Origin of the sequence: Mycobacterium colombiense (genome assembly GCF_003284975.1) — a bacterium.
GTDB lineage: Bacteria > Actinomycetota > Actinomycetes > Mycobacteriales > Mycobacteriaceae > Mycobacterium > Mycobacterium europaeum_A.
This window is the reverse complement of sequence record NZ_QMEU01000017.1, coordinates 1-56,539: the sequence shown is the minus strand read 5'-3', so window position 1 is coordinate 56,539 and position 56,539 is coordinate 1. Positions and strand designations below refer to the sequence as shown.

Below are 56,539 nucleotides of genomic sequence, written 5' to 3'. Positions count from 1 at the left end.
GTCCACGACCTTACCGGCGCGGCAACCGCGCGTGTCGCTGATCTAGGCTGACCACAGGCAGTGTCCGGCGGACATGGACGAGACATGCAACCGACGACCCAGGAAAGATAGAGGAGAGACAAGTGACGGTCCGAGTAGGTATCAACGGCTTCGGTCGCATCGGGCGGAACTTCTACCGGGCCTTGCTGGCTCAACAGGAGCAGGGTACCGCTGATATCGAGGTGGTCGCGGTCAACGACCTCACCGACAACGCCAGCCTGGCGCACCTGCTGAAATTCGACTCCATCCTGGGCCGGCTGCCGCACGACGTCAGCCTCGAGGGTGACGACACCATCGTCGTCGGCAACAAGAAGATCAAGGCGCTCGAGGTCAAGGAAGGCCCGGCGGCGCTGCCCTGGGGCGACCTGGGCGTCGACGTCGTCGTCGAGTCCACCGGCATCTTCACCAACGCCGCCAAGGCCAAGGGGCACCTGGACGCCGGCGCCAAGAAGGTGATCATTTCCGCGCCCGCCACCGACGAGGACATCACCATCGTGCTGGGCGTCAACGACGACAAGTACGACGGCAGCCAGAACATCATCTCCAACGCGTCGTGCACCACGAACTGCCTGGGGCCGCTGGCCAAGGTCCTCAACGACGAGTTTGGCATCGTCAAGGGCCTGATGACCACCATCCACGCCTACACCCAAGACCAGAACCTGCAGGACGGGCCGCACAAGGACCTGCGCCGGGCCCGCGCCGCCGCGCTGAACATCGTGCCGACCTCCACCGGCGCGGCCAAGGCCATCGGCCTGGTGCTGCCGGAACTGAAGGGCAAGCTGGACGGGTACGCGCTGCGGGTGCCGATCCCCACCGGCTCGGTCACCGACCTCACCGCCGAGCTGTCCAAGTCGGTCAGCGCCGAGGACATCAACGCCGCGTTCAAGGCCGCGGCCGAAGGCAAGCTCAAGGGCATCCTGAAGTACTACGACGCCCCGATCGTCTCCAGCGACATCGTCACCGACCCGCACAGCTCGATCTTCGACTCCGGTCTGACCAAGGTGATCGACAACCAGGCCAAGGTCGTCTCCTGGTACGACAACGAATGGGGCTACTCCAACCGCCTCGTCGACCTGGTCGCCCTGGTCGGCAAGTCGCTGTAAACCGTGGCCGTCCACACTCTGAAAGACCTTCTCGCCGAGGGGGTTTCCGGACGCGGCGTGCTGGTGCGCTCCGACCTGAACGTGCCGCTGGACTGGTCTGGTTCGCAAGGGAAGATCACCGACGCCGGCCGCATCACCGCCTCGGTGCCGACGCTGAAGGCGTTGGTCGAGGCGGGCGCCAAGGTGGTGATCACCGCGCACCTCGGCCGGCCCAAGGACGGAGCCGACCCGAAGCTGTCGCTGGCGCCCGTTGCCACCGCACTCGGTGAGCAACTCGGCCGGCACGTCCAGCTGGCCGGCGACGTCGTGGGCACCGACGCCTTGGCCCGCGCCGAGGGTCTGACCGACGGCGACGTCCTGCTGCTGGAGAACATCCGTTTCGATAGCCGCGAAACCAGCAAGTACGACGGCGAGCGCCTGGCGCTGGCCCGCCAGCTGGCCGAATTGGTCGGCCCGACAGGGGCTTTCGTCTCCGACGGCTTCGGCGTTGTGCACCGCAAGCAGGCGTCGGTGTACGACATCGCCACCCTGCTGCCGCACTACGCCGGCACGCTGGTGGCCGAGGAGATCGCCGTGCTGGAGCAGTTGACCAGCTCCACCAAACGCCCCTACGCGGTGGTGCTCGGCGGGTCGAAGGTGTCCGACAAGCTCGGTGTCATCGAATCGCTGGCCACCAAGGCCGACAGCATCGTCATCGGCGGCGGCATGTGCTTCACTTTCCTTGCCGCGCAAGGTTTCTCGGTCGGCAAGTCGCTGCTGGAGACCGAGATGGTGGACACCTGCCGCGGGCTGCTGGACACCTATGTCGACGTGCTGCGGCTGCCGGTGGACATCGTGGTGGGCGACAAGTTCGCCGCCGACGCGACACCGCAGACCGTCGCGGCCGACGCCATCCCGGACGACGTGATGGGCCTGGACATCGGCCCGGGCTCGGTCAAACGGTTCACCACGTTGCTGTCCAACGCCGAAACCGTGTTCTGGAACGGGCCGATGGGGGTGTTCGAGTTCCCGGCCTTCGCCGCGGGCACCAAGGGCGTCGCCGAGGCGATCGCCGCGGCCACCGGCAAGGGCGCGTTCAGCGTGGTGGGCGGCGGGGACTCCGCGGCCGCGGTGCGCGCACTGGGCATCCCGGAGGCCGACTTCTCGCACATCTCGACCGGTGGGGGAGCGTCGCTGGAATACCTTGAGGGCAAGACGCTTCCGGGTATCGAGGTGTTGAGTCGACCCCAGCCCGACCACAACTAGAAAGGCCCCTTCAGTCGTGAGCCGCAAACCGCTGATCGCCGGCAACTGGAAGATGAACCTCAACCACTTCGAGGCCATCGCGCTGGTGCAGAAGATCGCGTTCGCGTTGCCGGACAAGTACTACGACAAGGTCGACGTCACGGTGTTGCCGCCGTTCACGGATCTGCGCAGCGTGCAGACCCTGGTCGACGGCGACAAGCTGCGGTTGACCTACGGCGCCCAGGACCTGTCCGAGCACGACTCGGGTGCCTACACCGGCGACATCAGCGGCGCTTTCCTGGCCAAGCTGGGCTGCACGTTCGTCGTCGTCGGGCACTCCGAACGGCGTACCTACCACCACGAGGACGACGCGGTGGTGGCCGCGAAGGCCGCCGCGGCGCTCAAGCACGAGCTGACCCCGATCGTGTGCGTGGGCGAGCACCTCGACATCCGTGAGGCCGGCCAGCACGTCAGCCATTGCGAGAAACAGGTGCGCGAGTCGCTGGCCGGGCTGTCGGCCGAACAGATCGGCAAGGTGGTCATCGCCTACGAACCGGTGTGGGCGATCGGCACCGGGCGGGTGGCCAGCGCCGGCGATGCCCAGGAGGTGTGCGCGGCGATCCGCAAGCAGTTGGCGTCCCTCGCCTCGCCGGAGGTCGCCGATTCGGTGCGAGTGCTCTACGGCGGATCGGTGAACGCCAAGAACATCGGCGAGCTGATCGCCCGCGACGACATCGACGGCGGTTTGGTCGGCGGTGCCTCCCTGGACGGCGAACAGTTCGCCACGCTGGCGGCGATCGCCGCCGGTGGGCCTCTTCCTTGAGCACGGCTTCGCCCCGGTAGGCTGGCCGTCATGCAGTTGGCTTTGCAGATCACCCTGGTCGTCACCAGCATCCTGGTGGTGCTGCTGGTGCTGCTGCACCGCGCCAAGGGTGGCGGCCTGTCCACGCTGTTCGGGGGCGGCGTGCAGTCCAGCCTGTCCGGCTCCACGGTGGTGGAGAAGAACCTGGACCGGCTGACGTATTTCATCACCGCCATCTGGCTGGTGTGCATCATCGGCGTGGCGCTGATGATCAAATATCGCTGACCCCGCCTGGTCACAGCGCGGCGGTGAGGCTCCACAGCGCTTCGCGGTCGACCGAGTCGGAGCGGTCCAGCGGGCTGAGCACGATGTCGGTGGCTCCGGCGTCACGGTAGCGGCGCAACTGGCGTGCCACGGACTCCTCGGGCCCGATCGCGGCGAGGTCGACGACACTGGCGAGGCCTTCCCGGGCGATCACGTTGCGATACGACGGGATGGCCTCATAAAAACTCAGCTGCTGGGCGGCGGCGCTGCGAGCGCCCTCGACGTCGTCGGACAACAGCACGGGCACCGCGGCGATGACGCGCGGTGCCGGGCGGCCCGCCTCGGCCGCCGCCTTGGTGATCTCGGGCACGATGAACTCCCCGATGGTGCGGGGCCCGGCCAGATACGGCAGTGTCCCGTCGGCCAGTTCGCCGGTGACCCGCAGCGCCTTGGGGCCCATCGCCGCCACATACACCGGGATCGGTGTGCCGCCGGGCACCCGCACCGGCCAGGTGGGGCTGGCGTGCAGTTCGCTGCCGTGAAAGTCGACGCCGCCGCTGCTGAACACCGACGCCAGGATCGTCAGGTGCTCGCGCAACCGGGTGATGGTGTTGGGAAAGTCGGTGCCAAAGGCCGGGCGTTCCACCTGTCGGGCACCCAGTCCCAGCCCCAGGCTGAAGTTGCCGTGCGCGGCGGCCTGCGCCGTTTGCGCCAACGAGGCGACGATCAGCGGGTGACGGGGATTGATCGGCACCACCGAGGTGCCCACGCCCAGCCCGGGCACGGCGGCTCCGACGAGCGCGGCGAGCGCGATGGCGTCGTAGTTCTGCTGTTGGGGCAGCCACACCTGCGCGACACCGAGCTCGTGGGCTCGTTGGGCTTGGGCGATCACGTCATCGACGAGGTTGGGGGCATCGGGACGGGCCATGAGGATGATTCCGGTGGACATGTCCGCAACCAACACGGTGGATCGGCCGGTCATTCCTGTTAAATCACGGTGATCTGACCCGCTGGGCGCCACGGTGATTCGCGGCCGCGGACGGTCCCCGACGGGCGGGCGCGGACATCCGCGTTGATACTGGGACTCATGGTTGAGGCATCCGAGGGCACGCTGGAACCGATCGGCGCCGTGCAGCGCACCCTGGTGGGTCGCGAGGCGACCGAGCCGATGCGGGCCGACATCAGGCTGCTGGGCGCCATTCTGGGCGACACCGTGCGCGAGCAGAACGGGCACGAGGTGTTCGAGCTCGTCGAGCGGGCCCGGGTCGAATCGTTTCGGGTGCGGCGCTCCGAGATCGACCGCGCGGAGCTGGCGCGGATGTTCGATGGCATCGACATCCACCAGGCGATCCCGGTCATCCGGGCGTTCAGCCACTTCGCGTTGCTGGCCAACGTCGCCGAAGACATCCACCGCGAGCGCCGCCGGGCGATTCACGTCGCCGCCGGCGAGGCGCCGCAGGACAGCAGCCTGGCCGCTACCTACGCGAAACTCGACTCCGCGCAACTGAATTCGGCCACCGTCGCCGATGCGCTGAAGGGTGCCGTGGTGGCGCCGGTGATCACCGCGCATCCCACCGAGACCCGCCGGCGCACCGTGTTCGTCACCCAGCACCGGATCACCGAACTGATGCGGCTGCACGCCGAGGGGCACGAAGAAACCGACGACGGCCGCAACATCGAACGCGAGTTGCGCCGCCAGGTCCTCACGCTGTGGCAGACCGCGCTGATCCGGTTGTCCCGGTTGCAGATCACCGATGAGATCGAGGTGGGGCTGCGCTACTACGCGGCCGCGTTCTTCAAGGTGATCCCCCAGGTCAACGCCGAGCTGCGCGACGCCCTGCGGTCGCGCTGGCCCGATGCCGACCTGCTCGACCAGCCGATCCTGCAGCCCGGTTCCTGGATCGGCGGGGACCGCGACGGCAACCCGAACGTGACGGGCGACGTGGTGCGCCAGGCCACCGGCAACGCCGCGTTCACCGCGCTGGCGCACTACCTGGCCGAACTGACCGCGCTGGAACAGGAGCTGTCAATGTCGGCGCGTCTGGTCGCGGTCAGCCCCGAGCTGACCGAACTGGCCGAGGGCTGCGGTGAGAAGGCCCGCGCCGACGAGCCGTACCGGCGCGCGGTGCGGGTGATCCGCGCCCGGCTCACCGCGACCGGCGCCGAGATCCTGGACCGCCGACCCCAGCACGAGCTGGACCTCGGGTTGCCGCCCTATGCCGCCCCGGGCGAGCTGCAGGCCGACCTGGACACCGTCGATGCGTCGCTGCGCGCGCACGGCAGCGCGCTGCTGGCCGACGACCGCCTGGCTTTGCTGCGAGAAGGCGTGCGGGTCTTCGGGTTTCACCTGTGCGGCCTGGACATGCGGCAAAACTCCGACGTGCACGAGGAGGTGGTCGCCGAGCTGCTGGCGTGGTCCGGGGTGCACCCCGATTACGGTTCGCTGTCCGAAGACGACCGGGTCGAGCTGCTGGCCGCCGAGCTGGCCACCCGGCGGCCGCTGGTCGGTGACCGCGCGGAACTGTCCGAGCTGGCCCGCAAAGAGCTGGGCGTGGTGCGCGCGGCGGCGCACGCCATCAAGCGCTACGGACCATCCGCCGTGCCCAATTACGTGATTTCCATGTGCCGTTCGGTCTCCAACGTCCTCGAGGCCGCGATCCTGCTCAAAGAGGCCGGCCTCATCGACGCGTCCGGGGATGCGCCGTACTGCCCGGTGGGCATCTCGCCGCTGTTCGAGACCATCGACGACCTGCACAACGGTGCCACCATCCTGCACGCCATGCTCGAACTCCCGATCTACCGCGCCCTGGTGGCCGCCCGCGACGACAGCCAGGAGGTGATGCTGGGGTATTCCGACTCCAACAAGGACGGCGGCTACCTGGCGTCCAGCTGGGCGGTGTACCGGGCCGAGCTGGCCCTGGTGGAGGTGGCCCGCAAAACCGGGATCCGGTTGCGGCTCTTCCACGGTCGCGGCGGCACCGTCGGCCGCGGCGGCGGGCCGAGCTACGAGGCCATCCTGGCGCAGCCGCCGGGCGCGGTGAACGGTTCGCTGCGACTCACCGAGCAGGGCGAGGTGATCGCCGCCAAGTACGCCGAACCGCAAGCGGCGCAACGCAATCTGGAGAGCCTGCTGGCCGCCACGCTGGAATCCACGCTGCTGGATGTGGAGGGCCTGGGCGACGCCGCCGAACCGGCGTACGCGGTGCTCGACGAGGTGGCCGTGCTGGCCCAGCGTTCTTACGCCGAATTGGTGCACGAGACACCGGGTTTCGTCGACTACTTCATGGCCTCCACGCCGGTCAGCGAGATCGGTTCACTGAACATCGGCAGCCGCCCCACCTCGCGCAAACCCACCGAGTCCATCTCGGACCTGCGCGCCATCCCCTGGGTGCTGGCGTGGAGCCAGTCGCGGGTCATGCTGCCCGGCTGGTATGGCACCGGGTCGGCGTTCGAACAGTGGATCGCGGCCGGCCCGGAAAGCGAAAGCGAGCGGGTGGACACCCTGCACGAGTTGTACCAGCGCTGGCCATTTTTCCGCAGCGTGCTGTCCAACCTGGCCCAGGTGCTGGCCAAAAGCGACCTCGGCCTGGCGGCGCGCTACGCCGAATTGGTCGACGACGAGGAATTGCGGCACCGGGTGTTCGACAAGATCGTCGACGAGCACCGGCGAACCATCGCCATGCACAAGCTCATCACCGGTCAGGACAACCTGCTCGCCGACAATCCGGCGCTGGCGCGTTCGGTGTTCAACCGTTTCCCCTACCTCGAGCCGCTCAATCACCTGCAGGTGGAGTTGCTGCGCCGCTACCGCTCCGGCGACGACGACGAATTGGTGCAGCGCGGCATTTTGCTGACCATGAACGGGCTCGCCAGCGCGCTGCGAAACAGCGGCTGATGACCCGCGATTCGCCTCCCCGGGCCGGCCCCCCGCGAATACCCTGATTGACGCGACGTCGACCGAGGAGACCAGTGAGCGGATCCGGACTACCCCTGTGGCTCTTTCTGGCCTCGGTCGTGGCGGTGGCGATCGCCATAGCGGTGGGTTCCATCTGGCTGGGCCATCGCATCCTGCCGAGCCGGCGAAACGGCAAGGAACACAATCCGGCGATCGCCTCGTTCCTCACCGTCGTCGGCTTCATCTACGGTGCACTGCTGGGGTTCACCGTGGTGGCCACCTGGGAACACTTTTCGTCCACTCAGGTCGTCGTCTCCGGTGAGGCGTCGGCCCTGACGACGATGTACCGGCAAACCGTCGCCATGCCCGAACCGGAGCGAACCGAGATCCAGGAGCTGTTGCGCAAATACGCGGGCGCGGTGGCCGGCCCGGAGTGGAACAAGCAGCGCAACGACGGCGCACGAGCCGCGATCACCCGGATGTATCGCACGGTCGGCCGCCAGCAACCCAACGTCGCGGCGAAGCCGATCAATCAGCAATTCCTCAACCAGTTGAGTGAGTTGGCCTCCGACCGCAACGAGCGCATCGTCGGCACCAAGCCACGGATCCCGCCCCTGATGTGGGCGGGGTTGATCTTCGGCGCGGTTGTGCTGGTTGCGTTTACGGGTTTCCTGCGCGTGGGCAGCACCGTCGGTCACGTCGTGGTGTCCAGCACGGTCGCGGTGCTGCTGGGTCTGCTGCTGTGCGTCGTGTTCCAGCTCGACCACTCCTATGCCACCGACCAGCGGATCACGTCGGGGCCATTCCAGCACGCGCTGGACATCTTCGATTCGGTCGACAACGACAGCCGCTACTTCCCGCGCTGAGCATCGACGCTGAGGGCGAGGCGGTTTAGCCCTTCAGCAGCTCGCCGACGTGCGCGATGACCGAATCGGTGAGGCCTTGCAGGTCATAACCGCCCTCGAGCACCGCCACCAGCCGCCCGTCGCACAGCCTTTCGGCCGAGGCCATCAATTCCCGGGTGACCCAGGCGAAGTCGTCGGCCGTCATGGTCAGTGAGCCGAGCGGATCGCGTTCATGGGCGTCAAAACCGGCGGACACGATGATCAGCTCGGGCGAAAATCCTTGCAGCGCAGGCAGTATCCGATCCTGGAAGGCCGCGCGCAGCTCGGTCCCGCCGTCACCGGGTGCAAGGGGCGCGTTGAAGATGTTGCCCACCCCGGTTTCTCGCACCGCACCGGTGCCGGGGAACAGCGGCATCTGATGCGTGGATGCGTAGAGCACGCTGGGGTCGGAGTAGAAGATCTGCTGGGTGCCGTTGCCGTGGTGGACGTCGAAATCGACGATGGCGACACGCGTCAGCCCGTGTTTACGCTGCGCGTGCCGCGCGCCGATGCTGATGTTGTTGAACAGGCAGAAACCCATGGCGCGCTCGGTCTCGGCGTGGTGGCCCGGCGGCCGGCACGCGACGAATGCGTTCTGCGCGTCACCGGCCAGCACCGCGTCCACGGCCTGCAGCGTGGCCCCGACCCCGCGCAGCGCCGTCTCCCAGGTCGAGGGCTCCATCATGGTGTCGCCGCCGTCGAGGTAGACGTAACCGTCTTCGGGCCGCGCGGCTTCCAACGCGTCCACGTAGCGATTGGAGTGCACGTAGCGCGTCGTCGCGAGGTCGGCCGGCTCGGCCTCCGCACGCATCAGCGTGTCGAATTGTGGCCGGCTCAGCGCCGCCGCCACCGCGCGGTAGCGGTCCGGTCGCTCCGGATGGCCGGGCGCGGTCCGATGGTCCGCGAACGCGGCATGGTGCAGCAGCAACGTGGCCATCGAAGGTCCCGCCGGGCGCCTACTGCACGGTCCGGTTGCGCAGCCTGTCCACCAGACCTCGCACCGCGTGCTCGGTGATCGCCAGGGGAGACATCATGGTCTCGCCCACCCGCACCATGTCGTCGACCCGCGCCACGATGGCCTCCACCGGCTCGACCAGCACGATCAGCCGCTTGGCCAGATCGTCCAGGCTGGTCATCGTGCCGTCCAGGTGATCCAGGCCGGCTTCCAGGCGTTCCACCGTGGCGTTGAGGGCCGACAGGGAACTGCTCAGCTCCTTCATGGTGATGCTCAACCCGTCGAGGACGTCTTCGACCTGCTCCACGGTCTTGTCGGCGTTCAACGCGGCCTGGGTGAGCGTCTTGATCCGGCTTCGCTCTTGCCCCCCGCGCGCGGTTCTGTCTGCCATGACCGTCATTATTACCCCTGCGCCGAGCCGGTGTGGCAGGCGTCACCATTCCCGTTTTGATAGGGTTCCTATCTAATTTCCCTGTCGAAATCGCTGCCCGCGTCTGGCGTGAAGGAGGATGGCGTTGACGAAAACCCGCGGGGGGCCAGGCTTTCTGCGTCAGCCGAGATCGGTGTGGGCCGTTGCCTTCGCGTGTGTGATCTCGTTCATGGGCATCGGTCTGGTGGATCCGATCTTGCCGACGATGGCGAGCCGGCTGCATGCGACACCCGAGCAGATCTCGCTGTTGTTCACCAGCTACCTGCTGGTCACCGCGGTGGCGATGCTGATCACCGGCTGGGTGTCCTCCAGGATCGGCGCCAAGCTCACGCTTGTCGTCGGGCTGGTCATCATCGTGGTGTTCAGTGCCCTTGCCGGAGCCGCCGATGGAGTGAACGGAATCATAGGTTTTCGGGCCGGGTGGGGTCTGGGCAACGCGCTGTTCATCGCCACCTCGTTGGCGGTCATCGTGGGGGCGGCCAGCGGTGGCTTCGCGGGCGCGATCGTGCTGTACGAGGCCGCGCTGGGCGTCGGCATCGCGATGGGGCCGATGGTGGGCGCCGCACTTGGCGGGATCAGTTGGCGTGGGCCGTTTTTCGGGGTAGCCGCGCTGATGGGAGTCGCCCTCATCTGCGTGCTCACCTTGGTTGCGCCGGCTCCGCTGCCGGGCGAGCGGGCGCGGATCGCGGACCCGATCAACGCGCTACGCAATCGCGGTCTTTCGACCATCGCGGTCGCCGCCCTGTTGTACAACTCGGGCTTCTTCATCGTCATGAGCTATTCGCCGTATCCGATGAAGATCGGCATACACGAACTGGGACTGGTCTTTTTCGGCTGGGGCCTGCTCGTCGCGGTGTTCGCGGTCTTCTGCGCGCCGTGGGCGCAGCGGCGCATCGGTACCGCCCGCTCGCTCTACCTGACGCTGTTCTTGATGTCGCTGGACTTGATGGCGATTGGAGTGTGGATCGCCCGGCCGCCCGTGGTGATCGCTTGCGTGATAGCCAGCGGCGCCTTCATCGGAATGAACAACACGCTGGTCACCAGCACGGTCATGCAGGTGTCGCCGGTGCCGCGGCCCACGGCCTCTGCGGCGTACAGCTTCGTGCGGTTCATCGGCGCCGGCCTCGCGCCGTGGCTGGGCGGGATCGTGGCCGCTCACTACGGTCAGGCGGCGCTGTTCTACCTTGCGGGAGGCGCGGTGTTCCTCGGCCTGCCGGTGCTCGCCACCGCGCACGGCCTGGTGGCCCGGGCCCACGTGCCCTCCGAACACGAAAGTGACGAGGCCGCTGAGGAAATCGTCGAGTCGGCCGAGGGCAATGTGCTGTACGGCCATCTGCGTGGCGTCGGCGCCGCGCCGCTTGCCGACGCCGAACTCACGCTGGTCGACGACGCCGGTCGCCAGGTCGCGCACGGACGGTCAAGCGCCGACGGCTACTACCACCTCGTCGGCCCGGTCGCCGGCAGCCATACGCTCGTCGTCGCGAGTAACGGTGACACCCAAGCCTTTGCGGTGCAGCTGAGTCGAGCGTCGACAGAACTGTCGCTGCGGCTGGACGGATGTCCCGTGTCTTAGCGACCGGCCGAGCTCACGCCTGGTGTCGCGTGACTGCTGATGTGTCCGACGGCAGCTTGGCCGCGGCGTCCTCGTCGAGCAGCCACAGCGTGGTGTCCAGCCCGACCGCCCCGGCGGCCGGCACCGAAACCGGTGCGGCGCCGCCGATGGCGGCGGCCACCGCGTCGGCCTTGCCGCCGCCGGACACCAGCAGCCAGACTTCGCGGGAACGCGCAATGGCGGGCAGCGTCAACGTGATTCGTTGCGGCGGGGGCTTGGGGGAGTCGTCGACCGACACCACCATCCGGGCGGTTTCGAGCACGGCCGGGGTGTCGGGGAACAGGGAGTTGATGTGGCCTTCGGGTCCCATGCCCAGCAGGTGCACGTCGAAGTTCGGAACCGGCTCGCCGGGTTCGGCGTTGGCGGCCAGCAACTGCTCGTAGGCCAGCGCCGCCGCGGCCAGATCGCTGCCGAATTCCCCGTCGCTGGCCGGCATCGGGTGCACCTGGCTCGACGGGATATCGACCTGGGAGAGCAGCGCCGCCCGCGCCTGCTTGTCGTTGCGCTCGTCGTCGTCCTCGGGGACGTAGCGTTCGTCGCCCCAGAACAGATGCACCTTCGACCAGTCGATCTCACGTCCGGCCAGCGACTGCAGCAGCCCGATGCCGTTGCCGCCGCCGGTGAGCACGATGAGCGCCCGGCCGCGGGCCGCAACGGCGTTCGCGATGGTGTCGGTCAGCCGCGCGGCGGCGGCCTCGACCATCGTCTTGCTATCCGGGAAAATCTCGATGCTGGTGCTCACACGTATTGCACTTTCTCGATCCCTTCGAGCGCTGATTGGTAAACCTCGTCGGCGTCCAGCCGGCGCAGGTCTTCGGCGAGGCACTCGCCGGTTTCCCTGCGCGCCAAGGGGAGTAGGGCGTCCGGTCGGGACGTCCGGCTCAACGTCGCCGTCCTTCCTTCCTGCGGCCGGCTCAAGACGATGGTTTCGCTCTGGCGCTCCAGTTCGATCTTGAGTTCGCCGACCGCCCGGCGCACCGGGCCGTCGATCCGGTTGGCCAGCCACCCGGCCAGCACGTCCAGGGCGGGCTCGGTCGCCAGACCGGACACCAGCGCCGACTCGATCGGTTCGTGCGGCGCCAGGTCGACGGCCGAGGTGAGCAGCGCGCGCCAGTAGGTGATCCGCGCCCAGGCCAGGTCGGTATCACCCGCGGTGTATCCGGGCAGCCGGCTCTTGATCGCCGCCAACGGGTCCACCCCGTTGGTCGCGTCCGTGATGCGACGAATCGCCAACCGCCCCAACGGGTCTTGCGCGGGCACCGTCGGTGCGACGTCAGGCCACCAGACCACCACCGGGATGTCGGGCAGCAGGAACGGCGTGACCACACTGGCGGCGTGGCCGGACAACGCCCCGGACAGCCGCAGCACCACGACTTCGCTGGCGCCGGTGTCACCGCCGGCGCGCAACTGCGCATCCAGGCGCGGCTTGTCCGCATACGGATTGCCCCGCATCGTCACGATGATCCGGCTGGGGTGCTCATGGCTGGCGTCGTTGGCCGCCTGCAGCGACTCTTCGAGGATATCCTCGCTGTCCGGCGCGATGATCAGCGTCAGCACCCGGCCCATCGCCACGGCGCCGACCCTTTCCCGCAGTTCGTCGAGCCTCTTGTTGACCGCCGTGGTGGTGGTGTCTTCCATATCAATGATCACGAGCGGCGCTCCTTCTCATCGCTGCGTCCCCCTCGCCGCGGCGCGGCTGGGGGCGCCCCCGCTGCATCGTCGCGGCGCGGATCACGGGCGCCGCCATTCCCGGCCGGTGCGCCGCAGCATCTCGAACGCCGAGTCCGGACCCCAGGTGCCCGACTCGTACGGTTCGGGCTTACCGTCCGCCGCCCAGTTGTTGAGCACGGGATCGAGTATGTCCCAAGCCAATTCGACCTCTTCGTTCACCGGAAACAGGGACGGCTCGCCGAGCAGCACATCGAGGATCAACTGTTCGTAGGCCTCCGGCGATTCCTCGGCGAACGCCGAGCCGTAGGAGAAGTCCATGTTGACGTCGCGGACCTCCATCGCGGTGCCCGGCACCTTGGAGCCGAACCGCAGCGTGACGCCCTCGTCGGGCTGCACCCGGATCACCATGGCGTTGGTGCCCAGCTCGTCGGTCATGGTCGCATCGAACGGCAGGTGCGGCGCCCGCTTGAAGACCAGGGCGATCTCGGTCACCCTGCGGCCCAGGCGTTTTCCGGTACGCAGGTAGAAGGGCACCCCCGCCCAGCGGCGGGTGTCCACCTCGAGCGTGATGGCGGCGAACGTCTCGGTGGTCGAGTCCTTGGCAAAGCCTTCCTCGTCGAGCAACCCGACCACCTTCTCGCCGCCCTGCCAGCCGGCGGCGTACTGACCGCGGCTGGTCGTCTCGTCGAGGGGCTCGGCAAGGTGGGTGGCCGAGAGCACCTTGATCTTCTCGGCCTGCAGCGCCGAGGGGCTGAAGCTGACCGGCTCCTCCATCGCGGTCAGCGCCAGCAGCTGCATCAGGTGGTTCTGGATGACGTCGCGCGCGGCGCCGATGCCGTCGTAGTAGCCGGCCCGGCCGCCCAGTCCGATGTCCTCGGCCATGGTGATCTGCACGTGGTCGACGTAGTGCGCGTTCCAGATCGGGTCGAACAGCTGATTGGCGAACCGCAGCGCCAGGATGTTGCGGACCGTCTCCTTGCCCAGGTAGTGGTCGATCCGGAACACCGACTCCTCCGGGAACACACTGTTGACGGTTTTGTTCAGGGCCTGCGCACTCTCCAGATCGTGGCCGAACGGCTTCTCGATGACCACCCGGCTCCACCGCTCGCCCTGCGGGCGCGCCAGGCCGGACTTGTGTAGTTGTTCACACACCATCGGGAAGGAATTAGGCGGGATGGCCAGATAGAAGGCGTGGTTGCCGCCGGTGCCGCGCTCGGCGTCCAGCTTGTCCAGGGTCTCGGCCAGCCGGCCGAACGCCTCGTCGTCGTCGAAAGCGCCCGGGACAAAACGGAATCCCTCGGCGAGCCGGTCCCAGTTCTCTTGCCGGAACGGTGTGCGGCAGTGTTCTTTGACGGCCTCGTGCACCACCTTGCCGAAATCCTGGGTGCTCCAGTCCCGGCGGGCGAAGCCCACCAGCGAGAAGCTGGGCGGCAGCAGACCGCGATTGGCCAGGTCGTAGATGGCGGGCATGACCTTTTTGCGAGCCAGGTCGCCGGTGACGCCGAAGATCACCATCCCGCACGGCCCCGCGATCCGCGGAAGCCGCTTGTCGCGCTTGTCCCGTAAAGGGTTATGCCATTGTTGCGCGGTGCGGGCTGGGCTCATTTGGAGGCGGAACGCAGCTGCTTCTGCGTTTCTTCCAGCAGCTCGGTCCAGGAATCCACGAACTTCTCCACACCCTCGTTCTCGAGCACCTTGAAGACGTCGGTCAGATCGATGCCGATCTGGTCCAGCTTGTCGAACACCGCCTGGGCGTCCCCGGCGGTGCCGGTGACGGTGTCGCCCTTGATCTCACCGTGGTCGGCGACCGCGTCAATCGTCTTCTCCGGCATGGTGTTCACCGTGTTAGGGGCGACCAGCTCGGTGACGTAGAGCGTGTCGGAGTAGTCGGGGTTCTTCACACCGGTGGACGCCCACAGCGGACGCTGCACCCGGGCGCCGTCGGCCTTGAGCGACTCGAAGCGATCGCCGCCCTCGAACACCTCCTGGTAGGCCGCGTAGGCCAGGCGCGCGTTGGCCACCCCTGCCTTGCCCAGCAGCGCCTTGGCGTCGTCGGACCCGATCTTCTCCAGCCGCTTGTCCACCTCGGTGTCCACCCGGGACACGAAAAACGATGCGACGGAATGGATCTTGGAAATATCGTGGCCCGCTTCGCGCGCCTTCTCCAGGCCGGCCAGGTAGGCGTCCATCACCTGGCGGTGCCGCTCGACGGAAAAGATCAACGTGACGTTGACCGAAATGCCCTCCGCGAGAACGGCGGTGATCGCCGGAATGCCGGCCTTGGTCGCCGGGATCTTGATGAACAGGTTGGGCCGGTCGACGATCTTCCACAGCTCGACGGCCTGCGCGATCGTCTTGTCGGTCTCCGCGGCCAGCCGCGGGTCGACCTCGATGGACACCCGCCCGTCGACGCCGTCGGAGGCCTCCCACTCCCGCTTGAGCACGTCGCACGCGTTGCGCACGTCGTCGGTGGTGACGGTGCGGATGGTCGCGTCGACATCGGCGCCGCGCTCGGCCAGCTCGGCGATCTGGCCCTCGTACGCATCGCCCTCGGCGAGCGCCTTCTGGAAGATCGACGGGTTGGTGGTCACGCCGACAACGCTTTTCGTGTCGATCAGCTCCTGCAGGTTGCCCGACTCCAGCCGCTGGCGGGACAAGTCATCCAGCCAGACGGATACACCCGCGGCGGACAGCGCCGCGAGGTTGGGGTTCTGAGTCATTTGAAACGCCCTTTCTCAGTTGTCCACTACCTGTTCCGCGGCGGCCGCGACGGCTTCTGCGGTGAAACCGAATTCCCGGAACAACGTTTTGTAATCGGCGGACTCGCCATAGTGCTCGATCGAGACGATCCTGCCGGTGTCGCCGACGAGCTTGTGCCAGGACTGGGCCACCCCGGCCTCGACGGCCACCCGCGCCGATACGGTCGGCGGCAGCACGCTGTCGCGGTAGTCCTCCGGCTGGGACTCGAACCACTCGACGCACGGCATGGAAACCACCCGCGCCACAATGTCCTTGTCCGCCAACAACTTCTGCGCATCAACGGCGAGCTGGACCTCCGAGCCGGTCGCGATCAGCACCACGTCTGGCTCTTGGCCGGGCTCCTCGCCGTCCGAGCCTAGAACGTAGCCGCCCCGGGCGACGCCCTCGGCGCTGGTGCCCTCCAGCACCGGCACATTCTGGCGCGTCAGCATCAGGCCGACGGGGCCGCTGCCGTTGCCGCGGGCCAGGACCGTGCGCCAGGCGTAGGCAGTCTCGTTGGCGTCGGCCGGGCGCACCACCGACAGGTTCGGGATGGCGCGCAGCGCCGCGAGGTGCTCGATCGGCTGATGGGTCGGGCCGTCCTCGCCAAGGCCGATCGAGTCGTGGGTCCACACGTAGATCGTGTCTATGTCCATCAACGAGGCCAGCCGCACCGCGGGCCGCATGTAGTCGGAGAACTGCAGGAAGGTGCCGCCGTAGGCACGGGTTGGTCCGTGCAGGACGATGCCGGACAGAATAGCGCCCATCGCGTGCTCGCGCACACCGAAATGCAACGTCCGTCCGTACCAGTGCGCCGTGTAGTCCTTGGTCGAAATAGACGGCGGCCCAAAGGAATCCGCGCCCTTGATGGTGGTGTTGTTGCTACCCGCCAGGTCGGCCGAACCACCCCACAGCTCCGGCAGTTTCGGCCCGAGCGCGTTGAGAACTTCGTTGGAGGCCTTGCGGGTGGCGATCGGGTCGGAGCCGGGTTCCCAGCGCGGCAGGTCGGCGTCCCAGCCGTCGGGCAGCTCCTCGGCGGTCAACCGGTCCAGCAGCGCCTTGCGTTCGGGTTGTGCCTGCGCCCAGGCGTCGAAGTCGGCCTGCCACTTCTCGTGGGCTTCCCTGCCGCGGTCCACCAGCTTGCGGGTGTGGGCGATCACCTCGTCGCGCACCTCGAACTTCTTCTCCGGGTCGAAGCCGAGGATCTCCTTGACGGCGGCGACTTCCTCGTCGCCCAGTGCCGCGCCGTGCGCCTTGCCGGTGTTCATCAGCTTGGGCGCGGGGTAGCCGATGATGGTGCGCAGCGAGATGAACGACGGCCGGTCGGTGGCCGCCCTCGCGTTGGCGATGGCCTCCTCGATCGCGACGACGTTTTCGCCGCCCTCGATCTCCTGCACGTGCCAGCCGTAGGCGCGGTACCGCGCGGCGGTGTCCTCGCACAGGGCGATGTTGGTGTCGTCCTCGATGGAGATCTCGTTGTGGTCGTAGAAGACGATCAGGTTGCCCAGCTGCTGGACGGCCGCCAGCGACGAGGCCTCCGAGGTGACGCCCTCTTCGATGTCGCCGTCGGAGGCGATCACGTAGATGAAGTGGTCGAACGGGCTGGTGCCCGGGGCGGCGTCCGGATCGAACAGCCCGCGCTCATAGCGCGCGGCCATTGCCATGCCCACCGCCGAGGCCAGGCCCTGGCCCAGCGGCCCGGTGGTGATCTCGACGCCCTTGGTGTGCCGGAATTCCGGATGCCCGGGGGTCTTCGACCCCCAGGTGCGCAGCGACTCGATGTCGGACAGCTCCAGCCCAAAACCGCCCAGGTACAGCTGCAGGTACAGCGTCAGACTGCTGTGCCCGCAGGACAGGACGAACCGGTCGCGGCCCAGCCAGTAGGTGTCGCTGGGATCGTGGACCATCGCCCGCTGAAACAGGGTGTATGCCAGCGGCGCCAGGCTCATCGCCGTCCCGGGATGGCCGTTGCCGACCTTTTGCACCGCGTCGGCGGCCAGCACCCGGATGGTGTCGACGGCGGCCGAGTCGAGCTCGGACCAGTCGTCGGGAAGGTGCGGTTGGGTCAGCGTGGAGATCTCTTCGAGTGTCGTCACAGACTCAGTCCTTGGGTCATCGAGCTGATCAATCCCACCCTAGTGCGGGAGGGCCGGCTCTTGCAGCGCAGGATTTCGGGTACCCACCGCCGGCAGGTGTGAAAATTACGCGCCCGTCGAAAGTGCCTAACATTCAGTTCGCGAATCTGGGAAAACTCTGCGGGAACCGACCCGCGGGCGGGCCATCGCCACACCGCGGTCTACCATCGTGCGTAGTAGATGCTGCGCGCCGCTGCGACCCCAAGGAGTAATTGCGTGAGCGTTCGCGGGCGCGTCGCGCCGAGCCGATTGCCAAGCCGAGGACACGGCGCCGCCCGGCGACGATCCGGGCCGGGTACCGGGACGGTGAGGAGCCGGGCAATCCAGCGGGTGCTGGCATATCTGGCGCTGACCAAGCCGCGGGTCATCGAACTGCTGCTCGTTACCGCGATCCCGGCCATGCTGCTGGCGCAGCGGGGCACGGTGAACCCGCTGCTGATCGTCAACACGCTGATCGGCGGGATGCTGGCCGCCGGGGGTGCCAACACGTTGAACTGCGTGGCCGACGCCGACATCGACAAGGTGATGAAGCGCACGGCCCGGCGGCCGCTCGCGCGCGCCGCGGTGCCGACGCGCAACGCCCTGGTGCTCGGCCTGGTGCTGACGGTGGCGTCGTTCTTCTGGCTGTGGTGGACCAGCAACCTGTTGTCCGGGCTGCTGGCCTTGGCCACGATCGCGTTCTACGTGTTCGTCTACACCCTGCTGCTCAAGCGCCGCACCTCGCAGAACGTGGTGTGGGGCGGCGCGGCCGGCTGCATGCCGGTGATGATCGGCTGGTCGGCCGTCACGGGCACCATTGGCTGGCCCGCGCTGGTGATGTTCGCGATCATCTTCTTCTGGACGCCGCCGCACACCTGGGCGCTGGCGATGCGCTACAAGGACGATTACAAGGCGGCGGGCGTGCCGATGCTGCCGGCCGTGGCGACCGAGCGTCAGGTCACGAAGCAGATCCTGATCTACACCTGGCTGACGGTGCTGGCCACGCTGGCGCTGGCGCTGGCGACCGGCTGGCTGTACGCCGCGGTCGCCCTGGTGGCCGGGGTGTGGTTCCTGGCGATGGCCCACCAGCTCTACGCCGGGGTCCGCGCCGGCGAGCCGGTCCGGCCGCTGCGGTTGTTCCTGCAGTCGAACAACTATCTGGCGGTGGTGTTCTGCGCGCTCGCCATCGACTCGGCCATCGGGCTGCCGCACCTGTTCTGAGCCGGTCGTCGACTCGCGTCGTCTCGGTGCCGTGAACGCATCACCCGGCGAATTCGAGAACTGATTTCTTATCTGGGATCGGTAGCCGGTCCACGGGATCACACTTCAGGCATGGCAACTCACCGCATCGTCAGGGCGTTGGTCGCCGGAACGCTGCTTTCGGTCGGCCTGTCCTTCTGTGACATGGGCATCACCACGGGTATCGCCGGGGCCCAACCCGGGCCGATGCCGCTGGACGCGTGGCCCGGCTGTCCCAACGACCACCCCCAGGGGCCGTGCCGCTGGTGCCCCGGGCAACCGTTGCCGCCGACCGGCAACCATGTCACCAACCCCGTCGTCTGGGACAACAACGTCTGCCACACCTACTACTACGTCTGGTTCGGACAGGGCAATGTCGCCCAAAACATCTGGGACGGCGACAACCCGCCGGCACCGCCACCACCACCGCCGCCGGGCCTGATCAATAGAGACAATTGCCAGCAGGTTCTGGGAATCTTCTGCCCTCACGCGTAGCGGCTCGAATTATCTAGGGCAGCAGCACGATCGAGCCCGCCGTCTTGCGGCCCTGCAGATCCTGGTGGGCGCGCGCAGCTTCGGCCAGGGGGTAGCGCCCGCCGACCTCGACGGTGATGTCGCCGGCGGCGATCGCGGCGAACAACTCCTCTGCCCGCCAGCTGAATTCCTGGCCGGTGCGCACGAAGTGCGCCAGCGACGGGCGGGTCAACAACACCGAGCCGGCGGCGTTGAGGCGCTGCGGGTCGAACGGCGGAACGGGCCCGCTGGCGGCGCCGAACAGCGCCAGCGTGCCCCGGATGGCCAGGCTGGCCAGGCTCGCCTCGAAGGTGGTCGCGCCCACGCCGTCGTACACGGCGGCCACGCCGGCACCGTCGGTCAGCGAACGGATGCGCTCGCCGAACGCCGCGGCGTCCTCGGGGTAGGGGAGCACCTCGTCGGCGCCCGCCCGCCGGGACAGCCGCTCCTTCTCCGGGGTGGAGACCGTGGTGATCACCCGCGCACCGAGCAGGTGGGCCCACTGGGTCAGGATCAGGCCGACGCCGCCCGCGCCGGCGTGCACCAGCACAGTGTCGCCCGCCTGCACCGGATACACGGACTTGAGCAGGTAATGGGCGGTCAGGCCCTTCAGCAGGGCCGAGGCCGAAACATCGGCGGTCACGCCGTCGGGCACCTCAGCGGTCAAATGCGCTGGGGCCGTGGCATATTCGGCATACCCACCGGACGCCGCGGCGCTGACCACGCGGTCGCCGACGCGCAACCCGTCGACGCCGTCGCCGAGGGCTTCGACGGTTCCGGCCAGCTCCGAGCCGAGGACGAACGGCAACTCGCGCGGGTACTGCCCGGAGCGGAAATAGGTGTCGATGTAGTTGACACCGATGGCCTCGGCCTTGATCAGCACCTCGCCGGGCCCGGGGGCCGGCTGGGGCGTATCGACGTAGCGCAGCACCTCGGGGCCGCCGGTCTCGCTGACTTCGATTGCGTGCATCCGCTTATCATGCCCGGGCATGAAACTCGCTCGCCCGGACGTCTTCCATCCCCGCATCGTGCTGGCGGGGTCCGGTGACGGCGCGGCCGCCGACGCCGGTCTGGTGGCGGCGCTGCGGCGACGCGGTCTGCACGCGCGCCGCCTGCCCTGGGACGACCCGGAAACCGCCAGCGCAGATCTGGTGATATTGCGCGCCGGCGCGAACGGCCGGGATCGGCGCGACGAATTCCTGGCGTGGACCCGACGGGTGCGCCACCTGCTCAACCCGCCCGGCGCCATCGCTTGGAACCTCGATGAGCGGTATCTGCGCGACCTCGAGGACGACGGCGTGCCGACGCAGCGCGACCGGCCCGTCACGCGGGCGTCGTTGATCTTCGTGGGCGGCGAACGGTCGCACGCCTGGCCGGTCGAGCCGGAGTTCGAATCGTGGGAGCTGGGCCACGCCGCGCTGACGTCGGCCGCGCGGCGCGCCGGGATGAGCACGCGGGAGCTGCTCTATGCGCGGGTGGACCTCGCCGGCGACCGGGTGGCGGCGCTGGATCTGGTCGCGCCGTCGTTGGGGTGGCGTCGGCTGGACCCCGCGGCCCGCGAGATCGCCCAGCGTCAGTTCGCGGTCGCGGTGCAGTCAGCCTGCGAGCGGCTCGGGCTGGGCCCGCTCTCGCATGGCCGCCCATAGCGCCGCGGTGGCCGCGGTGCAGGCCGCGGCCCCGGCCACGTGCAGGGCGACCAGCACGGCGGGGACTCCGGTGTAGTACTGCGCGGTGCCGACGCCGGCCTGGGCGAATACCAGTGCCAGCAGCACGGCGAGCCGCACCAGCACGGGCCGGGTGGCGCGCACGGCCAGCAGCCCGAAGCCCAGCCCCACCAACAGGGCCAGGTAGGCGATCAGCAGCGACGAGTGCAGGTGCACCAGGGTGTCAACCTCGACTTTGAGCCGTGGCACCGTGCGGGTGGGGCTGCGATCACCGGCGTGCGGGCCGGCGGCGGTCACCAGTGTGCCGGTGACCAGCACGGCGGCCAGGTTCAAGCCGGACAGCGCGGTGAGCGCGCGCAGCGGCCGGACGATTCGCTCGCGCACCACTGCGTCGTCGGGCTCGCCCACTTTCACGTAGAGCAGCACCGACAGCCACACCATCGTCATCGACGTCAGCAGGTGGACGGCCACCGTCCACCACAGCAGCCCGGTGCGCACGGTGATGCCGCCGATCACCGCCTGCACGACGGTGGAGACCGGCATCAGCCAGGCATAGACGAGGACCTCGCGGCGCCGCCGCGCCCGGGTCACGGCCAGCACGGCCAGCGCCGCGGTGATGACGACGGCGAAGGTGATCATCCGATTGCCGAACTCGACGGCCTGGTGGATGCGCGGCACCTCGGCGTGGGCCACCGGCACGAAGCTGCCCGGAAAGCACTGCGGCCAGGTGGGGCAGCCCAGGCCCGATGCGGTGACGCGCACGATCGCGCCGGTGATGGCGATGCCGCCCTGGGTGAGGATGACGGCCGCGGCGATCAGGCGCTGCACGCCCAGGCTGGGGTTGGGCAGCAGGTCCACCACGCGCAACAGCATCCGTCCAACCACGGCCCGATCCTAAGCCACCGAAAACTACGGCTTGTAGTACGGATGGGGTGCGTCGAGACTTAAACCACGTACACCGGTATCGGCGTGTTGTGTGCGTGGTTTAAGTGTCGCGAGCCCCACCCGAACGTCAGGTGAACAGCCCGATGCGACCGTCAGGTGAAGCGGAACCAGCGCAGCGCACTCAGCGCGCCCACCGCGCCCCACGCCGCCAGGACGATGATTCCGAACCAGTCCACCGACATGGTCATCGCCTGCGACAGCGCCTCGGTGAGTGCGCCCGACGGGGTCAGCCGTGCCGCCAGCTTGACCGCGGTCGGGGTGATGCCGGTTTCCACGGTCAGCGCGCCGAGGCCGGCGAACACGAACCACATCAGGTTGGCGATCGCCAGCACGATCTCGGCGCGCAGCGTCCCGCCGAGCAGCAGCCCCAGGGCCGCGAACACCACGGTGCCCAGCGCGATCACCGCCGCGCCCAGCGCCAACGCCACCGGTTCCGGTCGCCAGCCGAGCGCAAAACCGATGGCGCCCAACAGGATTGCCTGCAAAAACACCACGGTGACCACGGCCAGCGACTTGCCCGCGATGATGCCCCACACCGGCAGCGGGGTGGCGCCGAGCCGCTTGAGCGCGCCGTAACGCCGATCGAAGGCGACCGCGATCGCCTGACCGGTGAACGCGGTCGAGATCACGGCCAGCGCCATGATGACCGGGGTGAAGGTGGCCGCGCGGTGCTGGCCGAACGAGCCGAGCGGCAGCAGCGTGAGGCCGACCAGCAGTGTGATCGGGATGAACATGGTCAGCAGCAGCTGTTCGCCGTTGCGCAGCAGCAGCTTGAGTTCCAAACCGAATTGCGCGGCAAGCATTTTCGGCACCGCGCTGGGCCGCGGGTTGGGCGCGAAGGTGCCCGCGGGAAAGACGCTGGATTGAATCTCGTTGTCGGTCAAGGCCGTAACTTCCTGCCGGTGAGGTCGAGGAACACGTCCTCGAGGCTGCGTTGCTCGACGCGCACGTCGGTGGCCAGCACGTCGATCCGCGCGCACCACGCAGTGACGGTGGCCAGCACCTGGGGGTCGACGTGCCCTTCGATCAGGTACTCGCCCGGCGTCACCTCGGTGGCCTTGTAGTCCTCCGGCAGGGCGGCGGACAGCAGCGACAGATCCAGGCGCGGCGGTGCGCTGAACCGCAGCTGGTCCTTGGCCCCGCTGCGCATCAGCTCCGTCGGCGTGCCGGAGGCCACCGTCGCCCCGTGGTCGATGATCACCAGCCGGTCGGCGAGTTCCTCGGCCTCCTTGAGCTGATGCGTGGTCAGCACCACCGTCACGCCGTCGCGGCGCAGCGCGTCGATCAGTTCCCACACCAGCAGCCGGGCGTGCGCGTCCATGCCCGCGGTGGGCTCGTCGAGGAACACCAGTTCGGGGCGCCCGACCAGCGCGCAGGCCAGCGCCAGGCGTTGCTGCTGCCCGCCGGAGAGCCGTCGGTAGGTGGTGCGGGCCGCGTCGGTGAGGCCGAGCGTGTCCAGCAGCCAGGTGGGGTCCAGCGGGTCGGCGGCGTAGGCCGCCACCAGGTTGAGCATCTCGCCGACCCGCGCCGCGGGATAGCCGCCGCCGCCCTGCAGCATCACCCCGATCCGCGCCCGCAGTCGCGCGTTGTCGGCGATCGGGTCCAGGCCGAGCACCTCGATCGTTCCGGCGTCGGGCCGCACGAAGCCCTCGCACATCTCCACCGTCGTCGTCTTGCCGGCGCCATTGGGCCCGAGCAGGGCCAGCACCTCGGCGGCCTGCACCTCGAGATCGAGGTTGGCGACGGCCTCGACGGCGGTCGCGCCGGACCCATAGGTCTTGGTGACGCCGCGCAGCCGGACCACCGTGTCAGGGGATTTGCGCGATTCTGGAAAGGCCGAACTCACGAGCGCTGCTCTCCCCGGCAAGCGGGAGGTGCCCCCGCCTCATCGCTTCGCTCTGCATCGTCGTCGGCGCGGCTCACGTGGAATCAGCGTAGGCGCCATGCGCCGGCGTCGGGCGGGGGGTCGACGGAGGCTGCGGCGGTGCCGTCTCGTCGGTGACGGGTTGGCCGTCGGATTCGGTGTCCGGGAGGGGCGGGCGGCGCCAGGGCAGGCGGGTGTAGGTCAGCGCGATGAGCGCCACGACGATGGCGGTGCTGGCCAGCGTGGCATCGATGATCTGGAACAGCGCGAACCGGTCGCCGTTGGCGGTGGGGCCGAAGATTCCGACGACCAGGCTGATGACGATCGCCGCGACGCGGAAGCCGGTGCGCGTCGCCCAGGCGGCCAGCGGGATGATGGCCCATAGCAGGTACCAGGGCTGCACGACGGGAAACAGCAGCACCGTGATGCCCAGCGCCACGCCCAGCCCGCCGATCGGGTGCAGCCGGCCGCGGAAGACGGCCAGCAGCAACCAGGCCACCATGACCGTGATGATCAGCACACCGATCGCGCGGGTCAGCCCCAGCACCGCGGTGGTGTGATCGCCCAGCCCCAGCAGGATGCCCACCTGCCCGGTGCCCAGCGCCAGCAGCGTGGGCGGCGACATCCAGCTGCGTACCACGTTGGCGGTGCCCAGCGTGTAGATCCAGCCGAAGCCCAGGCCGCTGGCCCAGCCCACCAGCGCCATCACCGCCAGCGACAGCGCCGCCATGCCGCCGCCGGTCAGCAGCAGCGCGCGCAGGGTGCCACCGCAGCGGTAGGCCAGGGCCATCGTGACGAAGCCCAGCGCCAGCAACGACGGCAGTTTCACCTGCGACGACAGCACGATCAGCACGGCGCCGGCGACCAGCATCCCCAGCGGCTCCCAGTCCGGCCCGAGCTTCCAGGAGTGGGGCAGCAGCCGCGGCGCTTTGCCATCCGAGATGCCGCGCAGCGCGAATTCCGCCCCGGCCAGCATCAGGCCCAGCATCAGCGCCTCGTTGTGTGCGCCGGCCACCAGATGCATGATGAGCAGCGGATTGGCCGCGCCCAGCCACAGGGCGCTGACCTCAGCGACGCCGCAGCGCCGGGCCAGGCGCGGGGTCGCCCACACGATCAGGGCCACCCCAACCAGCTCCACCAGGCGGTGACACAGCACGGCGGCGACGATGTTCTCCCCGGTGACCGCCGAGATGCCGCGCCCGATCCACAGGAACAGCGGCCCGTACGGCGCGGGCGTCTCGCGCCACAGCGTCGGCACGGACAGCGTGAAGATGTGCGACAGCCCCAGGCCGGAGGCCGGGCCAACCCGGTAGGGGTCCAGGCCCTCCAGCGAGATCTGGCTTTGCGCCAGGTAGGAGTAGACGTCCTTGCTGTACATCGGCGGGGCGATCAGCAGCGGCAGCACCCACAGCAGCAGGGTGCGGTCCAGGTCGCCGCGCGACATCCGCCGGTTGCCCAGCGCGAACCTGCCCAGCATCAACCAGGCCAGCGCCATCATGACGGCGCCGGTGGTGGTCATGGTCAGCGACACCGTCTGGATCCGCGACGGGAGGTTGAGCAGCCGCACCCCGAAGGTGGGGTCCTGCACGACGGGACGCGCGCCGGCGCCCAGCGCGCCGATCGCCATCACCACGGTGCCGGCGGCACCGAACAGGCGGGTGCGGCGCAGCGCGGTGAGCTCGGTATCGTTCAGCGGCGAGCCCACTGCTTGCTCGTCGCCGTGCAGACTCGCGATCGACGAGCTCAGCGTGTGGTGGCGGGCTGCCATCAGAGCAGCCTAGCCGTCGGCCCCAAGCCAGCGGCGATCGCAAGCGCGGCGCCGCCGGGCGCCGCGGGTCGCCGCGCATTCCACCGAGTGTGAGCATCGCGACGCCAGGACAGGGGACCCTTGCTAGACCGATCCCCGGAATTGCGTCACACTGGTGTTGTGAAAATCCGAACCAGCCCCGATGGGGCCGCTACCGGCGTGGCCGACGTCGGCGCGCCGGTGCCGGATGGTTACACCCGCCGCGCGATCGTGCGCCTGCTGTTGGAATCCGGATCGATCACCGCCGCGGAGATCGGTGACCGGCTGGGTTTGACGGCCGCCGGCGTGCGACGCCACCTCGACGCGCTGATTGAGGCCGGCGACGCCGAGGCCACGGCGCCCGCCGCGTGGCAGCAGGCGGGGCGCGGGCGTCCCGCCAAGCGGTACCGGCTGACCTCGGCCGGGCGGGCCAAGCTCGACCACGCCTACGACGACCTGGCCGCGGCGGCCATGCGGCAACTGCGCGAAATCGGTGGGGAAGAGGCGGTGCAGGCGTTCGCCCGGCAGCGCATCGACGCCATCCTGGCCGACGTTCCCGCGGCCGACAGCGCGGCCGACACCGACGTCGAGGCGGCCGCCGACCGCATCGCCACCGCACTGACCAAAGCCGGGTACGTCACCACCACCACGCAGGTCGGCGGGCCGATCCACGGCGTGCAGATCTGCCAGCACCACTGCCCGGTGTCGCACGTCGCGGAGGAATTCCCCGAGCTGTGCGACGCCGAACAACAGGCCATGGCCGAGGTGCTGGGCACCCACGTCCAGCGGTTGGCGACCATCGTCAACGGCGACTGCGCCTGCACCACGCACGTACCCCTGACCCAGGCATCACGCACGGCGCCCAGCCCGCGCCGTACGACCGACACCACGAGCATCAAAGGAGCGTCTCGATGACACTCACCCCCGAGGCCAGCAAGACGGCTACCGCGCCGCTGACCCAGGAAGAGGCGATCGCCTCCCTGGGGCGGTACGGCTACGGCTGGGCGGACTCCGACGTCGCCGGCGCCAGCGCCCAGCGCGGCCTGTCGGAGGCCGTCGTCCGCGACATCTCGGCGAAGAAGAACGAGCCCGAATGGATGTTGCAGACCCGGCTCAAGGCGCTGCGCATCTTCGACCGCAAGCCGATGCCGAACTGGGGCTCGAACCTGGAGGGCATCGACTTCGACAACATCAAGTACTTCGTGCGCTCCAGCGAGAAGCAGGCCGCGACGTGGGACGACCTGCCCGCGGACATCAAGAACACCTACGACAAGCTGGGCATCCCCGAAGCCGAGAAGCAGCGGCTGGTCTCCGGTGTCGCGGCCCAGTACGAATCCGAGGTCGTCTACCACTCCATCCGGGAGGACCTGGAGAAGCAGGGCGTCATCTTCCTGGACACCGACACGGCGCTGCGTGAGCACCCGGAGATCTTCCAGGAGTACTTCGGCACCGTGATCCCGGCCGGGGACAACAAGTTCTCCGCGCTGAACACCGCGGTGTGGAGCGGTGGCTCGTTCATCTACGTGCCCAAGGGCGTGCACGTCGACATCCCGCTGCAGGCCTACTTCCGGATCAACACCGAGAACATGGGTCAGTTCGAGCGGACGCTGATCATCGCCGACGAGGGCTCCTACGTGCACTACGTCGAGGGTTGTACGGCGCCCATCTACAAGTCGGACTCGCTGCACTCCGCGGTGGTCGAGATCATCGTGAAACCCAATGCGCGCGTTCGCTACACGACGATCCAGAACTGGTCGGGCAACGTCTACAACCTGGTCACCAAGCGGGCCCGCGCCGAGGCCGGTGCCACCATGGAGTGGATCGACGGCAACATCGGGTCGAAGGTCACCATGAAGTACCCGGCGGTCTGGATGACCGGCGAGCACGCCAAGGGCGAGGTGCTCTCGGTGGCCTTCGCCGGCGAAGACCAACACCAGGACACCGGCGCGAAGATGCTGCACCTGGCGCCGAACACGTCGAGCAACATCGTGTCCAAGTCGGTGGCCCGCGGCGGCGGCCGCACCTCCTACCGCGGCCTGGTGCAGGTGAACAAGGGCGCGCACGGATCGCGGTCCAGCGTGAAATGCGATGCGCTGCTGGTCGATACGATCAGCCGCAGCGACACCTATCCCTACGTCGACATCCGCGAGGACGACGTCACCATGGGCCACGAGGCCACCGTGTCCAAGGTCAGCGAGAACCAGCTGTTCTACCTGATGAGCCGCGGCCTGACCGAGGACGAGGCCATGGCCATGGTGGTTCGCGGCTTCGTCGAGCCGATCGCCAAAGAGCTGCCCATGGAGTATGCGCTCGAGCTCAACCGTCTGATCGAGCTGCAGATGGAAGGCGCGGTCGGCTAGTGACGAATCTGACCGAAGCGGTTGAGGGTTCGGCCCTCGCCGCTGCCAACAAGGGCGAGCTGTTCTCCTCGTTCGAGGTGGACGCGTTCGAGGTCCCGCACGGCCGCGACGAACTCTGGCGGTTCACCCCGCTGCGCCGGCTGCGCGGCCTGCACGACGGCTCGGCCCGCGCCACCGGCAAGGCCGGGATCAGCGTCGCCGAGCGGCCCGGCCTGCGGGTCGAGACCGTCGCGCGCGGCGACGAGCGGCTCGGCCAGGGTGGGGCGCCCACCGACCGGGTTGCCGCGCAAGCATTTTCGTCGTTCAACTCCGCGACGGTGGTCACCGTCGAGCGCGACACCCGCATCGCCGAGCCGATCGGCGTCACCGTCACCGTCACCGGCCCGGGCGAGGGCGCGGTGGCCTACGGTCACCTTCAGGTTCGGGTCGCCGAGCTCGCCGAGGCCGTCATCGTCATCGACCAGCGGGGCAGCGGAACCTACGCCGACAACGTCGAATTCGTCGTCGACGACGCCGCCCGGCTCACCGTGGTGTGGCTCGCCGACTGGGCCGACGATGCGGTGCACGTCAGCATGCACCACGCCAAGCTGGGCAAGGACGCGGTGCTGCGCCACGTCGCCGTCACGCTCGGCGGCGAAGTGGTGCGGCTGACGGCCAACGTGCGCTATACCGCCCCGGGCGGGGACGCCGAGCTGCTGGGCCTGTACTTCGCCGACGACGGCCAGCACCTGGAGTCGCGGCTGCTGGTGGATCACGCCCGGCCCGACTGCAAGTCGAACGTGCTGTACAAGGGTGCGCTGCAAGGCGATCCGGATTCCGCGCTGCCCGACGCGCACACCGTCTGGATCGGCGATGTGCTGATCCGCGCCGAAGCCACCGGCACCGACACGTTTGAGGTGAACCGCAACCTGGTGCTCACCGACGGGGCGCGCGCCGACTCGGTGCCTAACCTCGAGATCGAGACGGGCGAGATCGTCGGCGCCGGACACGCCAGTGCCACTGGCCGTTTCGACGACGAGCAACTGTTCTACCTGCGTTCCCGCGGCATCTCCGAGGAGCAGGCCCGCCGCCTGGTCATCCGCGGTTTCTTCGCCGAGATCATCTCCAAGATCGGGGTGCCCGAAATCCGGGAACGCCTGACCGCGGCCATCGAACACGAACTGGCCTTAACCGAAAAGACGGAAACAACAGCCTCATGACCACTCTGGAAATCAAGGACCTCCACGTCAGCGTCGTCAACCCGAACGCCGCCGAATCCGAACGTGAAATTCCCATCCTCAACGGCGTCGACCTGACGGTGAAATCCGGTGAGACACATGCGTTGATGGGCCCCAACGGTTCGGGCAAGTCGACGCTGTCCTACGCCATCGCCGGTCACCCCAAGTACACGGTGACCTCGGGCTCCATCACGCTGGACGGCGAGGACGTGCTGGCGATGAGCATCGACGAACGCGCCCGTGCCGGAATCTTTTTGGCCATGCAGTATCCCGTCGAGGTGCCCGGCGTCTCGGTGTCGAACTTCCTGCGCTCGGCGGCGACCGCCGTGCGCGGTGAGGCCCCGAAACTGCGGCACTGGGTCAAAGAGGTCAAGGCGGCGATGGGCTCGCTGGAAATCGACCCGGCGTTCGCCGAGCGCAGCGTCAACGAGGGCTTCTCCGGCGGTGAGAAGAAGCGCCACGAGATCCTGCAGCTGGAACTGCTCAAGCCCAAGATCGCCATCCTCGACGAGACCGACTCCGGACTCGACGTCGACGCCCTGCGGGTGGTCAGCGAGGGCGTGAACCGCTACGCCGAGGCCGGCTGGGACGATGGCACCGGCCAGTCGGTGCGCGGCGGTGTCCTGCTGATCACGCACTACACCCGCATCCTGCGCTACATCCGCCCCGAATACGTGCACGTGTTCGTCGGCGGACGCATCGCCGAATCCGGCGGTCCCGAGCTGGCCGACGAACTCGAGCAGAACGGCTACGTCCGCTTCACGCAAGCGGCGGCCGCCGGGGCCTGACATGGCTACACCTTCGGCGGCGGTCGCACCCCTGGATGTCGCGGCCATCCGCGCCGACTTCCCGATCCTCAAGCGCGTCATGCGCAGCGGAAACCCGTTGGCCTACTTGGATTCCGGTGCGACGTCCCAGCGCCCGCTGCAGGTGCTCGACGCCGAGCGGGAGTTCCTGCTCACCTCCAACGGCGCCGTGCACCGCGGCGCGCACCAGCTGATGGAGGAGGCCACCGACGCCTACGAGCAGGGCCGCGCCGACATCGCCGCGTTCGTGGGTGCCGACGCCCAAGAGCTGGTGTTCACCAAGAACGCCACCGAGGCGCTCAACCTGGTGTCGTATGTGCTGGGGGACAAGCGTTTCGAGCGCGTCGTCGGACCGGGTGACGTGGTCGTCACCACCGAGCTCGAGCACCACGCCAACCTGGTTCCGTGGCAGGAACTCTGCCGGCGCACCGGGGCGACGCTGCGCTGGTACGGCGTGACCGACGACGGGCGCATCGACCTCGACTCGCTGCAGCTCGACGAACGCGTCAAGGTCGTCGCCTTCACCCATCATTCGAACGTGACCGGCGCGGTGGCCCCGGTGGCCGAACTGGTCAGCCGGGCGCGCGCGGTGGGCGCGCTGACGGTGCTGGACGCCTGCCAGTCGGTGCCGCACCAGCCCGTCGACTTCCACGCGCTGGACGTCGACTTCGCCGCATTCTCCGGCCATAAGATGTTGGGTCCCAACGGTATCGGCGTGTTGTACGGGCGCGGCGAGGTGTTGTCGGCGCTGCCGCCGTTCTTGACCGGCGGCTCGATGATCGAGACTGTCACCATGGAAGCGTCCACCTACGCGCCGGTGCCGCAGCGGTTCGAGGCCGGTACCCCGATGACGTCGCAGGTGGTCGGGCTGGGCGCGGCCACCCGCTATCTCGGGTCCATCGGCATGGAGGCCGTGCAGGCCCACGAACACCAGCTGGTCGCCGCGGCGATCGACGGCTTGTCGGGGATCGACGCCGTGCGCATCGTCGGCCCGACGTCCATGGAGAACCGCGCCTCGCCGGTGTCGTTCGTCGTCGACGGCGTACATGCCCACGATGTCGGGCAGGTGCTTGACGACGAGGGCGTCGCGGTGCGGGTGGGCCACCACTGCGCCTTGCCGCTGCACCGCAGGTTCTCGTTGGCGGCCACCGCTCGGGCGTCCTTCGGGGTGTACAACACCACCGAGGAGGTCGAGCGTCTGGTCGCCGGGGTGCGCCGCGCGCTGGATTTCTTCGTCGGCGATCGCAAGCGCGGCGAAGCCGGGCGTAGCGGGTCGCCGACATGGGTTGGGAGAGGCTGACATTGCGTCTCGAGCAGATGTATCAGGACGTGATCCTGGACCACTACAAGCACCCACAGCACCGCGGGCTGCGGGAACCGTTCTGCGCCGAGGTGTTTCACGTCAATCCGGTCTGCGGTGACGAGGTCACCCTGCGGGTGGCGCTGTCCGAGGACGGCGAGACCGTCGCCGACGTGTCCTATGACGGGCAGGGCTGCTCGATCAGCCAGGCGGCGACCTCGGTGCTCACCCAGCAGGTGATCGGGCAAAGCGTCGGCGACGCGCTCAAGACCATCACCGCCTTCACCGAGATGGTGTCCTCGCGTGGCACCGTCGAGGGCGACGAGGACGTGCTGGGCGACGGGATCGCGTTCGCCGGGGTGGCCAAATACCCCGCGCGGGTGAAATGCGCGCTGCTGGGGTGGATGGCGTTCAAGGATGCGTTGGCGAAAGCGGCTACAGAGTTTCAGGAGGTCACGGATGAGCGAAACCACCGCGCAGGATGAGGAGTTCCTCGCCGACCTCGAGGAGGCGATGCGTGACGTCGTCGACCCCGAACTCGGCATCAACGTCGTCGACCTGGGACTGGTCTACGGGCTGAACGTCGAGGCGGGCGAGGAGGGAACCGTCGCGCTGATCGACATGACGCTGACGTCGGCGGCCTGCCCGCTGACCGACGTCATCGAAGACCAGTCACGCAGCGCTTTGGTGGGCGCCGGCCTCGTCGACGACCTGCGGATCAACTGGGTGTGGAACCCGCCGTGGGGTCCGGACAAGATCACCGAGGACGGCCGCGAGCAACTGCGCGCCCTCGGATTCACCGTCTGAGTCTGCGCCACTGCGGTTGCCCGCGTCCCGACCCTACAGGTGGAAGGGCAAGTGCGGCAGGTGCAGGTGGTGATGCGGGTGCCCCATGGGTGGGCACGTCTCCACGCTGATCATCTGCGCGTGCAGAGCGCCTCCGTCCTGACTCCCTTGTGCCCCGATGCATTTCCCGTTCGTGATCGCCTGGGTGTCCGACGGGGTCTGCCGCTGGTATGTGGTCGAGTCGGCGACCGTCACGTTGGTGGAGGCGCCCGGGCCGCCGGGGCCCAGACCGTTGACGGCGATGGTGTTACCCGACACCGAGGCGATCGTGCCGTAGAACCCGGCGGGCGGCGGGCATTTGCCGTCCACGGATGGGGTGACCGTCACCGCCTGCGCGGTGATCGCAGCCGGCGGCGGCGCGCTCTGCGGGGTGGCCTTGATGTTCACGCAACTGCCGGGCGTCACGTCGGTCAGCTTGGCCGGGGTGACGTCCATGACCATGGTCTGCGGTGTGTAGTCCACCGTCGCCGAACCGGTCCTCGTCCGAAGGGCGACCGTGCCACCCGAATTCGACTGCACCATGCCTTCGACGTAGTCCTTGCCTATCGGCGGGGCGGGCGGGGGCGCCGGCGCCGGTGGCGGCGCAGCGTTGGGCGCGCTGCTGGGCGGGACCGCCGTGACGGCGCGTGGTGCGCTGCTGTTCGACGCGTCGTGGGAGGACCCACACATGGCGACGCACAGTGCGAGGAAGGCGATGACGGCGCCGAGCGCGATCTGCGTCCGCCGGGTCTTGAACGATAGGGCAGCCACAGCACTCATCTCCGATCACGCATTGCGCCGTCGTTGGCGAATACCCCCGCCGGACGCGGTTTTCACGCCGCGCCGGCGGGAGTGACGGCAATCTCAGTCAGCCGAGCCGGGGTCAGCCACCCTGGCCGGGCTGCTTGGGCTTGCCACATTTGCCGTCGACAGCCTGTCGTAGCTTGATGCTCGTCGCCTGCAGCGCGCCGCCGTTGTCCTGGGTGCCCCGCGCGTAGAGGCATTTGCCGGGAGTGATCGCGTCGGTATTGGCGGGCGTCTGCTTGCTGTATTTGGTCTTGTCGTCGACGGTGACGGCCGTTTGCGTGGTGTTGCCGTTGGGATCGGTGTTGGTCAGGTTGATGGTGTTACCGGACACCGACGCCACCGAGCCGCGCACCCAGGCCGGCTTCGCGGGCGCCGGCGACGGCGGGAGCGACGGCGGCGTGGTGGTGGAACCGCCGGGCGCGGACTGCGGCGGCTTCGGGCAGGCGCCGTTGACGGACTGGCTGATCTTCACCGACGCGGCGGTGACGGGCTGCCCGGGCGCCGGCGTCGTTCCCTCTGTCGGCTTCACGCTGACGCAGCTGCCGGGGGTGACGTCCGGCAGCCCGGCCGGCACCGCCTCGGTGATCTTGGTGGTGGAGGTGAAGTTCACCGAGGCGGTCGCGTTGTCTTCCTTGGTGACCTGAATGGAGTTGCCCGCGACCGAGGCGATCAGGCCGCTGACCTTCGCTTCGCCGTTCGGGGTGGCCGAGGTGGTCGTCGACGTCACGACCGACGTCGAGGTCGAGGTCGAGGTGGATGGGGGACTGGACTTGTTCGAAGAGCCGCAGGCGGACAGGGACAGCGCGGTGGCCCCCGCGACGGCGAAGACCGCGAGGCGGGTGAAGCGGGGCACGTGACAACTGGCAGACATCAACGTTTCTCCATTCGTCGGTTAAAGCCAACGTAAGGGTTTACCCGTTTAACCTGTGCCCAACCTGTGGGCGCTCAGAAGGCCTCTTCGGCCAACTTCATGATGTCGTCGTCGATGGACTCGATGACCCCGCGCAGCGCGGTCAGCCTGGGCAGCATGTTCGTAGCGAAGAACCCCGCGGTCGCGACCTTGCCCCGGTAGAACGCCTCGTCGTCGCCCGCGCCATTCGCCAGCGCGCGGTGCGCGATGTCGGCCTGCGCCAGCAATCTCCAGCCGATCAGCAGATCGCCGACCGCGAGCAGGTAGCGCACGGATCCCAGGCCTACCTTGTAGATCTCGTCCGCCTGCTGCGCCGCGGACATCAGGTAGCCCGTCAGCGCGCCGGTCATCGCGGTCACGTCGTCGTACGCGGTCTGCACCAGCTGTGCGACCGGCTTGAGCGCCTCGTCGACGTTGTCGATGGTCGCCGTGATCTGCCCCGTCAAAAACTGCAGCGCCTGGCCGCGATCGCGCACGATCTTGCGGAAGAAGAAGTCGAGCGCCTGGATGGCGGTGGTGCCTTCGTACAGCGAATCGATCTTGGAATCGCGGATGTACTGCTCGAGCGGATAGTCCTGCAGGAAGCCCGAACCGCCGAGCGTCTGCAGCGACTCGGTGAGCACCTCGTACGCCCGTTCCGAGCTCACCCCTTTGACGATCGGCAGCAGCAGATCATCGATCCGGTGCGCCATTTCGTGATCGGCGCCCGAAACACGTTGGGCCACAGCATCATCCTGATGGGCAGCGGCATACATGTAGAGCGCGCGCAGGCCCTCCGCGTACGCCTTCTGCGTCATCAGGCTGCGGCGCACGTCAGGATGATGAATGATCGTGACCCGCGGCGCGGTCTTGTCCGACATCTGCGTCATATCCGCACCCTGCACGCGCTCTTTGGCGAAGGCCAGCGCGTTCAGGTAACCCGTGGACAGCGTGCCGGCGGCTTTGACGCCGATCGTCATGCGCGCCTGCTCGATCACGGTGAACATCTGCGCGATACCCCGGTGCACGTCGCCGACCAGATAACCGACCGCGGGCACATCCGTTGCGCCGAAGGTCAATTCGCACGTGGGGGAGGACTTGATGCCCATCTTGTGTTCCACCCCGGTGACGTACACGCCGTTGCGCGGGCCGAGCTCGAAGGTGTCCGGGTCGAACAGGAAGTTGGGCACGTAGAACAGGCTGAGCCCCTTGGTGCCCGGGCCGGCGCCCTCGGGCCGGGCCAGCACCAGATGGAAGATGTTCTCGGCGGTGTCGCCCACGTCGCCGCCGGAGATGAACCGCTTGACGCCCTCGATGTGCCAAGTGCCGTCGGGTTGTTCGATGGCCTTGGCGCGCCCGGCGCCGACGTCGGAGCCCGCGTCGGGTTCGGTGAGCACCATGGTGGCCGCCCAGCCCCGCTCCACGCCTTCGGCGGCCCATCGCCGCTGCTGCTCGTTGCCCTCCAGGTACAACGCCTGAGACATGAACGGGCCCAGGCAAAAGAAATTGGCCGAAGGGTTGGCGCAGATGAGCATTTCGTTGACCGCCCACGCCAGCGGCGGTGGGGCGGGCATGCCGCCGATCTCCTCGGCCATGCCCAGCCGCCACCAGCCGGCCTCCTTGAGCGCGGCCACCGTCTTGGCCAACTCGTCGGGCACGGTGATTTTGTGCTCGGCCGGGTCGAACACCGGCGGATTGCGGTCGGCGAACGCGAAGGATTCGGCCACCGGGCCTTCGGCGAGGCGAGCGGCTTCGGCCAAAATCGTTTTGACCGTGTCCTCGTCGAGATCGCTGTAGCCGCCGGTGCCCAGGACGGCGCCGACATCGAGAACTTCAAACAGGTTGAATTCGATATCGCGGACGTTAGCGATGTAGTGGCCCAACGCGATTCCCTCACTGGTCCTCGAGGCGGCGGATCGTCAGGCACAGTCTGTCGGACGCAAGAAAACGTACGCAACCGTAACCAGCGGCGGTCCGCGGGTGGCACGCTGCCGCGCGCCGGGAACATCGCGTCGGCCCCGGGCGTTACGGCAAATGTGACAACACTTGATCTCACCGCTGAGAAGTTCAACGAAACCATCGAGGGCAACGACATCGTGCTCGTCGACTTCTGGGCGTCCTGGTGCGGTCCGTGCCGCCAGTTCGGTCCCACTTTCCAGGCGTCCTCGGAGAAGCACCCCGACATCGTGCACGCGAAGGTCGACACCGAGGCCGAACAACAGCTGGCGGCGGCCGCCCAGATCCGCTCCATCCCCACGCTGATGGCCTTCAAGAAGGGCAAACTGCTGTTCAACCAGCCCGGCGCGCTGCCGCCGGCCGCCCTGGAGGACCTGGTCGCGCAGGTCCGCGCGTTCGACGTCGACGCCGCCGAGGCCGGGCAAGGCGAGTAACCCCGCCGCGCTGCGCGCAGAAGCACGGGCGGCCACGCGCTAGGTTGCATGGGTGAGTTTGGTACTGGTAGACCACCCGCGGCCCGGCGTCGCGCTGATAACTTTGAACCGGCCCGAGCGGATGAACTCGATGGCGTTCGACGTCATGGTGCCGCTCAAGGAGGCCCTGGACAAGGTCACCTACGACAATTCGGTGCGCGTGGTCGTGCTGACCGGCGCCGGGCGCGGCTTTTCCTCCGGCGCCGATCACAAGTCCGCGGGCTCGGTCCCCCACGTCGAGGGCTTGACCCGCCCCACCTACGCGCTGCGCTCCATGGAGATCCTCGACGAGGTCATCCTGGCGCTGCGCCGGCTGCACCAACCGGTGATCGCCGCGGTCAACGGCCCCGCCATCGGCGGCGGGCTGTGCCTGGCCCTGGCCGCCGACATCCGGGTAGCCTCGACCAGCGCCTATTTCCGCGCCGCCGGCATCAACAACGGCCTGACCGCCAGTGAGCTGGGCCTTTCCTACCTGCTGCCGCGGGCCATCGGCTCGTCGCGCGCGTTCGAGATCATGCTGACCGGTCGCGACATCACCGCCGAGGAGGCCGAGCGCATCGGGCTGGTGTCCAACCAGGTGCCCGACGAGCAGCTACTGGACACCTGCTACGCGATCGCCGCGCGGATAGCGGCCTTCTCCCGCCCGGGGATCGAGTTGACCAAGCGCACGCTGTGGAGTGGACTGGACGCCGGTAGCCTGGAAGGGCACATGCAAGCCGAAGGCTTGGGACAGCTATTCGTCCGCCTGCTCACCGCCAACTTCGAAGAAGCGGTTGCCGCGCGCGCAGAACGACGACCAGCGGTGTTCACCGACGACAAATAGGCGTCTTTTCCCCAAGGAGAGCGATCGTGATCACGGCCACGGACCTCGAGGTCCGCGCTGGTGCGCGCATCCTGCTCTCACCGGACGGTCCCGACTTGCGCGTGCAGCCCGGCGACCGCATCGGGCTGGTGGGCCGCAACGGCGCCGGCAAGACCACCACCCTGCGCATCCTGGCGGGGGAGACCGAACCCTATGCCGGTGCGATCAACCGGGCCGGTGAAATCGGTTATCTCCCACAGGATCCCAAAGAGGGTGACCTCGACGTGCTGGCCCGCGACCGGGTCCTGTCGGCCCGCGGGCTCGACGTGTTGCTGACCGATCTGGAAAAGCAGCAGGCGCTGATGGCCGAGGTCGCCGACGACGATGCCCGCGACCGCGCGATCCGCCGCTACGGCCAGCTCGAGGAGCGTTTCGTCGCACTGGGCGGCTACGGCGCGGAAAGCGAAGCCAGCCGCATCTGCGCGAGTCTCGGCCTGCCGGAACGGGTGCTGACGCAGCAGCTGCGCACCCTGTCCGGCGGACAGCGCCGCCGGGTGGAACTGGCCCGCATCCTGTTCGCCGCGTCCGAGGGGGGCGCGGGGATGTCGGGTTCGTCGACCACCCTGCTCCTCGACGAGCCGACCAACCACCTCGACGCGGATTCCATCGGCTGGCTGCGCGACTTCCTGCGCGCGCACACCGGCGGGCTGGTGATCATCAGCCACAACGTCGATTTGCTCGCCGACGTCGTCAACCGGGTCTGGTTCCTGGACGCGGTGCGCGGCGAGGTCGACGTGTACAACATGGGCTGGCAGAAGTACCTCGACGCGCGGGCCACCGACGAGCAGCGCCGCCGCCGGGAACGCGCGAACGCCGAACGCAAGGCCACCGCGCTGCGCTCGCAGGCCGCCAAGCTCGGCGCCAAAGCCACCAAAGCCGTTGCCGCACAGAACATGCTGCGTCGCGCCGACCGGATGATGGCCGCGCTCGACGACGAGCGGGTGGCCGACAAGGTGGCCCGCATCAAGTTCCCGAACCCGGCACCGTGCGGGCGCACACCGCTGGTGGCCACCGGGCTGAGCAAGTCCTACGGGTCGCTGGAAGTGTTCACCGGCGTCGATCTGGCGATCGACCGCGGCTCGCGGGTGGTGGTGCTGGGCCTCAACGGTGCCGGCAAGACCACGCTGCTGCGGATCCTGGCCGGCACCGAGGCGCCCGACACCGGAGGCCTCGAGCCCGGCCACGGGCTGCGGATAGGCTACTTCGCCCAGGAGCACGACACGCTCGACAACGATGCGACCGTGTGGGAGAACATCCGGCATGCCGCACCGGATTCCGGCGAGCAGGATCTGCGCGGCCTGCTGGGCGCGTTCATGTTCAGCGGCCCCCAGCTCGACCAGCCGGCGGGCACGTTGTCCGGCGGTGAGAAGACCCGGCTCGCGCTGGCCGGTTTGGTGGCCTCTACCGCCAACGTGTTGTTGCTCGACGAACCGACGAACAACCTCGACCCGGCCTCGCGCGAACAGGTGCTCGACGCGCTGCGCAGCTATCAGGGGGCGGTGGTCTTGGTGACGCACGACCCGGGCGCCGCCGAGGCCCTCGACCCGCAGCGCGTCGTGCTGCTGCCCGACGGCACCGAGGACTTCTGGTCCGACGAATACCGCGATCTCATCGAGCTCGCCTGAGTTACGGCCGGCGACCCGCTTCGCCCGGCTACGCCGCGCTCGCGATCGCCACGACTGATGGCGGCGACCCGCTTCGCCCGGCTACGCCGCGCTCGCGATCGCCACGACTGATGGCGGCGACCCGCTTCGCCCGGCTACGCCGCGCTCGCGATCGCCACGAATCGCCTCACGTCGCCGCACGTGATTTGGCGAAATCGGCCCGCGGCCGACAGTGGCTTCTTACTCTGGGTGCTTGCGATCGTGTCCCGGCGTCGGAGGAGCCATGAAGAGAACATTGCAAAGGTCGGCCAAGGCACGCGACCAGCTGCTCGACGAGCTGCGCCACGCCTACGAAGGCGGCGCCAGTATCCGCAGCCTGGTCGCCACGACCGGTAGGTCGTATGGGTCGATCCATAGCCTGCTGCGGGAGTCGGGCACCACGATGCGCAGCCGCGGCGGCCCCAACCGGACCGCCAAAACGGCGCGGGCGTAGCGTCACTGCGAAATCTCGTCCCCTTGTTCGCAGTGGCGTTACGATCGCTTCTCAAGAATCGTTGCGGCGCACCGAGTTTTCCACCAGGTCGAGGACCGCGGATAGCCGCTGCGGATCCTCGCCGGATGCCGACCGGGCCACCAGGCCGTCGAGCACCAATTCCAGATAGCACTGCAGCACGTCGCCCGGCACGTCGTCGCGCACCCGGTGTGCCTCCATCTGCCGGCGCAGCCGATCGGTGGTGGCCGCCCGCAGCTCGGCGGAACGCTCCGCCCAGCCCTGGCTGAACGCGGGATCGTTGCGCAGTTTGCGCGCGATCTCCAATCGGGTTGCCAGCCAATCGAATTCGTCCGGCGTGGCCAGCATGTCGCGCATCACCTGGATGAGTCCCGCGCGCGAAGCCACGTCGGCCATCCGCTCGGCGTCCTCGTGGGCCAGCGCGAAGAACAGCGCGTCCTTGTCCCGGAAGTGGTGGAAGATCGCGCCGCGCGACATCCCGATCGCCTTCTCCAGCCGGCGCACGGTGGCCTGCTCGTAACCGTATTCGGCGAAGCAGCGGCGGGCGCCGTCGAGGATCTGGCGGCGGCGAGCCGCCAGATGGTCCTCGCTGACCTTTGGCATCAGGTGATCTGATCGGGTTGGGGTTAACCCGACTTGAGCATGTTGCGCAGCACGTACTGCAGGATGCCACCGTTGCGGTAGTAGTCGGCCTCACCGGGGGTGTCGATGCGCACCACCGCATCGAATTCGACCGCGTCCTTGCCGCCCGATTTGCTTGCCTTAACGTGCACGGTCTTCGGCGTCTTGCCGTCGTTGAGCTCCTCGATGCCGGTGATGTCGAACACCTCGGTGCCGTCGAGACCCAGATCCGCGGCGGACTTGCCGTCGGGGAACTGCAACGGGATGACGCCCATGCCGATCAGGTTGGAGCGGTGAATCCGCTCGAACGACTCGGCGATCACCGCGCGAACGCCCAGCAGCCGGGTTCCCTTGGCGGCCCAGTCGCGTGACGAGCCCGACCCGTATTCCTTGCCGCCCAGCACAACCAGCGGAATGTCTTGTGCCGCATAGTTTTGCGCCGCGTCGTAGATGAACGCCTGGGGTCCGCCGTCCTGGGTGAAGTCGCGGGTGTAGCCGCCGGACACGTCGTCGAGCAGCAGGTTGCGCAACCTGATGTTGGCGAAGGTGCCGCGGATCATCACCTCGTGGTTGCCGCGCCGCGAGCCGAAGGAGTTGTAGTCCTTGCGCTCCACGCCGTGCTCGTCGAGGTATTGCGCCGCCGGGGTTCCCGGCTTGATGCTGCTGGCGGGGGAGATGTGGTCGGTGGTCACCGAGTCGCCCAGCAGCGCCAACACCCGGGCGCCGGTGATGTCGGTAACGGGCTCGGGCTCGGCCGGCATGCCCTCGAAGTACGGGGGCTTGCGCACATAGGTCGAATCCGCGTTCCACTCAAAGGTGTTGCCGCTCGGGGTCGGCAGGTTGCGCCAGCGCTCGTCGCCCTTGAACACGTCGGCGTAGTTCTTGGTGAACATCTCCTGGTTGATCGCGGAAGCGATGGTGTCGGAAACGTCCTTCTGCGACGGCCAAATGTCTTTCAGGAAGACGTCATTGCCCTCCTTGTCCTGGCCCAGCGGCTGCTCGTCGAAGTCGAAGTCCATGGTGCCGGCCAGCGCGTAGGCCACCACCAGCGGCGGCGACGCCAGGTAGTTCATCTTGACGTCGGGGTTGATGCGGCCCTCGAAGTTCCGGTTCCCCGACAGCACCGCGGTCACCGAAAGGTCGTTGTCGTTGATGGCTTTCGAGATTTCCTCGGGCAGCGGACCGGAGTTGCCGATGCAGGTGGTGCACCCGTAACCAACCAGGTAGAACCCGAGCTTCTCCAAGTACGGCCAGAGACCGGCCTTGTCGTAGTAGTCGTTGACCACCTGCGAGCCGGGCGCCATGGTGGTCTTCACCCACGGCTTGGACGCCAGTCCCTTCTCAACGGCGTTGCGCGCCAACAGCGCCGCGCCCAGCATCACCTCGGGGTTGGAGGTGTTGGTGCACGACGTGATCGCGGCGATCACCACCGCGCCGTGGTCGAGCACGAACTCGCCGCGCTCGTCGGAGCGCACCTGCACCGGGTTGCTCGGCCGGCCCTTGGCGTGCGTGGCGGCCGACTGCACGACGGGCCGGTCGTCCGCGTGGCCGTTCGAGACCGCGCCCGGGTCGCTGGCCGGGAAGGTCTCCTCGACCGACTCGTCCAGTTTCGAATAGCCCTGCTGGCCATCCTCGTCGCCGTCGACGTAGCTGAGGATCTGCTCGCGGAACGTGGACTTGGCTTGCGACAACTGGATTCGGTCCTGCGGACGCTTGGGCCCCGCGATCGAGGGCACCACCGTGGAGAGGTCGAGCTCGAGGTACTCGGAGAACACCGGCTCGTGATCGGGGTTGTGCCACATGCCCTGCTCTTTGGCGTAGGCCTCCACCAGCGCCAGCTGCTCGTCGGTGCGACCGGTGAACTTCAGGTAGGAGATGGTCTCCTCGTCGATCGGGAAAATCGCTGCGGTGGAACCGAATTCGGGGCTCATGTTGCCCAGCGTGGCGCGGTTGGCCAGCGGCACCTCCGACACGCCCTTGCCGTAGAACTCGACGAACTTGCCGACGACGCCGTGCTTGCGCAGCATCTCGGTGACGGTCAGCACCACGTCGGTGGCGGTGACGCCCGCCTGGATCTCACCGGTCAGCTTGAAGCCGACCACCCGCGGGATCAGCATCGACACCGGCTGGCCCAGCATCGCGGCCTCGGCCTCGATACCGCCGACGCCCCAGCCCAGCACGCCCAGGCCGTTGACCATGGTGGTGTGCGAGTCGGTGCCCACACACGTGTCGGGGTACGCGACGCCGTCGCGCGACATCACCACGCTGGCCAGGTACTCGATGTTGACCTGATGCACGATGCCGGTGCCCGGGGGCACCACCTTGAAGTCCTGGAACGCTCCCTGGCCCCAGCGCAGGAACTGGTAGCGCTCGCCGTTGCGCTCGTACTCGATCTCGACGTTGCGTTCGAATGCGTCGGCGGTGCCGAACAGGTCGGCGATCACGGAGTGGTCGATCACCAGGTCGGCCGGCGCCAGCGGGTTGACCTTGTCCGGTTTGCCACCGAGGTCGCCGATGGCCTCGCGCATGGTGGCCAGGTCGACGATGCACGGCACCCCGGTGAAGTCCTGCATCACCACGCGGGCGGGCGTGTACTGGATCTCAATGCTGGGTTCCGCCTTGGGATCCCAGTTCGCGATGGCCTCGATGTGGTCCTTGGTGATGTTGGCGCCGTCCTCGTTGCGCAAGAGGTTTTCGGCGAGCACCTTGAGGCTGTAGGGCAGTTTTTCGGTGTTGGGGACGGCGTCGAGACGATAGATCTGGTAACTCTGGTCGCCGACCTGCAGCGTGTCACGGGCTCCGAACGAATTCACAGAATCAGTCACTTCAACTCCCAGAGTCTTTAGTTCTCCCACCGCGACGGGCCGTGTCGGCGGTGCCGTGCCAACTTTAACAGTACGCTTGTCCTGCATTACGAGGGCACTCCTGGCTTCAGTCTTATCGCCGCGGCGGCCCGTTCAAACCCTATGTGCGCACCAATCCGTGCCGGGAGTCACGCTAGAGTGACCGCCGTGGCCGAGCGTCACGCCAGCGTGACCGCGCAGCAGGAAGGACCGCGAAATGACCGGGCACGATTCCGCCATCCTGCCCGCCTACATTCCGGTGGACGTCGACATGAGTGTGGTCAAGTCCCAGGTCGCCGCCACCGGAGTCAGCGCCCCGCCCGCGGCGATGCCCGGACTGCTCGACGTGGTCAACCAGGCGCACGCCGAGGGCATCAACCTCAAGATCGTGCTGCTCGACCACAACCCCCCGAACGACACCCCGTTGCGCGACATCTCGACGGTGGTCGGTGCGGACTATCACGATGCGACGGTCCTGACCCTTAGCCCGAGCTACGTCGGGAGCTACAGCACCCAGTTCCCCCGCGTGACGCTCGAGGCCGGCGAGGACAACGCGAAGACCGGCAATCCGGTGGTCTCCGCGCAGCATTTCCTGCACGAGCTCGACACGCCCGAGTTCCCCTGGACCGGCCTGACGATCTTCCTGTTGATCGCGGTCCTCGCGGCCGCCGTCGGCACCCGGTTGCTGCAGGCGCGCGCTAAGCGCGCAGCAACCTCGGACGACGTCGCGGCACCCCCCGCCGCCGCCGCCAATACCACCGTCTAACTTCCGGTCTTCGTTTTCCCCGGTTCCTTCGGCGAGCCGCGGCGTCGTCCTGCGGCAAACCCGTCAGGTCACCGTTCGGTCACATTAAACGCACGTAGAGAGTGCGATTTCGGCGGAGCGTTTGCGCGCCCATCGGTGTGACGTACGGTGCAAATGATGCTGGTGTTGTCTTTGGCGCCTTTCGGGGAACCTGTGGCTGGCGCCGCCCGTCGTGTTGAGCCGTAGGAGACCTGAGTCGAATGAGACGCACACGCTGGGGGTCTTCTGCGCGACCGGTCTCAAGGCTGGTCGTTCCCTCCGTTTTGAGCCTCGCCCTGCTGATCGCCACGCCGGGCCTCGCGGAGGCCGACCCCACCGCCGACAACCTCGCCGCCCTCATCGCCAACGTCGCCAAGGCCAACCAGCGGCTGCAGAATCTCAGCGCCGAAATCCAGACGGAACAGGAAAGCGTCAACAAGGCCCTCGTCGACGTGGAGACCGCGCGGGACAACGCGGCCACCGCCCAGCACGACCTCGAGGCCAGCCAGCAGGCGGTCAAAGACGCCAACATCGCCATCGCCGGAGCGCAGCGCCGCTTCGACACGTTCGCCGCGGCCACCTATATGAACGGCCCGTCGAATAGCTACCTGACGGCGAGCAGCCCCGACGACATCATCGCCACCGAGGCCGCGGCCAAGAACCTCACCATCAGCTCGCAGACCGTGATGGCCAAGCTGCAGCAGGCCCGCACCGAGCAGGTGAACAAGGAGTCGGCGGCGCGGTTGGCCAAGCGGAACGCCGACAAGGCCGCCGCCGACGCCAAGTCCAGCCAGGACGCCGCCGTGGCGGCGCTGACCAACTCCAAGCAGAAGTTCGACCAGCAACGCGAGGACATCATTCGCCTTGCGGCCGAACGGGATCAGGCTCAGGTCAAGCTGGAGGCGGCCAAGCGTGAGGCGGCGCGGCAGTGGTCCGCGGGCGCGGGCGGGCCCGGCCCTTCGGCGTCGGGTGACCGGTGGGAGACCGGGTCGCCGGGCGCGCCGGCGCCGTCGGCCGGGGGCCGCCGGTGGGACGGCGCCTGGGACCCGACCTTGCCGATGATCCCGAGCGCCAACGTCCCCGGCGACCCGATCGCGGTGATCAACCAGGTGCTCGGCATCTCGGCCACCTCGACTCAGGTCACCGCCGGGCTGGGCCGCAACTTCTTGCAGCAGATGGGCATCCTCAAGCCCGACGACACCGGCATCACCAACGCCGCGCCCGGTGGGGTCGGCGCACGCATCCCGCGGGTCTACGGCCGGCAGGCCACCGAATACGTGATCCGGCGCGGCATGTCGCAGATCGGGGTGCCCTACTCCTGGGGTGGCGGCAACGCGGCCGGCCCGAGCAAGGGCATCGACTCCGGGGCCGGCATCACCGGCTTCGACTGTTCGGGTCTGGTGCTGTACTCGTTCGCCGGGGTGGGCATCAAGCTGCCGCACTACTCGGGCTCGCAGTACAACCTGGGTCGCAAGATCCCGTCCTCCCAGATGCGCCGCGGTGACGTCATCTTCTACGGCCCGGGCGGCAGCCAGCACGTCACCATCTACCTCGGCGACGGCCAGATGCTCGAGGCCCCCGACATCGGGTTGAAGGTCCGCGTGGCCCCGGTGCGCACCAGCGGCATGACGCCCTACGTGGTCCGGTACATCGAGTGGTGATCGAGTGAGCACTGAACGGACAGCCATGCGCCGCAATCGATTTCGTTTCATCAACCTCGCCTGGATCACCGCTGTGGTGTCCGGGCTGATGTTGTCTGTAGCCGCCCCGGCTCCGCTTGCCGTCGCCGACCCCGGCCAGTGGGACCCCACGTTGCCGGCCCAGATCAGCGCCGGCGCCCCGGGCGATCCGCTGGCCGTCGCCAACGCGTCGCTGCAGGCCACCGCGCAGGCCACCCAGACCACGATGGATCTGGGCAAGCAGTTCCTCGGCGGGCTCGGGATCAACATCCTGGGCGATCCCGCACCCGCCGCCGCCACGCCCTCCAACCCCGGCGGCAAGATCCCGCGGGTCTACGGCCGGCAGGCCATCGAGTACGTGATCAAGCGGATGGGCTCGCAGATGGGCGTGCCCTACTCATGGGGCGGCGGCTCGCTGGACGGCCCCAGCAAGGGCGTCGGCGACGGCGCCAACATCACCGGCTTCGACTGCTCGGGCCTGATGCGCTACGGCTTCGCCGGGGTCGGCGTGCTGATCCCGCGGTTCTCCGGTGACCAATACAACGCCGGGCGCCACATCCCGCCGGATCAGGCCAGGCGCGGCGACCTGATCTTCTACGGCCCGGGCGGCAGCCAGCACGTCACCATGTACCTGGGCAACGGCCAGATGCTGGAGGCGTCGGGCAGCGCCGCCAAAGTTACGGTCAGCCCGGTTCGAAAGCCCGGCATGACACCGTTCCTGACTAGGATCATCGAGTACTGATCAGCGGGGCCGGCGACCCATCAGCTGGGCGAGCGTCGACGGAATCCGGCGGTGCTGGAATAGTTGGACGCGGGCACGTCGCTGCCCGGCAGTCGTGTCCGATGGAACGTGGAGGGTTCTTCATGACAGCAGCAGGTGGGCCGCCGCCAGGCGCCAGCGGTTACTCGGGCCCGGGCGGGCAATCCGGCCCGGCTCACGAAGCGCCGGCGGGCGGCGGTAACGGACTGGCCGCCGAGGTGCAGACCCTGGAACGCGCCATCTTCGAGGTCAAACGCATCATCGTGGGTCAGGACCAGCTGGTGGAGCGCATGCTGGTCGGCCTGCTGTCCAAGGGCCACGTGCTGCTCGAGGGTGTGCCCGGCGTCGCCAAGACGCTGGCCGTCGAGACGTTCGCCAAGGTCGTCGGCGGGACGTTCGCGCGCATCCAGTTCACGCCCGACCTGGTTCCCACCGACATCATCGGTACCCGCATCTACCGCCAGGGCAAGGAGGAGTTCGACACCGAGCTCGGCCCGGTGGTGGTCAACTTCCTGCTCGCCGACGAGATCAACCGTGCGCCGGCCAAGGTGCAGTCCGCGCTGCTGGAGGTCATGCAGGAACGCCACGTGTCGATCGGCGGCAAGACCTTCGCGCTGCCCAACCCGTTCCTGGTGATGGCGACGCAGAACCCGATCGAGCACGAGGGCGTCTACCCGCTGCCCGAAGCCCAGCGCGACCGCTTCCTGTTCAAGATCAACGTCGGTTACCCCTCGCCGGAGGAGGAGCGGGAGATCATCTACCGGATGGGCGTGCGCCCCCCGGAGCCCAAGCAGATCCTCAACACCGGCGACCTGTTGCGGCTGCAGGACATCGCGGCCAACGTCTTCGTCCACCACGCCCTGGTGGACTACGTGGTGCGCGTCGTGACGGCCACCCGCCACCCCGAACAGCTCGGCATGAACGACGTCAAGACGTGGATCTCGTTCGGGGCGTCGCCGCGCGCGTCGCTGGGCATCATCGCCGCGTCCCGATCGCTTGCCCTGGTCCGCGGCCGTGACTACGTGATCCCGCAAGACGTCGTCGACGTCATTCCCGACGTGCTGCGCCACCGGCTGGTGCTCACCTACGACGCGCTCGCCGACGAGATCTCGCCGGAGATCGTCATCAACCGGGTGCTGCAGACGGTGGCCCTGCCTCAGGTGAATGCCGTTCCGCAGCAAGGTCATTCGGTGCCCCCGGTGATGCAACCCGCCGCCGCGGCCAGCGGTCGGTGACCGATCCCAACAGGCGGGCGGTGGTGCATCCGCCGTCGATGCAGCGGGGTCAGATCGATGACCCGAAGCTGTCGGCGGCGCTGCGCACCCTCGAGCTCACCGTCAAACGCAAGCTCGACGGCGTGCTGCACGGTGATCACCTCGGCCTGATCCCGGGGCCCGGCTCGGAGCCGGGGGAGTCGCGCGAGTATCAGCCCGGTGACGACGTCCGCCGGATGGACTGGGCGGTCACCGCTCGCACGACGCACCCGCACGTGCGGCAGATGATCGCCGACCGGGAGTTGGAGACCTGGCTGGTGGTCGACATGTCGGCCAGCCTGGACTTCGGGACCGTGGGGTGCGAGAAGCGCGACCTCGCGGTGGCGGCCGCCGCCGCGATCACCTTCCTCAACAGTGGGGGCGGCAACCGGCTGGGCGCGATCGTCTCCACCGGCGCCAACATCACCCGGGTGCCGGCCCGCTCCGGACGTCAGCACGAGCAGACGCTGTTGCGCACCATCGCCACCACGCCGCGCGCGCCCGTCGGGGTGCGCGGTGATCTGGCGACCGCGATCGATGCCCTGCGCCGGCCGGAACGTCGCCGCGGCATGGCGGTGATCATCAGCGACTTCCTCGGGCCGATCAATTGGATGCGCCCGCTGCGGGCGGTCGCCGCCCGCCACGAGGTGTTGGCCATCGAGGTGCTCGACCCGCGCGACGTCGAGCTGCCCGACATCGGCGACGTGGTGCTGCAGGATGCCGAGTCCGGCGTCACCCGCGAGTTCACCATCGACGCGCAGCTGCGTGACGATTTCGCCAAGGCCGCCGCGGCGCACCGCGCCGACGTGGCACGCACGATCCGGAGCTGCGGGGCCCCGATTCTGACGCTGCGCACCGACCGTGACTGGATCGCCGACATCGTGCGGTTTGTCGAATCCCGCCGGCGCGGTGCCTTGGCAGGGCGGCAGTGAGACTGCCGCTACTGGGCCCGATGTCGTTGTCGGGCTTCGAACATTCGTGGTTCTTCCTGTTCCTGCTCGTCGTGTTCGGGCTGGCCGCGCTCTACATCCTGATGCAGCTGGCGCGCCAGCGGCGCATGCTGCGGTTCGCCAACATGGAGCTGCTGGAAAGCGTTGCGCCCAAACGGCCTTCGACGTGGCGCCACGTTCCGGCGATCCTGCTGGTGGCCTCGCTGGTGCTGTTCACCATCGCGATGGCCGGCCCCACCAACGATGTTCGGATTCCCCGCAACCGCGCGGTGGTGATGCTGGTCATCGACGTCTCGCAGTCCATGCGCGCCACCGATGTCGCGCCCAACCGGATGGCGGCCGCGCAGGAGGCGGCCAAGCAGTTCGCCGACGAACTGACGCCGGGCATCAACCTCGGGCTGATCGCCTATGCGGGGACCGCGACGGTGCTGGTGTCGCCGACGACCAACCGGGAATCGACCAAGGCGGCGCTGGACAAGCTGCAGTTCGCCGACCGCACCGCCACCGGCGAGGGCATCTTCACCGCGCTGCAGGCCATCGCCACGGTCGGCGCGGTGATCGGCGGCGGCGACAAACCGCCCCCGGCGCGCATCGTGTTGTTCTCCGACGGCAAGGAGACGATGCCGACCAACCCGGACAATCCGAAGGGCGCCTTCACCGCCGCGCGCACGGCCAAGGACCAGGGCGTGCCGATCTCGACCATCTCCTTCGGCACCCCGTACGGGTTCGTGGAGATCAACGACCAGCGCCAGCCGGTGCCCGTCGACGACGAGACGCTGAAGAAGGTGGCCCAGCTCTCGGGCGGGAATGCCTACAGCGCTGCGTCATTGCAGGAACTGAAATCGGTCTACGCGACGCTGCAGCAGCAGATCGGCTACGAGACGATCAAGGGCGACGCCAGCGTGGGCTGGGTGCGGCTGGGCGCGCTGGTGCTGGCGCTCGCGGCGCTGGCGGCATTGCTGATCAATCGGCGCTTGCCGACCTAGCGTCTGTGCGCGGGCGTAACGCCATGGCGAAATTCCAGTCGATTCTTCGCCGTGGCGTTACAAACGGCGGGCCCGGGCGGCGTGCACTCGGCGGATGATGTCGTCGGGATGATCCTCGGCGATCACCCGGATCACGATCCAGCCGTAACGCTCGATCGTCTCCAGCCGGCGGATGTCCTTGACGTACTGGTAGCGACTCGTTCGATGCTGGTCGCCGTCGTACTCCACGGCCACCTTGATGTCCTCCCAACCCATGTCCAAATAGGCCTCGGCCCAACCCCATTCGTTGCGGACACAAATCTGCGTCTGTGGCTGCGGGAATCCCCCGTTGATCAACAGCAGACGCAGCCAGGTCTCCTTGGGGGATTGCGCCCCACCGTCCACGAGTCGGAGTGCAGCACGGGCAGCCTTCATGCCGGGGCGGCCTTGGTAGCGGTCCACGAGTAGTTCGACGTCAGCCATCTTCAGCTCGGTCGCTTGCACAAGAGCATCGACCGCGGCGATTGCGATGCCTCTCGGATGGCGGCGGGCCAAGTCGAGCGCGGTGCGGGCGGGCGTCGTGATGCGCATCTGCTCAACGACGGTGATCTCGTCGGCCTCGATCCGCTCTTCCCAGGCTTGCACTCCGCAGCTGCGACGGCGATTGGTATCGATTATCTCGGCCGGCCGCGACGGGTCGATCCACCGAGCGCCGTGCAAGGCGGCCGCGGAGAAGCCCGCCAGGATGCCGCGCCGCCGCGACCGCAACCAGCAGGCCTTGGCGCGCAGCGCCGGTGTCACCTCGGCTTCCCTCGACACGTAAACGTCGCGGTACAGCGCGACATACCGGCTTCGCAGCTCGTGGCGAGACAGCAGGCCCTCGGCGAGGGCTTCGCTGCCCAGGAAGGGGTCCGTCATGGCGAAAGTGTGCTAACCCACACCGACAGCCCCACGCGGGCGTAACGCCATGGCGAAATTTCGCTCGATTCTTCGCCGTGGCGTTACGGGCGTGGCCAGCCGGTTTCCAAGCTTGTAAGCCGAGGCGATAAGTTGGCCGGGTGACTGACGCAGCCACCGAGAACACCTCCAAGGCCGCCACCAACGGCGGCAAACCGGCATTCGTATCCCGTTCAGTCCTGGTCACCGGCGGAAACCGGGGGATCGGGCTGGCGATCGCGCAGCGGCTGGCCGCCGACGGCCACAAAGTTGCTGTCACGCACCGCGGATCCGGGGCGCCCGAGGGGTTGTTCGGCGTCGTGTGCGACGTCACCGACAACGAAGCGGTCGACCGCGCCTTCAAGGAGGTCGAGGAGCACCAGGGTCCGGTCGAGGTGCTGGTGTCCAACGCCGGCATATCCAAGGACGCGTTCCTGATCCGGATGACCGAGGAGCGGTTCGAGGAGGTCATCAACGCCAACCTCACCGGGGCCTTCCGGGTTGCCCAGCGCGCCTCACGCAGCATGCAGCGCAAGCGTTTCGGCCGGATCATCTTCATCGGGTCGGTGTCGGGCAGTTGGGGCATCGGCAACCAGGCCAACTACGCGGCCGCCAAGGCCGGCCTGATCGGCATGGCCCGCTCGATCTCGCGGGAGCTGTCCAAGGCCAACGTGACCGCGAATGTGGTGGCGCCGGGCTACATCGACACCGAGATGACCCGCGCCCTCGACGAGCGGATCCAAGAGGGTGCGCTGGACTTCATCCCGGCCAAGCGGGTCGGCACCGCCGAGGAGGTCGCCGGCGCGGTCAGCTTCCTGGCGTCCGAGGACGCCAGCTACATCGCCGGCGCGGTCATCCCCGTGGACGGCGGCATGGGCATGGGCCACTGACTTCAACCACGACATTAAGGACGGACATGGCAGGACTGCTCGACGGCAAACGGATTCTGATCTCGGGGATCATCACCGACTCGTCGATTGCGTTTCACATCGCCAAGGCGGCCCAGGAGGCCGGGGCGCAGTTGGTGCTGACCGGGTTCGACCGGTTGCGCCTGATCCAGCGCATCGCCGACCGGCTGCCGGAGAAGGCGCCGCTGATCGAACTCGACGTGCAGAACCAAGAGCACTTGGACTCGCTCGCCGAGCGGGTGACCGCCGAGATCGGTGAGGGCAACAAGCTCGACGGGGTGGTGCACTCGATCGGTTTCATGCCGCAGACCGGGATGGGCATCAACCCGTTCTTCGACGCGCCGTACGAAGATGTCTCGAAAGGCATTCACATCTCGGCGTATTCGTATGCCTCGCTGGCCAAGGCGACGCTGCCGATCATGAATCCCGGCGGCTCGATCGTGGGTATGGACTTCGACCCCAGCCGCGCGATGCCCGCCTACAACTGGATGACGGTGGCCAAGAGCGCACTGGAATCGGTCAACCGATTCGTGGCGCGCGAGGCGGGTAAGTTCGGCGTGCGCTCGAATCTCGTTGCCGCGGGTCCGATCCGGACGCTAGCCATGAGCGCGATCGTCGGCGGGGCGCTCGGCGAGGAGGCCGGCGCGCAGATGCAGCTGCTCGAAGAGGGCTGGGACCAGCGCGCCCCCATCGGCTGGAACATGAAGGACCCGACGCCGGTCGCCAAGACGGTGTGCGCGCTGCTCTCGGACTGGCTGCCGGCGACGACGGGAACCATCATCTACGCCGACGGCGGCGCAAGCACCCAATTACTGTAGACGGTAATGGAATTCGACGCCGTCCTACTGCTGTCCTTCGGTGGGCCGGAAGGTCCCGAGCAGGTTCGGCCGTTCCTGGAAAACGTCACCCGGGGCCGCAACATTCCGCCGGAACGACTCGACGACGTCGCCGAGCACTACCTGCATTTCGGCGGCGTCTCGCCGATCAACGGCATCAATCGCGCGCTGGTCGCCCAACTTGAGGCCGAGCTACACGACCGCGGCCTGAACCTGCCGGTCTATTTCGGCAACCGCAACTGGGATCCCTACGTCGAGGACACCGTCACGACCATGCGCGACAACGGAATTCGCCGGGCCGCGGTGTTCACCACCTCGGCGTGGAGCGGCTACTCCAGCTGCACGCAATACGTCGAGGACATCGCCCGGGCGCGCGAGGCGGCCGGGCCGGATTCGCCCGAATTGGTCAAGCTGCGGCCGTATTTCGACCACCCGCGGTTCGTGCGGATCTTCGCCGACACCATCGGCGCGGCGTCGGGTGCACTGACCCCCGAGCAACAGGCCGGCGCGCGACTGGTGTTCACCGCGCATTCCATCCCGGTGGCCGCCGACGATGGCCTGGGCCCGCGGGTGTACAGCCGCCAAGTCGCTTATGCCGCAAGCCTGGTGGCGGCCGCCGCCGGGTATTCCGACTACGACCTGGCGTGGCAGTCGCGGTCGGGACCGCCGCAGGTGCCATGGCTGGAGCCCGACGTCGCCGACCACCTGGCCACCCTGGCGCAGGCCGGGACCCAGGCCGTCATCGTCTGCCCGATCGGGTTCGTGGCCGACCACATCGAGGTGGTGTGGGATCTCGACAACGAGTTGGCATCCCAGGCCGAGGCGGCAGGCCTGGCGCTGGTGCGGGCGTCGACGCCCAACGCCCACCCGCGTTTCGCGCGGATGGTCGCGGATCTAATCGACGAATTGCGGTACGGCCGCGCGCCCGAGCGGGTGTCCGGGCCCGACCCGGTGCCCGGGTGCCTCGCCAGCGTCAACGGCGCGCCGTGCCGCCCGCCGCATTGCGCGGCCGGCCGCTAGAAGCGGTCAATCGCCCCAGGCGGAATGCAGGATCGCGGTCACCGCCGCCATCCGCGCCGAACGCACCACCGCGGTGAGCGGTCGCAGCGCGTCGCTGGCGATGCGGGCCTCCGAAGAGGATTGCGTTCCCAGGGGTTCCAGGCCGGCGGCGACGGGCGCGGTGAACCGGTCCGGAGAGTCGGATCGACTCAGTCCCGCACTGACCGCGATGATGGCGTCGACGTGGGCGGCGTTCTCCAGCACCCGCAGCGCGCGCGTCGGCGCGTGGTCGGGAATGCGGTGTTGCCGTGCGGATTCCAGCAGTTGCTCGACGAGGCCGCGCGGGTCGTCGACGTCGGACGCCGCGGCCCCGAGCCCGATGGCGCCCAGCGCGTCCGCGGCCGAGCGCACCGCCGACCGCAGCGTGTACTCGGCGTCGCCGAGCTCGTAATGGTCCAGCACGGGTGCGCCGGGCAGCGAGTACACGGTCCACGTCAGCGCGCACAATTCGGCCAGCCGCGTCTCGTAGTCCTCGGGCACGTCCTCGTCGTCCTCATAAGAGAACTCGGGCACCAGGCCGACCGCGGTGGCCGGATTGCGGGGATTGGCGATGATGACGGCCTCGCCGGCGGCCAGCGCGTCCCGCTCGAACTGCGTTCCGGGGGCCAGCCCGCGCACGTCGCCCGGTACCGGCAAAATTACGTTGATCGATCCGCGCATCAACCCGCCGCCGTCGGACGCCGGTGCCGGCCGGCCGATCGCGGCACGCAATGTCTGCAGCAGCGTGACCGTTCCGGCGTCGTGCACGTCGGGCCAGGGCAGCCCGGTGTGGCCCGCGGCGACCGCATCATACGCGGTCACCGATTGCTTTGGCGCCCAAACAGATAACGCGTCCAGGACGTCGTCGGGCGCAGCCTTTCCGGCGAGCCACGCATTGGCCCACAGGGACAGCGAAACACTGGGACACCACACGAGAACGCAGTGTAGTTGTTTTGCCCGGCGAAGGCGGATCACGCGTATTCTTGCCGCATGCACGCCGCGGTGCTTTGGCTAATATTCGCGCTGGTGCTGGCCGGTGCGGAGGCGCTCACCGGCCATTTGTTTTTGGTGATGCTCGGTGGCGGTGCACTGGCCGCAGCGCTAACCAGCTGGGTGACCGACTTTCCGGTATGGGCGAACGGCGCGGTGTTCCTGGTGGTCTCGGTGCTGCTGCTGGTGCTGGTTCGCCCGCCGCTGAAGCGGCGGCTGACGCCGGCCGGGGCGCCGCGGCTGGGAATCGAGGCGCTGCAGGGCAAAACCGCGCTGGTGCTCGAGCGGGTCGCGCGCGACGAGGGCCAGGTCAAGCTCGACGGTCAGGTGTGGTCCGCGCGCCCGCTCGACGACGCCGAGGTCTACGAACCCGGCGAGCCGGTCACCGTCATGCAGATCGACGGCGCCACGGCGGTGGTCTTCAGGAGCAGTCTGTAGCGAGAGGAAATCCGATGCAAGGTGCAGTCGCTGGTTTGGTGCTGCTGGTCGTCTTGGTGATCTTTGCGATCGTCGTGGTGGCCAAGTCGGTGGCGCTGATACCCCAGGCGGAGGCCGCGGTGATCGAACGGCTGGGCCGATACAGCCGCACGGTCAGCGGGCAACTGACGTTGTTGGTGCCGTTCATCGATCGGGTCCGCGCCCGGGTGGATCTGCGTGAGCGGGTGGTGTCGTTCCCGCCGCAGCCGGTGATCACCGAGGACAACCTGACGCTGAACATCGACACCGTGGTCTACTTCCAGGTCACCGTTCCCCAGGCGGCCGTCTACGAGATCAGCAACTACATCGTCGGCGTCGAACAGCTCACCACCACCACGCTGCGCAACGTCGTCGGCGGCATGACGCTGGAGCAGACGCTGACGTCGCGTGACCAGATCAACGGGCAGCTGCGCGGCGTGCTCGACGAGGCGACCAACCGCTGGGGTCTGCGGGTCGCGCGGGTCGAATTGCGCAGCATCGACCCGCCTCCGTCGATCCAGGCGTCGATGGAGAAGCAGATGAAGGCCGACCGCGAGAAGCGGGCGATGATCCTGACCGCCGAGGGCACCCGGCAAGCGGCGATCATGCAGGCGGAGGGGCAGAAGGCTGCGCAAATCCTCGCCGCCGAAGGCGCCAAACAGGCCGCGATCCTGACTGCGGAAGCCGACCGCCAGTCGCGGGTACTGCGCGCCCAGGGTGAGCGAGCAGCCGCCTACCTGAGGGCGCAGGGCCAGGCCAAGGCCATCGAGAAGACGTTCGCCGCGATCAAGGCCGGCCGTCCCACGCCGGAAATGTTGGCCTACCAGTACTTGCAGACGCTGCCCGAAATGGCGCGCGGCGACGCGAACAAGGTGTGGGTGGTGCCCAGCGATTTCAGCGCCGCGTTGCAAGGGTTCACGCGGCTGCTGGGCGCGCCGGGCGAGGACGGGGTGTTCCGGTTCGAGCCGTCTCCCGTTGACGACGCGCCCCGGCATGCCTCCGACGGCGACGACGCGGACGTTGCGGATTGGTTCTCCACCGAAACCGATCCTTCGGTCGCTCAGGCGGTGGCCAAGGCGGAGGCAATCGCCGGCAAGCCCGCGGATGGCTCGACCGGGCAGCTGACTCCCTAGGATTGCGGGATGAGTGCGTTGACTTCACCGAAGACCTATGCGGCGCTGGGCGCCTTTCACGCCGTCGACGCGGTACTGTGCGGCGTCCAGGTGGCCCCGATCAAGAAGGTGCTCGATGACGTGGGCCTGCCGGAGAACGTCCGGCCCGTGCTGCCCGCGGTGAAGGCGGCCGCGGCCGTGGGATTGCTGTCGGTCAACCGTTTTCCCGCCCTGGCGCGCCTGACGACGGCGATGCTGACGCTGTACTTCGTGTTGGCGCTCGGCGCGCACGTCCGGGTGCGCGACAAGGTCGTCAACGGCGTTCCGGCCGCCCTGTTCTTGGCCCTCGTCGCCGCGATGACGGTCAAGGGACCCGACCGGGCTTAGGCGAGGCGCAACTCGACCAGCGGCAGCGGGGTGTCGGTGTCGGTAATCGGGACGCCGAGGGTCTCCTCGAGCACCGGGCGCATCCGCTTCCACGCCTTGGGGTGACGGGTTCGGTAGGCGGCCAGGGTGCGATCGGCCTCGGGTGTGGTCATCACCCGCGCGGTAGCGGTCCTGGGCGCGTGGCTGCCGGCGTAAATCCGCACCCGCGGGTTGGCTTCAATGTTGCGCAACCACTGGGCTTTTCGGCCGAAGCCCGACGCGACCACGTAGGTGTCGGGCGACGAATGGTCGACGACCTCCAACGGCGCATAGCGCGGCATGCCCGACTTGCGGCCGATGTGTTCGAGCAGCAAGATGCGGGACCCGAACAGCGCGCCCGCGCGGGCCTTGTAGATCCAGATCGGCGCGCGCACAAGGCGGCGCGACCGCAGCAGCCGTCCGGCGAGAGCGGCGATACCGATGGGAAACCGGCGGGCTCCGCTGCTGTCCGATGTCATGCGGCTCTCCGGGATCGTCGGAGCTGGATCACTTCAGACGGTACCGGGCCGACGCCGGTCGCCGTCACGACGGCATCGTGACGGCGACCAACGAGTAGTTGTCAGGGATGCGGCGCGGGGGACGGCGTCGGCCCAGCCGGCGGGGCGAGCGGGCTGTGGGCGCGCCGCAAA

Annotated in this window: 54 protein-coding genes; 33 read left to right on the top strand and 21 right to left on the bottom strand. The window is 68.2% G+C overall.

Annotated features, from left to right (window positions below):
* The first annotated feature begins 122 nt into the window (after nt 1–122).
* From gap to secG, 4 genes are read left to right on the top strand one after another with little or no spacing between them, the layout of a single operon-like run.
* Entirely contained in the window at nt 123–1,142 is a 1,020-nt protein-coding gene (gap, locus tag DQP58_RS08805; RefSeq protein WP_066864516.1) for a type I glyceraldehyde-3-phosphate dehydrogenase, read from the top strand.
* 3 nt (nt 1,143–1,145) lie between these two features.
* Nucleotides 1,146–2,387 (top strand): phosphoglycerate kinase, encoded by a 1,242-nt coding sequence (locus DQP58_RS08800; protein WP_112708040.1) that lies wholly within the window; start codon nt 1,146–1,148, stop codon nt 2,385–2,387.
* Between the two features lie 16 nt (nt 2,388–2,403).
* The gene (tpiA, locus tag DQP58_RS08795) at nt 2,404–3,189 is read left to right on the top strand and encodes a triose-phosphate isomerase (RefSeq protein ID WP_112708039.1); all 786 of its coding nucleotides are present in this window, start codon (nt 2,404–2,406) and stop codon (nt 3,187–3,189) included.
* A 30-nt stretch (nt 3,190–3,219) separates the two neighbouring features.
* Nucleotides 3,220–3,453 (top strand): preprotein translocase subunit SecG, encoded by a 234-nt coding sequence (secG, locus tag DQP58_RS08790; protein WP_112708038.1) that lies wholly within the window; start codon nt 3,220–3,222, stop codon nt 3,451–3,453.
* A gap of 10 nt (nt 3,454–3,463) precedes the next feature.
* Here secG and DQP58_RS08785 read toward each other — a convergent pair whose 3' ends face one another.
* On the bottom strand, nt 3,464–4,381 hold the full coding sequence (locus DQP58_RS08785) for an LLM class F420-dependent oxidoreductase (RefSeq protein ID WP_112708056.1): 918 nt from the start codon (nt 4,379–4,381) through the stop codon (nt 3,464–3,466).
* A 138-nt stretch (nt 4,382–4,519) separates the two neighbouring features.
* On the opposite strand from DQP58_RS08785, the gene ppc reads away from it, so the two are divergent.
* Complete coding sequence (gene ppc, locus DQP58_RS08780) at nt 4,520–7,327, top strand: phosphoenolpyruvate carboxylase (protein ID WP_112708037.1); 2,808 nt, start codon at nt 4,520–4,522, stop codon at nt 7,325–7,327.
* A 74-nt stretch (nt 7,328–7,401) separates the two neighbouring features.
* On the top strand, nt 7,402–8,193 hold the full coding sequence (locus tag DQP58_RS08775; protein ID WP_112708036.1) for a DUF4239 domain-containing protein: 792 nt from the start codon (nt 7,402–7,404) through the stop codon (nt 8,191–8,193).
* Between the two features lie 25 nt (nt 8,194–8,218).
* On the opposite strand, the gene DQP58_RS08770 is transcribed toward DQP58_RS08775, so the two are convergent.
* A complete protein-coding gene (locus tag DQP58_RS08770; RefSeq protein WP_112708035.1) occupies nt 8,219–9,148 on the bottom strand; it encodes a histone deacetylase family protein in 930 nt (309 codons plus the stop codon).
* A gap of 19 nt (nt 9,149–9,167) precedes the next feature.
* Complete coding sequence (locus tag DQP58_RS08765) at nt 9,168–9,566, bottom strand: ATPase (RefSeq protein ID WP_066864498.1); 399 nt, start codon at nt 9,564–9,566, stop codon at nt 9,168–9,170.
* Nucleotides 9,567–9,681: 115 nt separating this feature from the next.
* Between DQP58_RS08765 and DQP58_RS08760 the strand changes: the two genes are divergently transcribed.
* On the top strand, nt 9,682–11,169 hold the full coding sequence (locus tag DQP58_RS08760; RefSeq protein ID WP_430915758.1) for an MFS transporter: 1,488 nt from the start codon (nt 9,682–9,684) through the stop codon (nt 11,167–11,169).
* A 13-nt stretch (nt 11,170–11,182) separates the two neighbouring features.
* Here the strand turns inward: DQP58_RS08760 and pgl are convergent, their stop codons facing one another.
* From pgl to tkt, 5 genes are all read right to left on the bottom strand, one after another.
* Nucleotides 11,183–11,950, bottom strand: coding sequence for a 6-phosphogluconolactonase (gene pgl / locus DQP58_RS08755; protein WP_112708033.1), 768 nt, complete (start codon nt 11,948–11,950; stop codon nt 11,183–11,185).
* Entirely contained in the window at nt 11,947–12,858 is a 912-nt protein-coding gene (opcA, locus tag DQP58_RS08750) for a glucose-6-phosphate dehydrogenase assembly protein OpcA (RefSeq protein ID WP_112708032.1), read from the bottom strand. The genes pgl and opcA overlap by 4 nt, the downstream gene beginning before the upstream one ends.
* 81 nt (nt 12,859–12,939) lie before the next feature.
* Complete coding sequence (gene zwf / locus DQP58_RS08745; protein WP_066864486.1) at nt 12,940–14,484, bottom strand: glucose-6-phosphate dehydrogenase; 1,545 nt, start codon at nt 14,482–14,484, stop codon at nt 12,940–12,942.
* A complete protein-coding gene (gene tal, locus DQP58_RS08740; RefSeq protein ID WP_112708031.1) occupies nt 14,481–15,599 on the bottom strand; it encodes a transaldolase in 1,119 nt (372 codons plus the stop codon). The genes zwf and tal overlap by 4 nt, the downstream gene beginning before the upstream one ends.
* 15 nt (nt 15,600–15,614) lie before the next feature.
* Nucleotides 15,615–17,714: a transketolase gene (gene tkt, locus DQP58_RS08735; protein ID WP_112708030.1), complete on the bottom strand. Its 2,100-nt coding sequence runs from the start codon at nt 17,712–17,714 to the stop codon at nt 15,615–15,617.
* A gap of 255 nt (nt 17,715–17,969) precedes the next feature.
* On the opposite strand from tkt, the gene DQP58_RS08730 reads away from it, so the two are divergent.
* Both DQP58_RS08730 and DQP58_RS08725 read left to right on the top strand, forming a co-directional pair.
* On the top strand, nt 17,970–18,953 hold the full coding sequence (locus DQP58_RS08730) for a heme o synthase (protein ID WP_240629670.1): 984 nt from the start codon (nt 17,970–17,972) through the stop codon (nt 18,951–18,953).
* A gap of 111 nt (nt 18,954–19,064) precedes the next feature.
* Nucleotides 19,065–19,466 carry a hypothetical protein gene (locus DQP58_RS08725; RefSeq protein ID WP_240629668.1) on the top strand — a complete coding sequence of 134 codons (402 nt, stop codon included), beginning with the start codon at nt 19,065–19,067 and terminating at the stop codon, nt 19,464–19,466.
* Between the two features lie 13 nt (nt 19,467–19,479).
* On the opposite strand, the gene DQP58_RS08720 is transcribed toward DQP58_RS08725, so the two are convergent.
* A complete protein-coding gene (locus DQP58_RS08720) occupies nt 19,480–20,454 on the bottom strand; it encodes a quinone oxidoreductase family protein (protein WP_112708028.1) in 975 nt (324 codons plus the stop codon).
* A 19-nt stretch (nt 20,455–20,473) separates the two neighbouring features.
* Here DQP58_RS08720 and DQP58_RS08715 point away from each other — a divergent pair, with 19 nt between their 5' ends.
* Nucleotides 20,474–21,130, top strand: coding sequence for a hypothetical protein (locus tag DQP58_RS08715; protein ID WP_112708027.1), 657 nt, complete (start codon nt 20,474–20,476; stop codon nt 21,128–21,130).
* On the opposite strand, the gene DQP58_RS08710 is transcribed toward DQP58_RS08715, so the two are convergent.
* The 4 genes from DQP58_RS08710 to mptB all read right to left on the bottom strand — a co-directional run bounded on the left by DQP58_RS08710 (nt 21,080) and on the right by mptB (nt 25,725).
* On the bottom strand, nt 21,080–22,021 hold the full coding sequence (locus DQP58_RS08710) for a COX15/CtaA family protein (protein WP_112708026.1): 942 nt from the start codon (nt 22,019–22,021) through the stop codon (nt 21,080–21,082). The two genes, DQP58_RS08715 and DQP58_RS08710, sit on opposite strands and share 51 nt — an antisense overlap.
* Nucleotides 22,022–22,185: 164 nt before the next feature.
* Nucleotides 22,186–22,896, bottom strand: a complete 711-nt coding sequence (locus DQP58_RS08705; protein ID WP_240629681.1) for an ABC transporter permease — start codon at nt 22,894–22,896, stop codon at nt 22,186–22,188.
* A 77-nt stretch (nt 22,897–22,973) separates the two neighbouring features.
* The gene (locus DQP58_RS08700) at nt 22,974–23,939 is read right to left on the bottom strand and encodes an ABC transporter ATP-binding protein (RefSeq protein WP_112708025.1); all 966 of its coding nucleotides are present in this window, start codon (nt 23,937–23,939) and stop codon (nt 22,974–22,976) included.
* A gap of 73 nt (nt 23,940–24,012) precedes the next feature.
* Nucleotides 24,013–25,725: a polyprenol phosphomannose-dependent alpha 1,6 mannosyltransferase MptB gene (gene mptB, locus DQP58_RS08695; RefSeq protein ID WP_112708024.1), complete on the bottom strand. Its 1,713-nt coding sequence runs from the start codon at nt 25,723–25,725 to the stop codon at nt 24,013–24,015.
* A gap of 159 nt (nt 25,726–25,884) precedes the next feature.
* Between mptB and DQP58_RS08690 the strand changes: the two genes are divergently transcribed.
* From DQP58_RS08690 to DQP58_RS08660, 7 genes are read left to right on the top strand one after another with little or no spacing between them, the layout of a single operon-like run.
* Nucleotides 25,885–26,658 (top strand): helix-turn-helix transcriptional regulator, encoded by a 774-nt coding sequence (locus DQP58_RS08690; RefSeq protein WP_430915755.1) that lies wholly within the window; start codon nt 25,885–25,887, stop codon nt 26,656–26,658.
* On the top strand, nt 26,655–28,103 hold the full coding sequence (gene sufB / locus DQP58_RS08685) for a Fe-S cluster assembly protein SufB (protein ID WP_066864446.1): 1,449 nt from the start codon (nt 26,655–26,657) through the stop codon (nt 28,101–28,103). Before DQP58_RS08690 ends, sufB begins: the two co-directional genes overlap by 4 nt.
* Complete coding sequence (gene sufD, locus DQP58_RS08680) at nt 28,103–29,302, top strand: Fe-S cluster assembly protein SufD (protein ID WP_112708022.1); 1,200 nt, start codon at nt 28,103–28,105, stop codon at nt 29,300–29,302. Before sufB ends, sufD begins: the two co-directional genes overlap by 1 nt.
* Entirely contained in the window at nt 29,299–30,108 is an 810-nt protein-coding gene (sufC, locus tag DQP58_RS08675; protein ID WP_112708021.1) for a Fe-S cluster assembly ATPase SufC, read from the top strand. Before sufD ends, sufC begins: the two co-directional genes overlap by 4 nt.
* Nucleotide 30,109: 1 nt before the next feature.
* Entirely contained in the window at nt 30,110–31,426 is a 1,317-nt protein-coding gene (locus DQP58_RS08670) for a cysteine desulfurase (RefSeq protein WP_112708020.1), read from the top strand.
* Nucleotides 31,423–31,911 (top strand): Fe-S cluster assembly sulfur transfer protein SufU, encoded by a 489-nt coding sequence (gene sufU / locus DQP58_RS08665; RefSeq protein ID WP_112708054.1) that lies wholly within the window; start codon nt 31,423–31,425, stop codon nt 31,909–31,911. The genes DQP58_RS08670 and sufU overlap by 4 nt, the downstream gene beginning before the upstream one ends.
* Complete coding sequence (locus DQP58_RS08660) at nt 31,886–32,233, top strand: metal-sulfur cluster assembly factor (protein ID WP_066864419.1); 348 nt, start codon at nt 31,886–31,888, stop codon at nt 32,231–32,233. The genes sufU and DQP58_RS08660 overlap by 26 nt, the downstream gene beginning before the upstream one ends.
* Before the next feature lie 33 nt (nt 32,234–32,266).
* On the opposite strand, the gene DQP58_RS08655 is transcribed toward DQP58_RS08660, so the two are convergent.
* The 3 genes from DQP58_RS08655 to DQP58_RS08645 all read right to left on the bottom strand — a co-directional run bounded on the left by DQP58_RS08655 (nt 32,267) and on the right by DQP58_RS08645 (nt 35,830).
* On the bottom strand, nt 32,267–33,031 hold the full coding sequence (locus tag DQP58_RS08655; protein WP_112708019.1) for a DUF5666 domain-containing protein: 765 nt from the start codon (nt 33,029–33,031) through the stop codon (nt 32,267–32,269).
* Between the two features lie 103 nt (nt 33,032–33,134).
* Nucleotides 33,135–33,929, bottom strand: coding sequence for a DUF5666 domain-containing protein (locus DQP58_RS08650; RefSeq protein ID WP_112708018.1), 795 nt, complete (start codon nt 33,927–33,929; stop codon nt 33,135–33,137).
* 74 nt (nt 33,930–34,003) lie between these two features.
* Entirely contained in the window at nt 34,004–35,830 is a 1,827-nt protein-coding gene (locus DQP58_RS08645) for an acyl-CoA dehydrogenase (protein WP_112708017.1), read from the bottom strand.
* 153 nt (nt 35,831–35,983) lie between these two features.
* Here DQP58_RS08645 and trxA point away from each other — a divergent pair, with 153 nt between their 5' ends.
* The 4 genes from trxA to DQP58_RS08620 all read left to right on the top strand — a co-directional run bounded on the left by trxA (nt 35,984) and on the right by DQP58_RS08620 (nt 39,335).
* Nucleotides 35,984–36,337, top strand: coding sequence for a thioredoxin (gene trxA / locus DQP58_RS08640; RefSeq protein ID WP_066868658.1), 354 nt, complete (start codon nt 35,984–35,986; stop codon nt 36,335–36,337).
* A 52-nt stretch (nt 36,338–36,389) separates the two neighbouring features.
* Nucleotides 36,390–37,199: an enoyl-CoA hydratase gene (locus DQP58_RS08635; RefSeq protein WP_112708016.1), complete on the top strand. Its 810-nt coding sequence runs from the start codon at nt 36,390–36,392 to the stop codon at nt 37,197–37,199.
* 26 nt (nt 37,200–37,225) lie between these two features.
* Nucleotides 37,226–38,863: an ABC-F family ATP-binding cassette domain-containing protein gene (locus DQP58_RS08630; RefSeq protein ID WP_112708015.1), complete on the top strand. Its 1,638-nt coding sequence runs from the start codon at nt 37,226–37,228 to the stop codon at nt 38,861–38,863.
* Nucleotides 38,864–39,125: 262 nt separating this feature from the next.
* Nucleotides 39,126–39,335 carry a helix-turn-helix domain-containing protein gene (locus tag DQP58_RS08620; protein ID WP_430915750.1) on the top strand — a complete coding sequence of 70 codons (210 nt, stop codon included), beginning with the start codon at nt 39,126–39,128 and terminating at the stop codon, nt 39,333–39,335.
* A gap of 51 nt (nt 39,336–39,386) precedes the next feature.
* On the opposite strand, the gene DQP58_RS08615 is transcribed toward DQP58_RS08620, so the two are convergent.
* The gene (locus DQP58_RS08615; RefSeq protein WP_066881147.1) at nt 39,387–39,956 is read right to left on the bottom strand and encodes a TetR/AcrR family transcriptional regulator; all 570 of its coding nucleotides are present in this window, start codon (nt 39,954–39,956) and stop codon (nt 39,387–39,389) included.
* 23 nt (nt 39,957–39,979) lie between these two features.
* Entirely contained in the window at nt 39,980–42,799 is a 2,820-nt protein-coding gene (locus tag DQP58_RS08610) for an aconitate hydratase (RefSeq protein WP_112708014.1), read from the bottom strand.
* A gap of 235 nt (nt 42,800–43,034) precedes the next feature.
* Between DQP58_RS08610 and DQP58_RS08605 the strand changes: the two genes are divergently transcribed.
* From DQP58_RS08605 to DQP58_RS08580, 6 genes are all read left to right on the top strand, one after another.
* Nucleotides 43,035–43,583: a DUF6676 family protein gene (locus DQP58_RS08605; RefSeq protein ID WP_112708013.1), complete on the top strand. Its 549-nt coding sequence runs from the start codon at nt 43,035–43,037 to the stop codon at nt 43,581–43,583.
* 239 nt (nt 43,584–43,822) lie between these two features.
* Nucleotides 43,823–45,262: an NlpC/P60 family peptidoglycan endopeptidase RipA gene (gene ripA / locus DQP58_RS08600; protein ID WP_112708012.1), complete on the top strand. Its 1,440-nt coding sequence runs from the start codon at nt 43,823–43,825 to the stop codon at nt 45,260–45,262.
* A gap of 25 nt (nt 45,263–45,287) precedes the next feature.
* Entirely contained in the window at nt 45,288–46,022 is a 735-nt protein-coding gene (ripB, locus tag DQP58_RS08595) for an NlpC/P60 family peptidoglycan endopeptidase RipB (RefSeq protein WP_112708011.1), read from the top strand.
* A gap of 122 nt (nt 46,023–46,144) precedes the next feature.
* Nucleotides 46,145–47,275: an AAA family ATPase gene (locus DQP58_RS08590; RefSeq protein WP_112708010.1), complete on the top strand. Its 1,131-nt coding sequence runs from the start codon at nt 46,145–46,147 to the stop codon at nt 47,273–47,275.
* A gap of 38 nt (nt 47,276–47,313) precedes the next feature.
* Nucleotides 47,314–48,225: a DUF58 domain-containing protein gene (locus DQP58_RS08585; protein ID WP_112708052.1), complete on the top strand. Its 912-nt coding sequence runs from the start codon at nt 47,314–47,316 to the stop codon at nt 48,223–48,225.
* The gene (locus tag DQP58_RS08580; RefSeq protein ID WP_112708009.1) at nt 48,222–49,229 is read left to right on the top strand and encodes a VWA domain-containing protein; all 1,008 of its coding nucleotides are present in this window, start codon (nt 48,222–48,224) and stop codon (nt 49,227–49,229) included. Before DQP58_RS08585 ends, DQP58_RS08580 begins: the two co-directional genes overlap by 4 nt.
* Nucleotides 49,230–49,286: 57 nt before the next feature.
* Here the strand turns inward: DQP58_RS08580 and DQP58_RS08575 are convergent, their stop codons facing one another.
* Nucleotides 49,287–50,126, bottom strand: coding sequence for a type IV toxin-antitoxin system AbiEi family antitoxin (locus tag DQP58_RS08575; RefSeq protein WP_112708008.1), 840 nt, complete (start codon nt 50,124–50,126; stop codon nt 49,287–49,289).
* Between the two features lie 140 nt (nt 50,127–50,266).
* Between DQP58_RS08575 and fabG1 the strand changes: the two genes are divergently transcribed.
* From fabG1 to DQP58_RS08560, 3 genes are read left to right on the top strand one after another with little or no spacing between them, the layout of a single operon-like run.
* Nucleotides 50,267–51,034: a 3-oxoacyl-ACP reductase FabG1 gene (fabG1, locus tag DQP58_RS08570; RefSeq protein WP_066881139.1), complete on the top strand. Its 768-nt coding sequence runs from the start codon at nt 50,267–50,269 to the stop codon at nt 51,032–51,034.
* Between the two features lie 26 nt (nt 51,035–51,060).
* Entirely contained in the window at nt 51,061–51,870 is an 810-nt protein-coding gene (inhA, locus tag DQP58_RS08565) for an NADH-dependent enoyl-ACP reductase InhA (RefSeq protein ID WP_066868632.1), read from the top strand.
* 6 nt (nt 51,871–51,876) lie between these two features.
* Nucleotides 51,877–52,908 (top strand): ferrochelatase, encoded by a 1,032-nt coding sequence (locus tag DQP58_RS08560; protein WP_112708007.1) that lies wholly within the window; start codon nt 51,877–51,879, stop codon nt 52,906–52,908.
* A gap of 6 nt (nt 52,909–52,914) precedes the next feature.
* Here DQP58_RS08560 and DQP58_RS08555 read toward each other — a convergent pair whose 3' ends face one another.
* Nucleotides 52,915–53,859 carry a hypothetical protein gene (locus tag DQP58_RS08555; RefSeq protein WP_112708006.1) on the bottom strand — a complete coding sequence of 315 codons (945 nt, stop codon included), beginning with the start codon at nt 53,857–53,859 and terminating at the stop codon, nt 52,915–52,917.
* A gap of 57 nt (nt 53,860–53,916) precedes the next feature.
* Here DQP58_RS08555 and DQP58_RS08550 point away from each other — a divergent pair, with 57 nt between their 5' ends.
* From DQP58_RS08550 to DQP58_RS08540, 3 genes are read left to right on the top strand one after another with little or no spacing between them, the layout of a single operon-like run.
* Nucleotides 53,917–54,354, top strand: coding sequence for an NfeD family protein (locus DQP58_RS08550; RefSeq protein WP_112708005.1), 438 nt, complete (start codon nt 53,917–53,919; stop codon nt 54,352–54,354).
* A 14-nt stretch (nt 54,355–54,368) separates the two neighbouring features.
* Nucleotides 54,369–55,505 (top strand): SPFH domain-containing protein, encoded by a 1,137-nt coding sequence (locus tag DQP58_RS08545; protein WP_112708004.1) that lies wholly within the window; start codon nt 54,369–54,371, stop codon nt 55,503–55,505.
* Between the two features lie 9 nt (nt 55,506–55,514).
* A complete protein-coding gene (locus DQP58_RS08540; protein WP_112708003.1) occupies nt 55,515–55,871 on the top strand; it encodes a DoxX family protein in 357 nt (118 codons plus the stop codon).
* Here DQP58_RS08540 and DQP58_RS08535 read toward each other — a convergent pair.
* On the bottom strand, nt 55,868–56,368 hold the full coding sequence (locus DQP58_RS08535; protein WP_112708002.1) for a nitroreductase family deazaflavin-dependent oxidoreductase: 501 nt from the start codon (nt 56,366–56,368) through the stop codon (nt 55,868–55,870). The two genes, DQP58_RS08540 and DQP58_RS08535, sit on opposite strands and share 4 nt — an antisense overlap.
* Between the last annotated feature and the right edge of the window lie 171 nt (nt 56,369–56,539).

What these genes read in the sequence shown, in the direction of transcription:
- mptB (WP_112708024.1), bottom strand. Translation starts at nt 25,725, where the DNA reads ATGGCAGCCCGCCACCACACGCTGAGCTCGTCGATCGCGAGTCTGCAC.
- DQP58_RS08620 (WP_430915750.1), top strand. Translation starts at nt 39,126, where the DNA reads ATGAAGAGAACATTGCAAAGGTCGGCCAAGGCACGCGACCAGCTGCTC.
- DQP58_RS08655 (WP_112708019.1), bottom strand. Translation starts at nt 33,031, where the DNA reads ATGAGTGCTGTGGCTGCCCTATCGTTCAAGACCCGGCGGACGCAGATC.
- ripA (WP_112708012.1), top strand. Translation starts at nt 43,823, where the DNA reads ATGAGACGCACACGCTGGGGGTCTTCTGCGCGACCGGTCTCAAGGCTG.
- inhA (WP_066868632.1), top strand. Translation starts at nt 51,061, where the DNA reads ATGGCAGGACTGCTCGACGGCAAACGGATTCTGATCTCGGGGATCATC.
- DQP58_RS08650 (WP_112708018.1), bottom strand. Translation starts at nt 33,929, where the DNA reads ATGTCTGCCAGTTGTCACGTGCCCCGCTTCACCCGCCTCGCGGTCTTC.
- DQP58_RS08785 (WP_112708056.1), bottom strand. Translation starts at nt 4,381, where the DNA reads ATGTCCACCGGAATCATCCTCATGGCCCGTCCCGATGCCCCCAACCTC.
- secG (WP_112708038.1), top strand. Translation starts at nt 3,220, where the DNA reads ATGCAGTTGGCTTTGCAGATCACCCTGGTCGTCACCAGCATCCTGGTG.
- ppc (WP_112708037.1), top strand. Translation starts at nt 4,520, where the DNA reads ATGGTTGAGGCATCCGAGGGCACGCTGGAACCGATCGGCGCCGTGCAG.
- DQP58_RS08545 (WP_112708004.1), top strand. Translation starts at nt 54,369, where the DNA reads ATGCAAGGTGCAGTCGCTGGTTTGGTGCTGCTGGTCGTCTTGGTGATC.
- DQP58_RS08615 (WP_066881147.1), bottom strand. Translation starts at nt 39,956, where the DNA reads ATGCCAAAGGTCAGCGAGGACCATCTGGCGGCTCGCCGCCGCCAGATC.
- DQP58_RS08605 (WP_112708013.1), top strand. Translation starts at nt 43,035, where the DNA reads ATGACCGGGCACGATTCCGCCATCCTGCCCGCCTACATTCCGGTGGAC.
- DQP58_RS08765 (WP_066864498.1), bottom strand. Translation starts at nt 9,566, where the DNA reads ATGACGGTCATGGCAGACAGAACCGCGCGCGGGGGGCAAGAGCGAAGC.
- ripB (WP_112708011.1), top strand. Translation starts at nt 45,288, where the DNA reads ATGCGCCGCAATCGATTTCGTTTCATCAACCTCGCCTGGATCACCGCT.
- sufB (WP_066864446.1), top strand. Translation starts at nt 26,655, where the DNA reads ATGACACTCACCCCCGAGGCCAGCAAGACGGCTACCGCGCCGCTGACC.
- DQP58_RS08540 (WP_112708003.1), top strand. Translation starts at nt 55,515, where the DNA reads ATGAGTGCGTTGACTTCACCGAAGACCTATGCGGCGCTGGGCGCCTTT.
- sufC (WP_112708021.1), top strand. Translation starts at nt 29,299, where the DNA reads ATGACCACTCTGGAAATCAAGGACCTCCACGTCAGCGTCGTCAACCCG.
- zwf (WP_066864486.1), bottom strand. Translation starts at nt 14,484, where the DNA reads ATGAGCCCAGCCCGCACCGCGCAACAATGGCATAACCCTTTACGGGAC.
- DQP58_RS08550 (WP_112708005.1), top strand. Translation starts at nt 53,917, where the DNA reads ATGCACGCCGCGGTGCTTTGGCTAATATTCGCGCTGGTGCTGGCCGGT.
- DQP58_RS08720 (WP_112708028.1), bottom strand. Translation starts at nt 20,454, where the DNA reads ATGCACGCAATCGAAGTCAGCGAGACCGGCGGCCCCGAGGTGCTGCGC.
- DQP58_RS08560 (WP_112708007.1), top strand. Translation starts at nt 51,877, where the DNA reads ATGGAATTCGACGCCGTCCTACTGCTGTCCTTCGGTGGGCCGGAAGGT.
- DQP58_RS08585 (WP_112708052.1), top strand. Translation starts at nt 47,314, where the DNA reads ATGCAGCGGGGTCAGATCGATGACCCGAAGCTGTCGGCGGCGCTGCGC.
- DQP58_RS08705 (WP_240629681.1), bottom strand. Translation starts at nt 22,896, where the DNA reads ATGCTTGCCGCGCAATTCGGTTTGGAACTCAAGCTGCTGCTGCGCAAC.
- DQP58_RS08575 (WP_112708008.1), bottom strand. Translation starts at nt 50,126, where the DNA reads ATGACGGACCCCTTCCTGGGCAGCGAAGCCCTCGCCGAGGGCCTGCTG.
- DQP58_RS08715 (WP_112708027.1), top strand. Translation starts at nt 20,474, where the DNA reads ATGAAACTCGCTCGCCCGGACGTCTTCCATCCCCGCATCGTGCTGGCG.
- DQP58_RS08590 (WP_112708010.1), top strand. Translation starts at nt 46,145, where the DNA reads ATGACAGCAGCAGGTGGGCCGCCGCCAGGCGCCAGCGGTTACTCGGGC.
- DQP58_RS08725 (WP_240629668.1), top strand. Translation starts at nt 19,065, where the DNA reads ATGGCAACTCACCGCATCGTCAGGGCGTTGGTCGCCGGAACGCTGCTT.
- DQP58_RS08710 (WP_112708026.1), bottom strand. Translation starts at nt 22,021, where the DNA reads ATGCTGTTGCGCGTGGTGGACCTGCTGCCCAACCCCAGCCTGGGCGTG.
- tal (WP_112708031.1), bottom strand. Translation starts at nt 15,599, where the DNA reads ATGACTCAGAACCCCAACCTCGCGGCGCTGTCCGCCGCGGGTGTATCC.
- DQP58_RS08770 (WP_112708035.1), bottom strand. Translation starts at nt 9,148, where the DNA reads ATGGCCACGTTGCTGCTGCACCATGCCGCGTTCGCGGACCATCGGACC.
- DQP58_RS08535 (WP_112708002.1), bottom strand. Translation starts at nt 56,368, where the DNA reads ATGACATCGGACAGCAGCGGAGCCCGCCGGTTTCCCATCGGTATCGCC.
- DQP58_RS08670 (WP_112708020.1), top strand. Translation starts at nt 30,110, where the DNA reads ATGGCTACACCTTCGGCGGCGGTCGCACCCCTGGATGTCGCGGCCATC.
- DQP58_RS08660 (WP_066864419.1), top strand. Translation starts at nt 31,886, where the DNA reads ATGAGCGAAACCACCGCGCAGGATGAGGAGTTCCTCGCCGACCTCGAG.